We start from the raw sequence: 52,949 nt of genomic DNA, 5'->3' as shown, positions 1-52,949 counted from the left end.
CAGTAGTTAATGCTTATGGTCCTACAGAGGCAGGAGATGATGTAAGTTTACATTTTATGAATGAAGCTCCATCGGGTCAGAATGTTTCTATAGGTAAGCCCGTAGCTAATATGCAAATTTATGTAGTTGATGATAAGGATAATTTATGTCCGGTAGGAGTTATGGGGGAGTTATGGGTTTCAGGAATAGGAGTAGGTCGAGGATATTTGAATGATTCAGCAAAGACAGCTAAGGTTTTTAGGGACAATCCATTTACGAATTCTTCTTCACGATTGTATAAGACAGGAGATTTAGGTCGTTGGTTGTCAGATGGTAGTTTAGAGTTTTTGGGTCGTAAGGATGATCAGGTAAAGATTCGAGGGCATCGTATAGAATTGGGAGAGATAGAAAGTGTTTTATCCTCTCAATCTGGAGTTAACAGTTGTTGTGTTTTGGCAAAATCAGATAGTAGTGGTTTGGATCGTTTGGTAGGGTATGTTGTGATGTCAGGAGCTTTTGACAAGCAGTTTTTACAGGATCAATTAAATCAGGAGTTACCATCGTATATGGTTCCTTTGGTATGGGTTTGTTTAGAAGAGATGCCTTTAACGGTACATGGTAAGATTAACAAGAAGGAGTTGCCAGACCCAGATATGTCAAGTTTATCCACAGCAAGTTACGTAGCTGCATCAAATGAGATAGAGGAGGAATTGGTACGAATCTGGCAGGATTTATTAGGCGTAGAGCAAGTAGGAGTTCATGATAACTTCTTTGAATTAGGAGGACATTCTTTACTAGCAACTCGTTTAGTAGCAATGATCCGCATGAAAATGAAAGTAGAGGTGTTAATCAGAGCTGTTTTTACACATGGTACAATTTCAGAATTAGCAACTCATATTTCAAAAATCGAAAAAGGAACAATATTACCTGAAATTGTTTTTCAGAAGAAAAAAGGAAAGATCCCTTTATCTTTTAGTCAAGAAAGATTATGGTTTATCGATCAGTTAGAAGGGAGTCTTCAATATCATATACCAATAGTTTTGCGATTAGAAGGAGCAGTAGATAAAAGCATATTAGAAAAATCTTTTAGAACGATTGTTGCCAGACACGAGGTATTACGTACAGTGATTCATTCCGATGATGGTGTTGGGTATCAAGAGGTAATTTCATCAGAGGGATGGAAAATGGAGGTTGTTTCAATAGAGAGTTCTGAAAATATATCAAAAAATTTAGAAGACTATCTTTCTTGTCCTTTTGATTTATCAAAAGATTATATGCTTAGAATGCGTTTATTGTGTTTGGGAAATGACTCATATATATTAGCAGGAGTATTTCATCACATTGCTAGTGATGGATGGTCAGATGGTATTTTAGTAAATGAATTTGTAGATTTATACAATAGATTTAAAAAAGGACAAATAGCAGATTTATCGCCATTAAAAATACAGTATTCTGATTATGCGCTATGGCAACGCGAACATATAGAAGGAGCTGTTTTAGAAAATGAATTAGGGTATTGGGAAGAGAAGTTAAAAGGAACTTCACCTTTGATACTACCTACAGACTTTCCTAGAACTTCTGTTCAAAGTATTAAAGGGGCAGATTTTAATTTTTCGTTAGATAAAGAGTTGCAGAATGGGATCTCTAGAATATGTAAAAAGCATGAGGTAACTACTTTTATGATGCTATTAGCTGCGTTTAAAGTAGTGTTATCCAAATATAGCGGGCAAGAAGATATTTGTGTAGGAACACCAATAGCAAACAGAACCCAGCAGGAGACTCAGGATTTGATCGGTTTTTTCGTCAATACTCTGGTGTTGCGTAGTAATGTAAATAGTGAAGAGTCATTTTTAAAGTACTTAAAACAAATAAAAGAAACAACTTTAGAGGCTTATGGATATCAATTTGCTCCTTTTGAAAAGGTAGTAGAACGTGTTGTTGAAACACGAGATAGGAGTACTAGTCCATTGTTTCAGGTATTATTTGTATTTCAGGATAAGGTAGTTAATCAAGGAAATATGTCATTAGATGACGTGCAGTTATCACCATACGATTATGATAGAAAAATATCTAGTTTTGACATAACATTAGCGGTGTCGGAAGTTGACTCAGGATTTGAAATAGGAATAGCGTATTGTGTTGATTTGTTTACAGAAGAAACAATTCGCCGTTTAGCAATTCATTATAGAGAGTTGCTAAGCAACATAGTTAATAATGCTGAGTTGAAAATAAATGAACTATCTATAATAACTAAAGAAGAGAAAAATGACTTATTATATGAGTTCAATCCTAAAAATATAGTTTATCCAAAGGAAACTACGGTATTGGAGATGTTTTATAAACAAGTAGAGTTGACACCTAATAATATAGCATTAGTTTATAAAAATACATCTTTAACATACCAGGAATTAGATATACGAACGAATCAATTAGCAATTTATTTACAAGAGCAGGGTATTTTAGCAAACAATTTTGTGGGAATTTGTGTGGATCGCTCTTTAGAAATGATTATTGGGATTTTAGGAATTTTAAAATCAGGAGGAGCTTATGTGCCTATTTCTCCAGATTATCCAGAAGACCGTATCAAGTATATTTTAAAAGATACAGCAATGCGCCTAGTTCTTAGTAGTATGGATTGTGTTGCTAGTCTAGAAAATCAACCAGAAGTAACATGTGTTTTATTAGATAAGGATTGGAGTACTATAGAAGCTACTTCACAAAAAACAGTATCTAAGCATATTAAGAAAGAAGATGTTGCTTATGTTATTTATACCTCTGGTTCGACAGGAACACCTAAAGGAGTTGCAGTTTCTCATGGAAATTTACAGGCTTTGGCTTTTTCTAGAATCTCTTATTATGGAGATGTGACGTCAATGATTTTATTACCTTCTTTTGTATTTGATCCTTCTGTATCAGTCATTGTAGGAACTTTATTAACAGGAGGACGATTGATTGTCCCAGAAAGTTTATCGATAAATGATGCTTCAGCGATGAAATCATTATTAGGAGGAGAGATGGACTTATTGTTATGCGTACCAGCATATTATCAATTTTTGTTAGATGAAAACGTATTGGATAATACTGTCTTTAGAGGAGTTATTCTTGGAGGAGAATCCTTAAGTAGCACTATTGTTTCTAGGCATTTTGAATTATATCCTGATATTCCTATTTATAACGAATATGGTCCTACAGAATGTACTGTATGGTCTACTGTATGTAAACTTACAAGATCAGACCAACGAATCACTATTGGAAAACCGATAGATATAGCACAGGTATATGTTGTAGATGAGTTTCAGAATTTAGTACCCAAAGGAGTTTCCGGAGAATTGTGTATCAGTGGCGATGGGGTATCAAAAGGATATTTGAACCAAGAAGGTTTGACTCAAGAAGTGTTTATAGAAAATCCATTTGTTTCTGGAAATAGGATGTATAAAACGGGAGATATAGTGCGCTGGTTGTCAGATGATTCTTTAGAATTTTTAGGGCGTAAGGATGATCAGGTAAAAATAAGAGGATATCGTATAGAATTAGGAGAAATAGAGAATGTTTTATCAGAATCAGAAGACATAAAAAGTTGTTGTATTCTGGCTAGAGAGGATGATTCAGGGATGAATCGTTTGATAGGATATATAGTAAGTGTAAATGATTTTGATAAGTCGAAGGCTCAAGAATTTTTAAAACAGCGTTTGCCTGAGTATATGGTTCCTCAATTATGGGTTGTTTTGGAAGAGATGCCATTAACAAGCAATGGAAAAGTAGATAAAAGAGCTCTTCCTGAACCTCAAAAATCACAATTATCAGAAGCAGAGTATATTGCTCCTAGAAACGATCAAGAAAAAAAGTTAGTGATCATTTGGGAAGAATTATTGGGGGTTGATAAAATTGGTGTTAGTGACAACTTTTTTGAGCTAGGAGGTCATTCATTATTAGCCACTCGTTTAGTTTCTAAAATCCGTAAGGATATGGAGCTAGAAATTACTGTTAAAAGTATTTTTACTCATCCCAAAATAGCAGATTTAAGTATTTATCTCGAAAATCAAACAAACCAGATAGTAGTACCCAAGATAGTAAAGGAAGAACGAAAAGCACGAACCCCATTGTCTTTTAGTCAGGAACGATTATGGTTTATTGATAAAATGGAAGGAAGTGTAGCTTATAATTTACCGATTATAATGCACTTAAAAGGGAAATTGAATGTCTCAATTTTTGAGGCTTGTTTTAAAGAAATTGTTTCTAGACATGAAATTCTTAGAACAGTTATTAAAACAGAAGATGGGATAGGGTATCAGGAGGTCATCTCTCCAGAAAATTGGAAACTGGATATTGTTAAAGTAGAAAATGACCAGACATTAGAAGCTTTTTTGAAAACGGAAATATCTCGTCCATTTGATCTTTCTAAAGAGTATATGTTTAGAATGAAATTGTATGACTTAGGAGCAGATAAATATGTTATGGCAGGAGTTTTTCATCATATTTCTAGTGATGGGTGGTCTAATGGTATTTTAGTTGAAGAATTTACAGAGTTATACAAGACGTACAGTTTAGGAGAGCAGCCAGTTTTGCCAGAACTTCCAATCCAGTATGCAGATTATGCATTATGGCAACGAAAGTATCTAGAAGGAACTGTTCTGGAAAAACAATTGTTATATTGGAAAGAGAAATTGCAAGGCGTCTCTCCATTATATTTACCTATAGATTATACTCGCCCTTCTATACAAAGTACTGAAGGAGCAAATAATTCTTTGATATTGAGTAAAGAATTAAGCGATTTGTTAAAGGAATTATGTGAAAAAGAAGGTGTAACCTTATTTATGCTCTTGCTAGCAGCTTTTAAAGTTCTATTATATCGATACAGCGGACAGGAGGATATTTGTGTTGGGACACCAATAGCTAATAGAACACAAGAAGAAACAGAAGGAATCATAGGTTTCTTTGTAAATACACTAGCATTAAGAAGTGATTTAGGTCATTCTCCATCGTTTGTAGAGTTATTGAGGCAAGTAAAACAAGTTACTTTAGATGCTTATAATCATCAATCAGCTCCTTTTGAAAAGGTTGTTGATGCTGTTGTAGAAAGACGGGATAGAAGTATAACCCCGCTGTTTCAAACAATGTTTACATTACAAAATACGATTAAAACAAAAGAAGATGTCCAAGGAACAGCAGTAGTTGGTGACCTAGAGCTGTCCTCTTATGATTTTGAAGAAACAACAGCACAATTTGATATAACATTAACAGCATCTAATAGTGATGCTGAAATTTCTTTCAATCTAGAGTATTGTACAGCTTTATTTAAGAAGGAAACTATAGAGCGTATGTTGAGGCATTATAAAGAATTGCTATATAGCATTGCCAAGACACCTGATGTGAAGATAGAAGTATTATCGATGCTTGTTCAAGAAGAAAAAAATCAAGTATTACATACTTTTAACACGACTAAGAAGGAGTATCCTTTAAACCGGACTATTTTAGATTTGTTTGTGGATCAGGTAACAGAAACACCAGGTAATCGGGCAGTTATTTTTGGAGAAGAATCCTTAACATATGCTGAGTTAGACACTAAATCTAATCAATTAGCGGAATATATACTAGACCAAGGATTAGATAACACGTCTTTTGTAGGTATTAGTATTGGGCAATCTATAGAAATGATTATTGGTATTTTGGGTATATTAAAAGCAGGAAAGACTTATGTTCCAATAGACCCTAATTATCCTCAGGAGCGAATAGATTATATTTTGAAAGATGCAGGCATAGAAATGGTTCTTACTAATAATGTTAGTAGTTCTATTTTTTCAAATATGGAGGGTTTATATAGTATTGTTTTGGAATCCGATTGGAGTTCTATGATTAAAGATACTCCAAGCAGAGTCTTGCCAAGGGTATCTTCTGAAGATTTAGCGTATATTATATATACTTCTGGAACAACAGGTAATCCGAAAGGAGTTTTAATTAGCCATGATTCATTATATGATTATTCTTTAACCTGTAGTGATTATTTTGGGTTTAATCAAAGCGATAGAATTATACAACAGTCGAGTATCTCTTTTGATACTTCTATTGAGGAGATTTTTCCAATATTAGTAAAAGGAGGAAGTCTTTTTATTATAGAAAAGACAAATGATTTTGAAGAGTTGTTGCGAGTTTGTGAAAGAGAAAGAATAACGATATTGAGTACTAATCCATATTTGGTTCAATATCTGAACGGACATAAGGAAGATTTTTCGCTTAATATCCGGGCATTGATTAGTGGAGGAGATGTATTAAAGCCAGAATATGTTTCGAATTTATATGAAGAATTATCGGTATATAATACTTATGGCCCAACCGAGAGTACAGTTTGTATTAGTTATCATAAGGTAACATCTTTAGATGGTTCGATTCCAATAGGAAAGCCAATATCTAACAGGCAGGTTTATATTTTGAATGAGGGCCAGCAATTGAATCCAGTAGGAGTAGTAGGAGAGCTTTTTGTAGGAGGATCAGGATTAGCAAAAGGATATTTAAATAAGCCAGAATTAACAGATCAACAATTTGTTCCAAATCCATTTAATACGGGGGAGATTTTGTATAAGACAGGAGATATGGGATATTGGTTACCCGATGGCAGTCTTGTTTTTTCAGGAAGAAAAGATACTCAGGTAAATATTCGGGGATATCGAATAGAGTTAGGAGAAATAGAGAGTGTATTAGCTTCGGTAAAATCAGTGATTAGTTGTTGTGTTATATCAACGACAGATGTGGAGGGGCATCCTCGTTTAATAGGTTATGTTGTTTATGAAGGAGAATTTGATAAAACAATCCTTCAGGAAGCATTACGAAATCGATTACCCGAGTATATGGTTCCACAATTATGGGTTCCATTATCTTCAATGCCCTTAAATCATAGTGGCAAGATAGATAAAAAAGCTTTGCCTACTCTTGAATTAGCAAGTCTTTCATCAGAGACTTATGTTGCTCCGGTAAGTGATATAGAGAGGAGTTTAGCTCAGGTATGGCAGGATTTACTAGGAGTTCCTAAGGTAGGAATACATGATAATTTCTTTGACCTTGGAGGAGATTCAATTATTACTATTCAGGTAGTGAGTAGGTTAAAACGATATGGGTATCACTTACAACCTAGAGATTTATTCGAACACCAGACTATTTCTGGTTTATCACAAGTTGCATTACTAAATGGGAGTGAGATAAAAGGAGAACAAGGAATATTGGTAGGAGAGAGTAATTTATTGCCTATACAACAATGGTATTTTGAAGAAGCATATTCTCAAACATCCCAATTTAATCAATCAATTTTTGTCGCTATTAATAAACAAATAAATCAATCGTTTTTAGAGCAAGCCGTAAAAGCATTAGTTGCTCATCACGATGCTTTACGATTTAGTTATGTAGAAGACGAAATAGGGTGGAAACAACATTATGATCATAAAGAAGCTATCCTAGAGGTTGTAGACTTACAGGATGCTAGTCAGAATGAAATAGCCTCTTTGATAACCAAAGCTTGTACTGAAAATCAAGAAGGGTTAGTTTTGGATAAAGGAGATGTGTTTAAGGTAGTTTTAATAAAAACGCCAGAATATGAAAAGATGAATCGATTGTTTATTGTAGCACATCATTTGATAGTAGATGGGGTATCATGGCGTATCATCTTAGATGATTTTAATGCAATTTTAGAAGCAGTTAATAAGGAAGAGAAAATAGATTTAGGAGTAAAAGGAAGTTCTTATAGAGAGTGGGTAGACGCTTTGAGTACATATGCTATTGATACATCTGTGATGGAACAATTACCGTATTGGAAAACTGCAATTAATGCATATACACCATTACCAGTTGATAAAAAGAATGAGAGATCAACATATAAAGATATTATAGACTATTCTATAAAATTAAATGCAGAGTACACAGCCATACTGTTAAAAGAGGTTCATCAAAGTTATGGAACAGAAATCGATGACATTTTACTTTGTTGTTTAGTACTGACTATAAATGAATGGACAGATCAGGATACAGTAAATATAGGTATGGAAGGGCATGGACGTGAACATATTTCTAAAAGTATAGATATCAGTCGTACAGTTGGATGGTTTACTAGCTTGTATCCAGTTTCATTATCCATAGCAAGAGATCTCTCTTTAGGAGATTTGATTAAAACGATAAAAGAACAATTAAGGCGTATTCCTGAAAAAGGGATAGGATATGGAGCTTTGCGATATTTACACCCTTCAGAAGATATAAGAAACCAATTATCGGGAATTTCTTGGGATATTGTATTTAATTATTTAGGACAATTGGATAATACAGTACAAGCAAGTGATATTATAGGACGAGCGGATGAATCCTCAGGAGAAGAGATTGGTGGAGATGTTCCATTTTATGAGAAATTAGCAGTAAACAGTTCCATTGCAGGAGGTGAATTAATTATGGGGTGGAGCTTTTCTAAAAAAGAATATGATATAAAAACCATAGAAAAATTAGCAGAAAGCTATTTGTATAACCTTAAGCAATTAATAGATCATTGTAAAAACAAAAAACAACGTGAATTAACACCTTCAGATTATGGGTTGCAAAAAGAAATAGAATATGATGAGTTTAGTACATATGCAGAGACATTAATCGAAGAGGATGTAAATGGACAACTATCTTTTGCTCCATTGTATCAATTGAGTCCTCTACAAGAAGGTATGCTATTTCATGGTGTTTTTACAGAACACTCTAATGCTTATGTAGAACAATTAGTAATAGATTTTTCTAAGCCGATTGATACAGAAACGATGAGAATATCTTGGGAGTATGTAATTCAAAATCATAGTATACTAAGAAGTGCTTTTATATATGGAAAATTTAGCACTCCTCTTCAACGAGTACATAAAAATGTAAAACTTCCTTTTGAGGAGTTGGACTATAGTGTATATCAAGAATCAGAGCAAGAAGCGTTGTTAAGTTCTTTTTTAGAGGAGGATAAAAATAAGGGATTTGAGTTTTCTAAACCTCCTTTAATGAGAATTACAATCATTAAATCGACTTCGGATATTTATAAAATGGTATTTACACATCATCATATTGTAATGGACGGATGGTCACTTTCTATTATGGTGGGGGAGTTAATGATGGCATATGAAACGATTTCAAAAGGAGAAAAATTGCCGGAAATAAAAGAAGATTTATTTGAAGAGTATATTAAATATATTGCGGAAAAAGATCCATATGAAGAAAAAAGATTTTGGAAGAAGTACTTAGACAAATTAGAGTTTCCAACATTATTATCTTTTTCTGAAAATAGATTATCTAGAAATAAAGGTATTGGTGATTATAGAATAAATTCGGAAATAATAAACTCTACCGATACCGAAAAACTAAAAGAATATGCTCAGAAGAATAGAATAACAGTAAATACTATAGTACAATGGGTGTGGTCTTTATTGTTGTCTAAATATACAGGGAATAAAACAGTTGTTTATGGAGTTACAGTTTCTGGTCGGCCAACGGGTATGGAAAATTCTGAAAATAAAGTAGGATTGTATATCAATACACTTCCGTTATGCACATCTATTGATCATGACAAAACTGTAGTTGCTAGCTTGCAAGAAATACAAAAAGCTCATACAATCTGTAGGGAACATCAATATACAAGTTTAGCTACCGTACAACAATATAGTGGAATTAAAGGAGATCTGTTTGATAGCATTTTAGTTTTTGAAAATTACCCTATCTCAGAAGAAGTTTTCAAAGAAGAAAGCTTGTTAGAGGTAACAAGTATGGAGGCTAAAGAAAAAACGAATTACCCATTGACAATTACGGTAAGTTTGGGGAGAGAGTTGGAAATTGATTTTAGTTATAATATGTCATCATTAGGTGCTGAAAAAGTAACTATGATTAAAGGGCATTTTAATAAGGTATTAGATCAATTATTAAACTTACCTGATGCTGCTGTGGTTTCTGAAGTGAATATACTTTCTGATAAAGAGAATGAATTACTAGAGATATTCAATGAGACATCAGTAGCATATCCAAAGGATAAGACCGTAATAGATTTGTTTACACAACACGTTATAAATACTCCAGATGCAATTGCTGTAGTTTATGAGAACGAGGAATTAAGTTATAAGGAGTTGGACAAGCGTTCGAACCAGTTGGCACGTTATTTACAAGAACAAGGGGTCGTACCAAATACTTTGGTAGGTATTTGTTTGGAGCGTAGCTTAGAGATGTTGATTGGTATTTTTGGGATATTAAAATCAGGAGGAGCTTATGTACCTATAGATCCTGCTTACCCAAAGAATCGTATTGATTATATAATTAAAGATGCAGGAATTGATTTGATATTGAGTAGTGGATCCAGTGCAAGTGTAATAATTGAACGTGATGATTTATCGGTTGTTTTATTGGATAGTCATTGGGACAATATTTCTGGTTTTTCTACAAAGAAGTTAAGTAGTTTGTTGCCTAGTTATTTAGCATACGTTATCTATACATCAGGAAGTACTGGTAAGCCTAAGGGAGTAATGATTGAACATGGTAATATTACAAACTTAATTAGCTCTCAGACTCATACATTTAATTTTGATCCAAGTGATGTTGTTTTACAATTTTCAAATTTTGTATTTGACGCTTCTGTTGAACAAATTTTTATAGCATTATGTAATGGGAGTAAATTGGTTCTTATAAATGAGAAAATCATTCTGGATCCATTACGTTTACTAGATTTCATCGATGATGAGAGAATTACACACCTCCATACTACTCCTAGTATGCTAAGTACTTTACCAATTGGACGCATTTTACAATCATTGAAACGTGTAGTTGTAGGTGGAGAGATTTGTAGTAAAGAATTGATGTTAGACTGGAGCGAGAACTATACATTTTATAATGAATATGGACCAACAGAAACAACAGTAACTTCTGTTATGTCTATTTATAAAAAGGTTAAGGATAATAAAGCAATTAGTATAGGAACCCCAATAGGTAATACTCAGGTTTATATTATGAATGAGAGGCATGCTCTATTACCTATAGGCGTAGTTGGAGAATTGTGTATCGGCGGAGCAGGAGTGACCCGAGGATATTTAAATCAAGAAGAGTTAACCAAAGATAAATTTATTTCTAATCCTTTTGTAGAAGGGGATAGAATATATAAGACGGGGGATTTAGCATGCTGGCTTCCTGATGGGACTATAGAGTTTATCGGTAGAAAAGATGACCAGGTCAAGATTAGGGGGTATCGTATAGAATTGGGAGAGATAGAAAATACCTTATCCTCTATAGCGTCTGTTATTCAGTGCTGCGTTTTGGCAAAGGAAGATGCAAGTGGTATTATGAGTTTGGTAGGGTATGTAGTAGTAGAAGGTGTATTAGATAAAGAAAAATTACAAGAAGCGTTGCGATTAAGTTTGCCAGAATATATGATTCCTATGCTTTGGGTAGCGATGGATAGGATGCCTTTGAATAGTAATGGGAAGCTAGATAAAAAGTCCTTACCCGAACCAGATATATCTCAATTATCCACTCAAGAATACATAGCTCCACAAAATGAAACAGAAGAGCAAATGGTTGCTATTTGGCAAGAGTTATTACAGTTAGAAATGATAGGAGTACAGGATGATTTCTTTGAATTAGGGGGGCATTCTATATTAGCAATGAAATTGATTTCTCAAGTAAATAAGAAGTTTTCTAAAGCATTACCGATAGTTTTCGTATTTGAATATCCCACAATTAAGCTATTTAGTGAAGCGATAAATTCTAATCAAAAGAAGGAGTATAAGGTTTTGGTTCCTTTAAATGAAAAGGGAGAAGAAAAACCGATATTTTGTGTACACCCTTTAGGAGGTACGGTCATAGTGTATAAAGAGCTATCTGACGCTTTGGGTGATAAGCAGCCTTTTTATGCATTTCAGTCTTCTGGATTGGATGGTCTTTCTCCTATTCTAAAAACTGTTGAAGAAATGGCAGCTGTTTATATAAAGGAAATGCAGAAAATAGATGCAAAAGGTCCTTATCGTTTAGCAGGGTATTCTTTTGGAGGAAAGATAGCATTCGAAATGACGAAGCAATTAGAATTAGAAGGTTTTGAGGTAGAAGAAATGTTGCTTTTTGATGTAGGGCCTCCAGTAGAAAAAGACCTAGAGGAGGAGTTAGAAATTAGTTATGAAGAGTTTTTAATGGTAATGATTGAAGGAATTAATAAAGAATACAATGTTTCAATAGCAGTAAATGCTTCTGATTTTGAAAATAAATCAGAAGAAGAACAATTAGAAAAACTATATGATTTGATACGAACTTCAGAAATTGAGATTACAGAGGCTCAAATGCGAGGAACAATAGGAGTGATAATAGCTAATGAGTATAGCAATTACAAGCCGCCAATAAACTCTCAAATAAAAACAACTATAAAACTATTTAAAGCAGGTGAAGAATTAGACGAAGAGGAACAACTATTAGAAGCAACATTAGCTGATGATGGATATGGCTGGAATGCACTAACTACAAAAGAGGTTGAAGTTTTTAAGGTTTCTGGAAATCATTCGAACATGCTAAACATGCCTTATGTATTGGATATAGTGAAATGTTTGAAAGTAAACAATTAATTGATTTTGGTATAAAGTAAAAAAATGAAAAAATATAAGGTTTATTTAGCACTGTTAATGATTTCTCTTTTTGGAACAGATTTAACAGATTTTGCACTTAGTGTATGGATTTTAGAACAGCCAGGATCTAGTGTTAGTTCCTATTCTCTGGTTTGGTTTTTTGAAGCTGTTCCAGGAGTAGTATTAGCTCCGTTTATAGGAAGTATGGTAGATCGTTGGGACAAAAAGAAAATGATAGTAGGGGGGCAAATAGTAGCAGGAATAGGAAGCTTGGCTTTAATGGCTTTACATAACTTTGGGATGTTACAGGCGTGGCACATTATGATAGTTGCTGGTATAGGGTCTGTAGCCAGTATGTTTGTTTTTGATGCATTTCAAGCATCTACCAGTACATTGGTTTCTAAGGATAAATTAGTGAAAGCGAATGGTATGTCAAGTACTATGTATGGAGTAATTCAAATGGGAGTACCAATTTTAGCTCCTGTATTGTATAAATTGATAGGTATACGAAGTATTTTTTTTATAGATGTAATTACTTTTTCAATAGCAGTAGTGGCATTTTTATTATTAGGATTTGTAGTAGTTGCCCGATCTAGTGATAAATTTAATTTTAAAGAAGATTTTAAACTAGTAAGAGCCTTTGTAAAAGAGAAAGCAGGATTTTCATACTTTATCTTTTTCTTTTTTTTAATGTCATTTTTGATAGGTCTTATCAGTGTATTGTTTACGCCTTTGGTACTCGATTTTTCTAATGAATATATATTAGGTATTATCATGTCATGTGCAGGAGTAGGAGCTTTACTCGGAGGAGTACTAATGAGTGTTTTAAAAGAATTTAAACGCCCAATGAATGCTGTTATTAATTTAGGATATTTAAAAAGTCTAGTTTTTTTAGGGTGCTTTTTTTTTATGAATCAGTATACTTTAGCAGTTGCAGGTGTTATAATAATGGCTCTTTTTACAATAGAAATGGTTATTAGTGAGGCTTTTCTTCAAACATTGATTCCTGTTGAAAAACAAGGAAGAATTATGGGGACAGTTTCTTTTTTGGTAGGAATTACCGCTCCTATTGCATATTTGATTGTAGGGCCTTTAGTGGATTATGTAAAACTTTTTGTTGATCATTTTTTTCCAGACCTATATACGCACTATCCAGGAACTAATCTTACGGCAGCAATCGCAGTAGTGTTTGGTTTATGTGGAGTGTTTTTAATTATTATTTCATTTGTTTATAAACAAAAAAAAGCATTTAATAATCTAGATGATTTGTATGTGAAGGAATTAGAAATGTTAAAAGAAAATAAAGATTTGACCCCAGTAGTTAATGGAGCAGAAATTGTTGATCAAATCGAAAATCATAGTGAAGAAGAAAAAGAAAAAGAAGTGGGGGTATAATATTATTTTTGACCTGAAACTTATCTTATTTAAATGAGTCTTATAAGTAAAATGAAAAAGAAACGTTTTTAGAGATGATTTATATTCAGAAAATATTAAAATAAAGAAACCCTCTTTAATATACATTAATTAAAAAAGTATTTATAAAAATGAAAAGTATAATAAGTAGTATGTTATTATTTATGATTTCTCTTGTAATAAGCGGGCAAGAAACATATAAAGGACAAGTAAAAGATAGTAATACTAAAGAAATACTACCTTATGTTAATATTGGAATTCTTGGTAGAAATGTAGGAACAGTATCCGATAATGTTGGTAATTTTCAAATTGAATTAGAGTCAAAATACGATCTGGACACTATACAAATATCGATGATAGGATATAAAAGTTATATAAAAACGGTAAAAGAATTTAAAAAAGAAATACTGAAATCAGACAATATTTTATTAGACCAAGAAATTACAGAGTTAAGTGAGGTAATGCTTTCAGGTAAAAAATTAAAAGAAAAAACACTAGGAAATAAAACAAAATCAAAAAGTATGATAGGGGGATTTTCTACTAATCAGTTAGGAAATGAAGTAGGTATAGTTATCAAAATCAAAAAGAAACCTACTTATGTCAATCAATTTAATGCATCTATTGCCTCTAATAAATATGATAATGTTAAGTTTAGACTTAATTTTTATAACTTAAAAGATGGAGTTCCTCATGAAAGTATTCTTAAAGAAAATATTATACTCACTACAGATATAAAAGAAGGTGTGTTTAGTGCAGATCTAAGTAAATATAATATAGTTGTAGAAGATGATTTTTTTGTGTCACTAGAATGGATAGAAGATTTAGGTAAAGATGGATTGATGTTTTCAGTAGGGCTTTTTGGAAGTCCTATAATCGAAAGAAAAACAAGTCAAGGAGATTGGAATAAAGTAGGAGTAGGTATTGGCTTTACAGTAGATGTAGAATACTAATCTTAACTGGATTATTAAAAAAGTTAGACTCTTGATATTGTAAGTCACACATTTTGTAGTGATTTAGTTTTTTGAGCAGAAGTAGGATTATTAGTTCTGATATAACTAAGAGAATTATCAAATGTGTTGTTCTGTTTTAAAAATGTTTTTCAATTTATGATTCATAGTTTTAATTCACATTGTGGAGTTTAATTCTTCGAAGCTTGCCTCGAAAATAAAATATATTTTCGGAAGCATGTTTCGTGAGTTTGCTCCCAATGTTATTGATTTATAATTTGTTAATAGTATGTTCCGGTCTACTCCGGAATAACAAAATAACCAAAACACAATGCCTTTTGCTTGTCATTCCAGCACAGGCTGGAATCCATAATAGAAATAAAGAGGTGTTTTGCTTTTACAGATATTAAATTCTCAAAAAAATACAGCTTAACTTAATGATATTAAGATTTCTACGAGGTTATTGATTTATGTTATTTAGAACTTAGTTTTTCTTTTTCACCATTTTCTATATCTATAAAATGGGCAAATGTTTTGATTAATCTATTATGTTTGTTTACAAAAGGATTTGTTTTATCCCAAACATAACCAGCAAGAACTGCACATATTTGTTTTTTGATTTCTGGGTTTTCGGGTTGATGAAAAAATAATTTTTGAAGGCTCCCCGTGTACCACTCTTTTATATAAGACGCAAAAACAGCTACACCAGCCTTAATATACTTTGAGTATTCTTCTTCCCAGTCAACTACTTTATTCTGTAGTTCTTTGGTAATAAGTTTTGCTGCTAATAATGCAGATTCTGTAGCAAATGTAACACCCGAAGAAAATACAGGGTCTAAAAACTCTGCGCTATTACCTGTTAATACATATCCTTTTCCGTATAACTGCTTTACAGATTTTGAATAGTTTTTTATAAGCATAGGTTCAAACATAAAATCAAGACCTTTAAATCTTTCATAAAAGTAATCCGAAAGCTTTAGCATTTGTGTTAGTTTTTCTGTTTCACTACCTTTAAATGAATCTAAAAACTCTGTAGGACCGACATAGCCTATACTAGTAATTCCGTTAGAAAAAGGGATTACCCATAGCCATGTTTGTGTATCTATTACATCAAAAGTAATAAGTGTTCCTTCATTTCCATGAGGTCTGCGAATATCTTTGATATGTGTAAAAATTGAAGAGTGTTTAGGCAGTTTAGAAGGTTTTTCCAAATCTAATATTCTAGGTAGTACTCTCCCATAACCACTAGAATCTATAATATACTTTGCGTGGATAGTCTTACACTTACCATCTTTATCTTTAATAGTGGTTTTTGAAATTTCTTTTTCGAAATGTACATCAATGACCTCTTGTCCAAATGCAATATCAATTCCTCTTTTTATAAGCTCTTGAACTAATGTATTATCAAACTCTGCACGAGGCACTTGCCATGTCCAATTCCAGCCTTCGGTATGTTTTTTACTAAAATCAAAATTACAGACTTGTGCCCCTTTGATAAATCGAGCTCCAGATTTTATTTCAAATCCACTAGCGTTTAAGCACTCTAATAACCCGACTTCTTCAAAGTGATCCATACATCTGGGTAAAAGGCTTTCCCCTATCACAAACCTGGGAAAAATACTCTTTTCTACGACCTTTATCTTAAACCCTTTGGCGTGTAAATAAGAAGCAGCAACACAACCGGAAGGACCAGATCCTATTATTAAAACATCTATATTTTCATCATTCATAGCACTACCGTAGTTATTAATTCCCTAATTATTATAAATTTGCAAACCAAAATAACTGTTTTATTTTTGGTTATTGAAATAATATTCATTAAAATTTCGAGGTAAATATAGATGCGAATACTCAAAGGGAAAATAGAAATACAGGATTTTTTTAATATTATATTTAACGAAGAATCAATAGCTATAGACGAAAGTGTAGTAGCAACGGTAGAAGAAAGTTTTGATTTTTTAAAAGAATTTTCTGAAAATAAAATTATTTATGGTGTAAACACTGGATTTGGGCCAATGGCTCAATACAAAATAGATGATAAGGAAAGAAATCAATTACAATATAATTTAATAAGAAGTCACGCATCGGGAACAGGAAATCCAATTCCACCAATGTATGTAAAAGCAGCTATGCTAGCCCGGTTAAATACATTATGTCTTGGCTATTCAGGAGTTCATAAATCTGTTATAGATGTTATGACCTCTTTGATTAATAAAAACATTACTCCACTTATTTATGAACATGGTGGTGTGGGCGCTAGTGGTGACTTAGTACAATTAGCACATCTTGCCTTAACTCTTATTGGTGAAGGAGAAGTATTTCATGAAGGAGAACGAAAAACTACCAAAGAAGTCTTTGAGCAAGAAAACCTAAAACCTATTACAATTGCTTTAAGAGAAGGACTAGGTTTAATGAACGGGACTTCTGTAATGACTGGTGTAGGGTTAGTAAATACTATTTATACAAGAAGATTATTAAATTGGATGATTATTGCTTCATGCGCAATTAATGAGATCGTAAAAGCATATGACGATCATCTGTCTCATGAACTAAATCATGCGAAAAAACATATTGGGCAACAGCAAATTGCCAAACAAATGCGAACACATTTAGAAAGCAGCTCTTTAATTAGAAAGAGAGAAGAATATTTGTATACCAATCAAACCGAGGTAGCTGTTTTTAAAGAAAAGGTACAAGAATATTATTCATTACGCTGTGTTCCTCAGATATTAGGTCCAGTGTTAGATACATTAAACAATGTAGAGAAAATACTTATAGAAGAAGTAAACTCTGCTAATGATAATCCTATTATAGATGTCAAGAAAAAGCACGTATATCATGGAGGGAATTTTCATGGAGATTATGTGTCTTTAGAAATGGATAAACTAAAAATAGTGGTTACTAAAATGACCATGTTAGCAGAACGCCAATTAAATTATTTATTAAACTCTAAATTAAATGAGATACTCCCTCCGTTTGTAAATTTAGCTAAACTAGGTTTAAACTTTGGTATGCAAGGAGTCCAATTTACTGCTACTTCAACCACAGCAGAAAATCAAATGTTGGCTAACCCAATGTATGTACATAGTATCCCTAATAATAACGATAATCAAGATATTGTAAGTATGGGAACCAATGCCGCTTTAATTACAAAAAAAGTCATTGAAAATGCATTTGAGGTTGTGGCGATAGAGCTCATTACAATTGTTCAAGCAATTGAATATTTAGAAGTAAAAGATCAGGTTTCTTCTAACACCAAAAAAATGTATGATGCGATACGAAACATAGTTCCTGTGTTTAAAGAAGATGTAATTATGTATCCTTATGTGAATCAAGTAAAGGATTTTATTATAAATAATGAAATGACAGAAGTATAATCAAGATAAAATAGGCTTAACTATTTTACTTTTTTTCAGATTATATTTCTATATAGTCAAGGACTAACTTTGATAAGAGGAAATAGGTTATAAATTTCATCATGATTATACTAGAGTTTTTAAAAATGAAGGTTTATTTATCCAAAAGAAACATGGATTATTAAATTATTTTATAGAGGATTTGTTAATAGAGACTAAGAACAAAATATAAAAGAAGAGGAACTGTAAAATATATGGTTTAAAAACTTAGAGTTATTTAATAAATACGATAGAGATTTCCCCAAATAAATTGAGATGATAACTACATCTAACTAAAAAAACAATACCAAGAATAAATGAAATGTGCTTTAATAACAGGTGGTTCCAGAGGGATTGGAAAAGCAATTTGTATACAACTCGCTAAAGATACTAGCTATCATATACTAATAAATTACAATAGCAATGAAGCTGCTGCGAAAGATACTCTTGCAGCAGTAGAATTAGCTGGTGGAACGGCAGAAATTATTCAATTTAATGTGACTAACTCTGATCAGGTAAAAACAAAGCTAGATTCATGGCAAGAAAATAATAAAGAGGCTATAATTGAAGTCATTGTGAATAATGCAGGAATTACAAAAGACGGACTCTTTATGTGGATGCCTCAAAATGATTGGCAAGATGTAATTAATACTTCCCTTAATGGGTTTTATAATGTTACAAATCATTTAATTCAAAAATTATTGCGAAACAGATACGGAAGGGTTGTAAATATTGCCTCTGTATCAGGAGTTAAAGGAACAGCAGGACAAACCAATTATTCTGCAGCTAAAGGAGCTATAGTAGGTGTGACAAAAGCTCTGGCACAAGAGGTAGCTAAAAGAAATGTTACAGTAAATGCTGTTGCTCCGGGTTTTATCAAAACGGATATGACCGATGAATTGGATGAAAAAGAACTTAAAAAATTAATTCCAGCTAACAGGTTTGGAGAAGCCGAAGAAGTTGCACATGTCGTATCATTTTTGATATCTAAAAAAGCATCTTATATTACTGGAGAGGTTATTAATATAAATGGTGGAATTTACTCGTAAATTAATTCTAAATATATGAGAAGAGTTGTAATCACAGGCATGGGGATATATTCTTGTATTGGTGAGAATTTAGAACAAGTAAAGACATCACTATATAATGGAACATCAGGAATTGGATTTGATGAAGAAAGAAAAGATTTTGGATATCGCTCTTGTTTAACAGGAGTCATAAAAGAGCCCGATTTAAAGAGTGCATTATCCAGAAGACAGCGTGTTAGTATAGGAGAAGAAACAGCTTATGCATATGTAGCTACATTAGAAGCTTTGAAAAATGCGAAAATAGATCAGGTTTTTCTTGATCAGAACGAAGTAGGTATATTATATGGTAATGATAGTACAGCAAAATCTGTGATTGAATCTGTAGATAAAATTAGAGAGAAAAAAGATACAACATTAGTAGGATCTGGAGCAATTTTTAAAGGAATGAATTCTACTGTTACTATGAATCTTTCTACTATTTTTAGACTTAAAGGAATAAATTTTACAATTAGTGCGGCTTGTGCTAGTGGTTCTCATGCTATAGGAATGGCGTATCAAATGATAAAAAGTGGGATGCAAGACTGTGTTATTTGTGGGGGTGCACAAGAAATAAATAAACTTGCAATGGGGAGTTTTGATGGCTTGGGAGTATTTTCTGTAAATGTAGATAACCCAAAAAAAGCTTCTCGTCCTTTCGATAAAAACCGAGATGGATTAGTGCCTAGCGGAGGTGGAGCTACATTAATCTTAGAGAGTTATGAATCTGCTATTAAAAGAGGAGCTCCAATATTAGGAGAGATTATAGGTTATGGATTTTCTTCTAATGGAGAGCATATTTCTACTCCAAATGTTGAAGGGCCTTCTAGAGCTATGAAAAAAGCTTTGGAACAAGCAAATATTGATTCTACAACTATTGATTATATAAATGCACATGCTACTTCAACACTAGTTGGAGACGCTAATGAAGCAAAAGCAATATTTGAAGTTTTTGGAGAAAATGGACCTTATGTAAGCTCTACAAAATCAATGACTGGGCATGAATGTTGGATGGCAGGAGCTAGTGAAGTCGTTTATTCTATGCTTATGATGCAGCATTCTTTTATAGCACCAAATATAAATTTGGAAAACCCTGATGAAGATGCAAATAAACTAAATTTGGTTAAGAAAACTCTAGATAAAAAAATTGATGTATTTTTGTCTAATTCTTTTGGATTTGGGGGAACGAATTCAGCATTGGTAATAAAAAAAATTAATAAATAGAATATGGATAAAAAAGTTATTATTGAAAAAATAAACGACTTTCTTATTGATGAGTTTGAAGTAGAAGAAGATGATATTTCTTCAGAAGCAAACTTAAAGGAGACTCTTGAGCTAGATAGCCTAGATTTTGTTGATCTCGTAGTAGCTGTGGAATCCAATTTTGGTGTAAAATTAATAGGTGAAGACTTTATAAATGTTATAACACTTCAAAATTTTTACGACCTTATAGAAAATAAAATAAAATCACTGTAGACAGGTATGACTACGGAATGGAAAGGGAAGTCCAGAGGTACCGTGCTTGGGTATAAAATATTTGTTTTTTTTATTAAAAAAGTAGGTTTAAATTCCGCTTATTTTATTTTATATTTTGTATCCCTATATTTTTGTTTTTTCTCTTTGTCTAGTAGTAGATCTATATATTATTATTTTAATAAAAGACTTAAATATTCTAAACTAAAAAGTATTTTTAAAATACTTCAAAGTTATTATGTTTTTGGACAAACCATTATTGATAAAGTAGCTATATCCTCTGGTCTTAGAAATAAATTCACGTATCATTTTGACGGTATAGAACTAATAAATGAAACATTAAAACAAAGAAAAGGTGGTATCTTAATTAGTGCCCATCTTGGTAATTTCGAAATAGCAGAGCATTTCTTTGGAGAATTAGAGGAAAATGCAGCAATTAATCTTCTTACTACAGACATAGAACATACTGCAATTAAAAACTATCTGGATAGCGTTGTCGAAAAATCTAACATTAAATTTATTTTTATAAAAGAAGATTTCTCACATATTTTTCATATCAATGCTGCATTAGCAAGAAATGAAATTATATGTATTACAGGAGATCGTTATTTTAAAGGATCAAAATTTTTAACACAAGATTTGTTAGGACAAGAAGCCAGATTTCCTGCTGGCCCATTTCTTTTGGCTTCGAGATTAAAAGTACCTGTGCTATTTGTATATGTAATGAAAGAGACAAATACACATTATCACCTTTATGCAAGAAAAGCAAAAGCAAAACACAGGGATGCTAAAGAACTATTAAAAGAGTATACACAAAGCGTAAAATGGATGTTAGATAAGTATCCTTTACAATGGTTTAATTATTTCGATTTTTGGAATATAAAAAAAGATACATGAAAGAGGTGTTGGTTGTTTACTATTCGCAAACAGGGCAATTGTTTGATATTGTTGGTAATATAGCTTCTGCGATGAAGGATAAAGATATAAATATAACATATCTTGAAATAGTTCCCAAGAATGCCTATAAATTTCCTTGGAAGAAAGATGCTTTTTTTGATGTTTTTCCAGAATCTTTTCTTCAGATCCCTATCCCACTTAAAGAATCAGATCCCGAAATATTTAATAAAAAATATGACTTAATTATTTTAGGATATCAAGTGTGGTACTTGAGTCCATCTATTCCTATCAATTCTTTTTTAAAATCTGAAAACGCAAAAAAGTTACTTAATAATACTCCAGTGATTACTGTTATAGGATGCAGGAACATGTGGATTCAAGCACAAGAAAAAGTTAAAAATCTTTTGATTTCCTGTAATGCAAAACTAGTTGGTAATATAGCACTGGTAGATAGACATATTAATCACATTAGTGTGCTAACTATAACGCACTGGATGTTTAAAGGTAAAAAAGATAGGTTTTTAGGTTTTTTTCCTAAACCAGGAGTTTCTGATAAAGATATAAACAATGTAGTAGTTTTTGTGCCCTCTGTAAAAGAAGCATTACGGAAAAATAACTTTATGGATTTACAAAAAAAAATAGTGAAATTAGGGGCTGTAAAAATTAAACCATTTCTAATTTTAGCAGATAAAAGAGCCAATTTGTTGTTTTCTAAATGGGCAAACCTAATATATAAAAAGGGAGAAGCAGGGAATCCAAAACGCAAAAAAGCCCTTATTTTATTTAATTATTATTTGTTATTTGCTATTTGGGTTATAGCACCAATAGTTTTTATTGTATTTTTGGTTACTTATATTTTTATGTATAAAAAAATAATCAGAGAAAAAAAATATTACTCATCTGTTGATACAAAAAATAATTAATGAAAGACGTTTACATTACTAGAACATCAAAATTTTTACCTAATGATCCCGTTGATAATGAAGAGATGGAAGAAAGATTAGGTATCGTTAATGGAAAAACATCTAAAGCTAGACGTGTTGTTTTACGTAATAATCAAATCAAAACCAGATATTATGCTCTTAATGATAAAGGGGAAATAACACACAATAATGCCCAGCTTACCAAAGAGGCAATACAACTTTTGTGTGATGAAGGTTTTACTGTTGAAAACATTCAATTATTATCTTGTGGTACTGGAAGTCCAGATCAAATATTACCATCACATGCAGCGATGGTTCATGGCTTTTTAAAAAATGGAAACTTAGAGATTAATTCGCCATCAGGAGCTTGTTGTTCAGGAATGAATGCTCTAAAATATGGTTATTTGGCAATTAAATCTGGACAAAATACTAATGCTGTTTGTACAGGGTCAGAACGAGCATCATCATGGATGAAATCTAATATTTTTGAAAATGAAATAGAACACTTAAAGAAACTAGAAGAAACACCAATTTTGGCTTTTAATAAAGATTTTTTACGTTGGATGTTATCTGATGGAGCAGGAGCATTTCTTTTAGAAGACCAACCTAATGGAGATATACCATTAAAAATTGAATGGATGGAAGGTTATTCTTATGCTGGTGAAATAGAGGCATGTATGTATGCGGGAGGAGATAAGTTAGATACTGGCTTGTTAAAATCATGGAGTGAATACCCCTCTGAACAATGGGCTCAAAAATCATTATTCGCAATAAAACAAGATGTTAAGTTATTGGCAGAAAACATTCTTGTAAAAGGTGTCGATAGTTTAAAAAAAACATTAGAAAAACACAATGTTAAACCTGAGGATATAACCTATTATTTACCGCATATTTCTTCATATTATTTTAAAGAAAACTTATACCAGGAAATGAAAAATAATGATATAGAGATTCCTTGGGAGAATTGGTTTATGAATTTAAAAAAAGTTGGTAATATCGGAGCAGCGTCAATTTATATAATGCTTGAAGAATTGGTTACTTCAGGAAACCTTAAAAAAGGGGACAAAATATTATTGTCTGTTCCTGAAAGCGCAAGATTTTCTTATACATATGCTTATTTAACAGTGTGTTAAAATGAAAATAAATTTACCTCTCACAGATATTAAACATCTAATACCTCAAAAAAAACCTTTCGAGATGGTAAGTGCTTTATTAGAATTTTCAGAAACAAGAGTAGTGTCGTCTTTAGAAATAACAGAAGAAAATATTTTCTTAAAAGATAATTTTTTTTTGGAGCCTGGGCTTATAGAAAATATGGCTCAAACGGTCGCATTACATACTGGTTATGACTATTTTATTAAAGAAGAGCCTGTTCCTATAGGTTATATAGGTTCTATAAAAAAAATTGATATTTTTTCTCTTCCAAAATTAAAGGAGACTATAATTACAAAGGCCGAAATATTACATGAGTTTATGGGGATTACTATGGTCAAAATAGAGGTGTTTAATATAAAAAAAGAAAAGATCGCTTCTGGAGAAATGAAAACCGTTATTCCCAGATAATGAATAAACTTCAAAAATTAGATATAGCTAAGTTTTTACCACACAGAGACCCTTTTTTAATGGTAGATAAGATATTGTCTATAGATAATAATCATGTATCTACCTCATTTGATATAAAATCAGACTGCATTTTTGTTAAAGATAATGTCTTTAATGAAATAGGTTTAGTAGAAAACGCAGCACAAACCTGTTCCGCAATAGTTGGTAAAAGTTATTTTGAAGAAGATGACTTAGAAGGCAATAGAACAAAACTTATTGGTTTTATTAGTGGAATAAAAAAAGTAACCATTTATAATTGTCCTTGTGCAGGAAAAACAATAATTTCTAAAGCTACTTTAAAATCCAGATACGATACAGAACAATACAGTATTTGTACATTAGAATGTAATATTTATGAAGAAGACAAAGAATTATTATCTTGTGAAATGAATTTATTTATTCAAGAAGTAAAATAGGTTTATTATGAAAGAAAACGAAGTTCCACAAGACAAGGGTAGCTTAGAATCATCTAATTTTAAGGAATTATGTTATGCTGTTAATGATAAAGGGGAATATACAACAGCAAGTAGTAGTGGGTGGACTCCAAAAACTATAGCCTTAAATAACGCTATACAAGAAATAAACGAGCGGGTGGAAGAAGCCAAAATAAGAGTTATAAATAACGAAACAAGTCCTATAGAGTATTATATGGAGCTTCATAAAATGGATATTGGTATTTTAGCAAGTTATGTGGGGCTATGGCAATGGCGTGTTAAAAGACACTTAAAACCAAAGGTGTTTTGCAAACTATCACAAAAAATGTTACAAAAATATGCTGATGTTTTTGAAATCACTATTGATCAATTAAATCGCATTGAACATGGAAATTAATTTTACACACCATCAATCTGCACACTGTGAAAACGGTGTGGTGTCTAATTTAATGAAACACAACGGATACAATGTTAGTGAGCCTATGGTTTTTGGTATTGGTTCTGGATTACTATTTTGCTATATTCCGTTTTTAAAAGTAAATCATGCTCCTGCACTTACCTATAGAGCAATGCCTGGTTTTATTTTTAAACGATTTGCCAAAAGAGTTGGAATAAAAATAAAAAGAGAAAAATTTAAATCTTCTCAGAATGCAAAGACTCGTTTAGATGAAAATCTAAATAAAAATAATCCTGTAGGACTTCAGGTAGGAGTATACAACCTAGTATATTTTCCAGACGAATATCGTTTTCATTTTAACGCTCATAATCTAGTTGTTTATGGCAAAAAAGAAGATACTTATTTAATAAGTGATCCAGTAATGGAAACCGTAACCACCTTAACAGAGAAAGAGTTAGAAAAAGTACGTTTTGCTAAAGGAGCGTTTGCTCCTAAAGGACATATGTATTACCCTATAGATTTCCCCAAAGAGTTAACCATAGAAAAAGCAATAATAAAAGGTATTAAACAAACGTGCAGAGATATGCTGGCTCCGGTCCCAGTAGTTGGGGTAAAAGGAATTCGTTTCGTTGCCAGTCTAATACGTAAATGGCCAAAAAAGAAAGGAACAAAAGTGGCTAATCATTATTTAGGACAAGTGGTTAGAATGCAAGAAGAAATAGGAACTGGAGGGGGAGGGTTTCGATATATCTATGCAGCCTTTTTACAAGAAGCAGGTAAACTTTTAAAAAATGATAAGTTAACCGAATTATCAGTCGAAATGACTTTGATAGGTGATTCATGGAGGGATTTTGCTTTGGATGCCTCTCGTATATATAAAAATAGAAGTGCTAAAGAAGATGCATATAATAATATAGCCTTACAACTAGAGACGATAGCAAATCGAGAAGAAATATTTTTTAAAAAATTAAGGAAAGCTATTTAATAAAAAAGCATGATTAGAATAGAACAATTATCTAAAAAATACAAATACGCAGATACGTATTCTTTGTCAAACTTAGATTTGTTTATTGCTGAAAAAGAAATTTTTGGATTACTTGGCCCAAATGGGGCAGGGAAAACAACTTTAATTTCGTTGCTATGTTCTTTAATTAAACCAACTTCAGGTTTGTTTACTATAGATGGTTTAACCTATAAAACTTCAAAAAATCGACTAAAACAACTAATAGGTATTGTGCCACAAGAATATGCATTATACCCATCGTTGACAGCTTTTGAAAACCTTATGTATTTTGGTAGTATGTATGGGTTAAAAGGCAAAGCGTTAAAGTCTAAAATAAATCAAACAATGGATATATTAGGATTGTCCAAGTTTGCGAATAAAAAGGTAAGTACATTTTCTGGAGGAATGAAACGACGTATTAATTTAATTGCAAGTATATTGCATGAACCCAAAGTGTTGTTTTTAGACGAACCAACTGTAGGGGTAGATGTACAATCCAAAAATGTAATTATTGAATACTTACGGATCTTAAATGAAAAAGGGACTACTATTATTTATACATCACATCATCTAAATGAGGCTGAAGATTTTTGTACCAAAGTAGCAATTATTGATCACGGAAAAATAATAACTCAAGGGCAACCAAAAGAGTTAATTTCTAATCAATCAAACGCGAATAATCTAGAAGACGTATTTTTAGCCTTAACAGGGAAAGGATTAAGAGATCATGCATAAATTATTAGCATCTACATACAAAGAGTTTTTATTAATAACCAGGGATGTTGGAGGGCTTGCTATTTTATTTATAATGCCAGTTGTACTAATCATTACAATAACAATAATTCAGGATAGTTCCTTTAAATCTATCGCAGACAATAAAATTCCTATACTTCTTGTAAATCACGATAATGGTTTGGTTTCAGAAACTATAATTAATGGTTTTGTAGAGTCTAATGCTTTTCAGGTTATTCAAAAAAATAAAGAAGAAGAAGCAAAAGATTTAGTGTTTAAGGGAGATTATCAATTAGCTATAATAATTCCCGAAAAATTATCATTAGATTTAGACAAGAAGGTTAACCAGAATGTGGAAGGCATTTTGGCTAAATTTGGATTAGAAGAGGATGTTGAGGTGGAAATTAAAGAAACAATTTTAAATAAAGAAGTCAGATTGTATTTTGACCCAGCAACTCAGCAAACTTTTAAAAGTTCTGTGAAAAATGGTATTGATAAAATGATTTCTAAAATAGAAACGCAATCTATATATAAAGCTTTTCAAGACCAAGTATCAGAAGGAGATGATACAGAAGCTATTTTTGAAACAGATAGTTTTATCAGCTTTAAAGAAATAGTTCCTAAAAAAGGAGATAAAGAAATAATCCCTAATTCTGTACAACACAATATACCTGCTTGGACACTGTTTGCTATCTTTTTTATTATTGTTCCATTATCTATAAATATAGTAAAAGAAAAAAATCAAGGAACCTTTGTTCGATTAAGAACAAATCCAGTATCCTATGCAACAGTTTTAGGCGGAAAAACAATAGTTTATTTAGTTGTTTGTCTAATCCAATTCGTTCTAATGTTACTAATAGGTATATTTTTATTTCCTAAAATGGGTTTGCCTACATTAGATGTTGCAGGAAGATTGTTTAACTTATTTATTGTAGCTTTTTTTGCAGGTTTAGCAGCAATAGGATTAGGTTTATTGTTAGGGACCATTGCCAAAACACAAGAACAGTCTGCGCCATTTGGAGCAACTTTTGTAGTTATATTAGCTGCTTTAGGAGGTGTTTGGGTACCTGTTTTTGTAATGCCAAAGTTTATGCAGACATTATCCAATATTTCACCTATGAACTGGGGTTTAAATGCCTTTTATGATGTGTTTTTACGGAATGCTAGTTTTATAGAGTTTGTTCCCGAGATAACATTACTTTTATTATTTTTTATAATAACAGTCTTAATTTCTATTATTTATAATGAAAAGAAAAATGCAGTATAAAGGTAATAAAGAAATAAGTTTTACCAGTGAGGTAAGAGTACGTTTTGTAGAGACAGACCCTTTAGGGATTGTCTGGCATGGCAATTATATTCAGTATTTCGAAGATGGAAGAGAAGCTTTTGGCAGACATCATGGTATTTCTTATTTAGATCAAAAAAAGTTTGGCTATGCTACACCTATTGTAAAATCCAGCACAGAGCATAAATTACCTTTGCGATATGGGGATATTGCTACTATAAAAACAATTTATGTAGATAGTCCTGCTGCAAAAATGATTTTTAGATACGAAATATATAATCAAGACCAAAAATTAGTTTGTACAGGAAAAACCATACAAGTATTTGTGGGGGATGTAGGAAATGGAGACTTGTCACTAACAATACCTCCTTTCTTTATAAAATGGAAACAAAAAGAAGGCCTTATAAATATAGATGAATAAGATTTATGCTTCATATAATAATATAATATCATCACTAGGGTTCGATAGTGAGATTGTTGTGCAAAATATTCAGGATAAAAACTCTGGGCTACAACTTATAGAAGATAAAGCCATTTTGTCTCAGCCATTTTATTCTTCAATAATAAATAGTAAAGATTTATATGCAAATTTTAAGACGTTAGGCATTGAAGGAGATTTTACTCGCTTAGAGCATATGATGATTTCTTCTTTAAGCAAAGTGATAGGGGAGGCTAAAATACCTATAAACAATAGAGTAGGGTTGATAATTTCAACAACAAAAGGAAATGTTGATGTTTTAGATAAAAACAGTAGGTTTTCAAAAGAACGAGCTTATTTAAGTGTTTTAGGACGAGTAATAAAAGAAGCATTAGGTTTTAAAAAAGAAGCTATTGTTGTTTCTAATGCATGTGTGTCTGGAGTTCTATCTATTGCAATTGCAAAACGTTATATTAATCAAGGTGTATATGATAATGTCTTTATTGTTAGCGGAGATATTGTAACAGAATTTATAATAACAGGATTTAATTCGTTTCAAGCATTAAGTAATGAACCATGTAAGCCTTATGATAAAAACCGATCAGGAGTAAATATAGGAGAAGTTGCTGCGAGTATTTTAGTTACTAAAGATACAAATGCTTTATCAAAAGAAGCCGTTGTTGTTTTGGGAGAAGGCTCTAGTAATGATGCAAATCATATTTCTGGTCCTTCCCGAACCGGAGAAGGGTTGTGCCGAAGTGTGAAGTCAGCCATTAAAGAAAGTAATATTACTTTTAATGATATAGATTACATTTCAGCACATGGTACGGCGACATTGTTTAATGATGAGACAGAAGCAATTGCATTTAATCGGTTAGGATTAAATAAAGTGCCTTTAAATAGTTTGAAAGGCTATTTTGGACACACATTAGGAGCTTCAGGGTTGGTTGAGACTATTGTCGGGATGCATTCGCTGCAAAATAACACCTTGTATACCTCATTAGGATTTAGTGAATTAGGAGTGTCGAAACCTTTGAATATTATCACAGAAACAACATCAAGAAAATTAGATACTTTTCTAAAAACTGCTTCAGGTTTTGGGGGTTGTAATACAGCAGTACTATTTCAAAAAGTAAAATAATTTATTCTATAAAGAGGTGCTAATCCAAATAATAAAAGTCATAGATCAAATCAAGAAGTTACAAAATTATTTCAATCATTTTATATATATAAAATGATTGAAATAATAGAACTGGTAAATGAATCTAGAATAATTTTTAAAAAAAGGATTTAGTAGTAGAGAGGATAGTACTGCACTATATTTACTTATAAAAAGAATGTAATTAACTTATGAATACTAAGTACTATATAAAATCATTTTGCCAGATAAAAGATAATAAAATATCATTAAATAAATCTGTTATATATAAGAATGAAGATACTCTTGATTTTTTAGATTTTATAAAAACAGCTTATAGAAGTTTTGAGATTAATTATCCCAAATTTTTTAAAATGGATGGGCTAAGTAAATTAGCTTTTCTGGCATCAGAAGTTTTATTAAGTAGAGAAAAAATAAACACTGAAGAAGAAAATAATATTGCAATTGTATTTTCAAATAAATCATCAAGTTTAGATACTGATAAAAAGCATCAAGAATCGATTCAAGATAAAGATAACTATTATCCAAGCCCAGCGGTTTTTGTTTATACGTTGCCTAATATTTGTATTGGCGAGATAAGTATTAAATATAAACTACATTCTGAAAATAGTTTTTTTATCTTTGACAGCTTTAATGCAGAATATTTATTAGAGTATACAAAAAGTTTATTGTCAACAAACAAAGCTAAAGAAGTGCTTTGTGGTTGGGTAGAGTTTAATGGAATAGAGTATGAAGCATTTTTATATTTGGTTTCTAAAGAAGGAACTATAGCACATACTAAACAAGAGATAATAAAATTATACAACACATAATATGGAGGTTTTAAAACAAGAGCTAAAAGAAAATATTATAGAACAATTAAATTTAGAAGATATAACCGTCGAAGATATTGCTGATAACGATGTTCTTTTTGGTGATGGTTTAGGTCTAGACTCAATTGATGCATTAGAGTTAATTGTAATGCTTGATAAAAATTATGGTATTAAATTAACAGACCCTAAAGAAGGACGTGCAATTTTTGGATCAATAGAGGTGATGGCAAAATACATTACAGAACACAGAACAAAATAAATAAACTATATTTATTTAGATGAGTAAAGGCGTTGCTATAACCGGAATGGGAATAATTTCTGCTATTGGAAACAATGTTACAGAAAATTACCAATCTCTTATAAATGGTAAAAAAGGAATCTCTAGGATTTCTAAAATCAAAACCATTCATCAAGGAGATATTATGGTTGGTGAAATAGCATCTACAAATCTGGAGTTAGAAAAACAATTGGGACTGACCTCAGATAATAATTATTCAAGAACTGCATTATTAGGAGCTATAGCAGCTAAACAAGCTATAGAACACGCAGGGATTTTAGATATTACTACATATAAAACAGGATTAATTTCTGCCACTAGTGTTGGTGGAATGGATAGAACCGAAGCTTATTATTATGATTATCTCAAAAACAAAGATGTTCAAAAATATATTGAGGGACATCATGCTGGAGATTCAACTCAAAAAATAGCAGAACAATTAGGAATTAAAAAAAGCTTAGTTACTACTATAAGTACAGCTTGCTCTTCTGCCGCAAATGCTATAATGTTTGGAGCAAGGTTAATTAAATCTGGTAAATTAGATAGAGTAGTTGTAGGAGGAACAGATTGTTTGTCTAAGTTTACTATTAACGGATTTAAAACCTTAATGATTTTATCCGATACATATAATACCCCTTTTGATGAGAACAGAAAAGGCTTAAACTTAGGGGAGGCCGCTGCATTTTTAGTCCTAGAGTCAGATAAGGTTGTTACAGCAGAAAGTAGAGATGTATTAGCATATATAAAAGGGTATGGTAATGCAAATGATGCGTACCATCAAACAGCATCTTCAGAGAACGGAGACGGAGCAACTTTAGCTATGCAAAAAGCGTTAGAAGTTGCAAAATTCATACCTGCTGATATTGATTATATAAATGCTCATGGAACTGCAACAGGAAATAATGATTTGTCTGAAGGGCGTGCAATTTTAAGGGTATTTGGAGATAAGCTACCTGAGTTTAGTTCTACAAAAGCATATACAGGGCATACTCTGGCTGCAGCAGGTGCTATTGAAGCTGTTTATGCAGTATTAGCACTTCAAAATAATATAATTTATCCTAATCTAAATTTTGAGACCCAAATGAAAGAATTTAATATTACCCCTCAATTACAACTCAAAAAAAAGGAATTACAATCAGTATTATCTAATTCTTTAGGTTTTGGAGGCAATTGTTCCTCATTAATTTTTTCGAAAAAACAATAATAAATTTTAGAACCTAATATATTGTATAAATGTTTTTTAGTTGAAGATATATGAGTAAAGTGTACATAAATGGTATTGGATCTATTTCATCTCAAAAAACATTTGGTAACAATGATTTTTTAGAGAAAATCCTAGTTTATACTAATAATGTAATTCCTGTAGTTAATCCAGATTATAAAGAATACATTGACCCAGTAGCAGCACGTAGAATGGCAAAAGGAATTAAAATGGGAGTTGTAGCCTCTAGAATAGCATTAAGAGATGCTGGTTTAGAAAATGTGGATGCTATCATTACAGGAACGGGAATGGGTTGTGTTAGAGATTCTGAAAAGTTTGTTAGTGCAATTATAGATAACGACGAAAAATATCTTACACCAACATCATTTATACAATCAACTCATAATACTGTAGGAGGGCAAATCGCTTTAGGACTTCAATGTAAAGGCTATAATTTTACATATGTACACGCAAGCATATCATTTGAGTCAACATTACTAGATGCCAAGCTACAATTAGAAAATGATGAAGCAAATACTATCTTAATAGGAGGGGTTGATGAACAAGGAGAGCATACCATTGCTATCCATAAACTTATCAATCATATAAAACTAGAAAAAATTGAAACTACTAAATTATTAGGCTCTAATACAGCAGGGACAATATTTGGTGAAGGAGCAAATTTCTTTGTGGTGTCAAATAAAAAACAAGATTCTACTTACGCAGAAGTTCTAGCAGTAGAGACTTATAATACTCTCTTAGAAACAGAGGTTTTAAATACTGTAATACTATTTTTAAAAGATAATAATATAAGTGTCGAGAATATAGATGCTATTGTATTAGGTAACAATGGAGACATACAATATGATATGTTTTATAATAAATTAAGCTCAGGTTTATTTAAAGATACCCAACAAGTATACTATAAACATTTATGTGGTGAATTTAATACAGCATCCTCTTTTGGCATATGGCTCGCTTCAAAAATCTTAAAAACTCAAAAACTACCAGAAGCAATTAAAATAAACAAAAAATCAAAAGAAAATTATAGAACTATTTTGTTATACAATCAGTATAGAGGAGAAAATCATAGCCTCACTTTATTGCGTAAATGTTAAATTTTAAAAATGTAAATAGAGTAACAATAATCGTTTTTTTGGTTTTACTTTTAACCAATTATGGGTTTCATGTATCCTTTTGGCTGTATTTTTTATTAGCCATTATATGGTTGATCCTTACAATATGTGGCTCTGGATTAATACAGTGGAACTATCATGTTAAATCTCTAAACTCTAGTAGCGGTATTAAAAAAAATCAAGTAGCGATTACATTTGATGATGGCCCAAATCCTGAGTTTACCCCCTTGGTTTTAAAACTTTTAAAAAAGTATAATGCAAAAGCCACTTTTTTTTGCGTAGGGAAGCATATTGAAGCATATCCAGATTTAGTCAAAAACTGTATTAATGAAGGACATTCTATAGGAAATCATACCTATTCGCACCCTAACTCTTTTGGTTTTTTAAGTACAGAAAAAGTAATTTCAGAGCTTCAACAAACAAATGCTATAGCAAAAAGTGTAGTAGGAGTGGATTTAAAGCTTTACAGGCCCGCTTTTGGAGTAACAAACCCAAGAATAAAAAGAGCATTAAAAGTTACAGGGTTGCAGTCAATAGGATGGAGTATTAGATCTTTGGATACAACATCAAGAAGTTCGGATAAAGTGTTAAAACGAATTACAAAAAAACTATATAAAGGTGATATCATTTTACTTCATGATACAAGTTTAAAAACAATTGTCGTTTTGGAACAGTTATTGTTATTTTTACAACAACAAAATATAGAATCGGTAACGATAGATTCTTTATTTAAGATAAAAGCGTATGCATAAAATTATATGTCTCATATTATTTATCACTACTACTCTACATGCTCAGACTAAAATGAGTATTGCAGAAATCAATGCTTTAAAAGAAAAAGTGAAAACTCACGCTATAGAAACAAAAACTATTTCTAGTGATTTTACACAATACAAGCATTTGGATTTTTTATCGAATGATATTATTACAACAGGAAAACTTGCTTTTAAAACGCCAAATATGGTAAAATGGGAATACATAAAACCTTTTAAGTATTCAGTAATATTTAAAAATGAAACACTTTATATTAATGATGAAGGTAATAAAAACAAGATTGATATAGGTGCTAGTGAACAATTTAAAAAATTAAATCACCTTATCGTTAGTAGTTTAAAAGGAGATATGTTTGATGATAATGAATTTGTCATAAATTATTATAAAAAACAAGGGAATAGCGAAGTTCATTTCGGATCGAAAGACAAAAAATTCAAAAAATATATTAAAGTGTTTTATATTACATTTGACTCTGATGGAGATGTAATTGAAATTAAAATTATAGAGCCTTCAAATGATTATACAAGAATAGTATTTAGTAATAGAATATTAAACTCTTCTTTGCCAGATGAGGTATTTACTCATTAGTTTTTGTTTTTTCTTTGTAGGATGTGCTTCTTACCCAGAGAACAACAATTTTATAAAAAGAGAGATATCTGATTTGGTTCTAAAGAACACATATTTTTCAGATAAACAGAAAGACTATATATATAAAGCAACTATTAATGTAAATGATAAGCCTTTTGGTGGAGTTTTTATTGTAAAAAAAATTAGAAATAACAATCATCGAGTTGTGTTTACCACAGAAATGGGAAACAAAATTTTTGATTTTTCATTTATTAATGAGGACTTTAGAGTAAATTACATTTTAGAGGATCTAAACAAAAAAATTTTAATCAATATTTTAAAAAAAGATTTCAAAGTGTTAATTGAAGAATCCCCTCTGTTTTTAAATGCATTTTCATCTAATAATTACGCGGTTTTTGAAACTAAGATTTATGATAAGAGACATTATTATTATACGATTAGTAATCAAATACATAAAATTGTCAGATCAGGAAAAGGGAAAGAAAAAGTAATTTTCACATTTAAAAATACAGATAATTTTATTGCAAATTTAATTAAAATAGAGCATAAGAATTTAAAGCTTACAATTAATTTGAAATCAATTTAAAAAATGAAAAAGCTTTTAGTAATAGTAATGTTTTTTGGTGTTTTTGGAATCGTATCTGCCCAAAACAAAACATCTTTTGGTTTACGAGGAGGAGCTAATATATCCAACCTTTCCAATTCAGATTTAGAAACTAAATTAGGAGCTTATTTAGGAGCTTTTGTAAATATTAGGTTTTCAGAATTTTATGCTCTTCAACCAGAAGTAGGATATTCAAATCAAGGAGGAGAAACTAAATTTCCGACAGCAGATAATGTCGAAATTCATTATATTTCAATAGCAGCAACAAATAAATTTTTTATCAAAGGTACAGGCTTACATTTTATAATAGCCCCAGGTTTTGATTTTGATTTTGATGATACTCCGGTAAGCCTTATAAACAGAGAGGAAGGTAATGATGTCACGTTTATAGATGTTTCAATTGCCGTGGGGTTAGGGTATGAGTTTAAAAATGGCCTAACTATAGAGGCTAGGTATAAACAAGGAACACTAGATGTTTTTTCTGGAGATTTTCATGATTTTTCAAAAGAACAATTATTGTACGAAGAAAAAAATCAATTCAATGAAGTTTTTCAACTTGGCCTGTCATATAGATTTAATTTCTAATTATTTATGTTATTAAAAGATTTTTACAAAACAAACACATTAATAACTGTTGGAAATATTTCAACAGTTACAATTACTATCAACAAGAATCATAAGATTTTTAAAGGACATTTCCCAGGGAATCCGGTTACTCCTGGTGTTTGTATGATACAAATAATAAAAGAGTTAGCAGAGGGCATTGTAGAAGAAGAGTTGTTTATGGAATCTTCTAATAATATCAAATTTATGGCTATTATAAATCCAGAAAAAAATCCCGATTTAGTTTTAACTTTAGATATAATCAAAATAGAGGATAATCGGTATAAAGTAAAAAATGTAACTACATTTGAAGATACAATAGCATTAAAGTTAACTGCTAACTTTAAAATAAAGTAAATTATTATCATGAAATTTTTAATTGTATTCATATCATTATTTTTTACTATTCTATCCGTAGATCTAGATGTGATTAGAATTGCGTATCGAGAAGCGGCTCATGATAAAACAAAAGTAATGGCACTTAATAAACAGCTATCGGCAATTACTAAAGCAAATAATGCAGCTTTAATAGCCTATAAAGGAGCTGCTATTGCCTTGAAAGCTAAGTATGAAAAAAGTATTAAAGAAAAAAAACGATTGTTTATAGAAGGGGTAACTTATATAGAATTAGCTATAGATAAATCACCAAATGCTATTGAACCTCGATTTATACGTATAGGAATTCAAGAAAATACTCCTAAATTATTAAAGTATAAATCGAATATAAAAGAGGATAAACTATTTATACTTAAAGAATATAAAACTACAAAACCTGAAATTTTAAAAAACCATATTGGAGAGTATATTTTACAATCGAAAGCTTTTAGTGAAGAAGAAAAAGCAGTAATTTTGATCCCTTAAATATTGAAACACTTATAATTGATTGATAAAAGAGTTTACAAATCAAAAAATTGACTTATTCAAAGTATGCGTAATAATTCCTACTTACAATAATTGTAAAACATTAGCACGTGTTATTGATGGAGTATTACTTTATACCACTAATATTATTGTTGTAAATGATGGTGCTACAGACGCCACATTAGAAATACTAAAGAAATATCCCCAAATTCAACAAATTCATTTATCAAAAAACAAAGGAAAAGGTAATGCTTTGCGTATTGGGCTTGCTCATGCACAAAAGCATAATTTTAAGTACGCAATTACTATAGATTCTGATGGGCAGCATTTTTCTGAGGATATTCCTGTTTTTATTACAGCTTTAGAAAAGGCTGAAAATAAAAACATATTGCTCATTGGAGCAAGAAATATGAACCAAGAAAGTGTCCCTAAAAAAAGTAGTTTTGGAAACAAATTTTCAAATTTTTGGTTTTGGGTAGAAACAGGTATAAAACTTAAGGATACACAATCCGGATATAGATTGTACCCGTTAGAAGAATTAGCAAAACTGAATTTTTACACCTCAAAATTTGAATTTGAAATAGAAGTTATTGTAAAGGCAGCATGGAACGACATTATTGTAAAAAATGTTCCTGTTAAAGTATTATATGACGAAACAGAAAGGGTTTCTCATTTTAGACCGTTTAAAGATTTTACAAGAATAAGTATACTTAATACTTGGCTGGTTATGGTTACTTTTTTATATATTAAACCACGAAATTTTTTTCAAAATCTTAAAAAAAAAGGAATTAAACGATTTTTTGTAGAAGATTTTTTAGGTAGCCATGATTCACCAACAAAAAAAGCACTATCAATCGCTTTAGGTACTTTTATTGGTCTTTCCCCTTTTTGGGGATTTCACACAGTGCTTGTTTTTTTTTTAGCGATTACTCTAAAATTAAATAAAGTTATAGCGTTTGGGTTTTCAAATTTGAGTTTACCTCCTTTTATTCCCTTTATAATATATGCAAGTTCTAAAATAGGACAGTTTATCTTAGGAACAAACTACTCTTATACCATAGAAGAAATATCTACAGATTTTGAAGTGTTTAAACACCTTAAAACATATATTGTTGGCAGTTTTTCTTTAGCCATAATTTCTGCAACTCTTTTAGGAGTTTTTAGCTATGTGTTTTTTGTAATTTTTCATAAAAAAATAAATCATAATGAATAGCTTTTTTTATAATCTTTATAAGGCTATTGTTTCTAGAAAGATAGTAGGTTTTGGGACGTTAGTAATCATTATGTCTTTTTTGTTTTTTGTAGCTTCAAAAATTCAATTTGAAGAAGATATTACCAAGCTGATTCCTTCAAGCGATAAAACTTCTGAGATTCAAAAAGTATTAAAAACAGTAAATTTTGCTGATAAAATTATTGTCAATATCACAAGGAAACCTCAAGGTTCTGTTGATGATCTTACACAATACGCCTCACAACTTATAGATAGTATTACTGCAAAATCCGGACAAAACATTAAGCAAATTCAAGGCAATGTTAAAGAAGAGGAGATATTTAATACCTTGGAGTTTGTCTATAAAAATCTTCCTCTTTTTTTACAAAAAAATGATTATAATATCATTAAAAACAAAATTCAAAAAGATAGTATAGAAGCTATAACCAATAGTAATTATAAAATTTTAGTTTCTCCAACAGGAATCATTGCAAAAGATAATATTTTAAAGGATCCGTTAGGGCTGTCATTTATTGCATTAAAAAAATTAAAACAACTTAATTTTGGTGATGGTTTCACATTGCACAATGGTTTTTTACTTAGTAAAGATCAAAATCATATTTTATTATTTATAACTCCTAAGTTAAAATCTAGCGAGACAGCCAAGAATGCTACGTTTGTAGAGGATCTTTATCGAATAAATAATCAACTTAATGATCTTTTTAAAGATAAAGTAAAGAGTGAATATTTTGGAGGGACTTTAATTGCTGTTGCAAATGCTCAACAAATAAAACAAGATATTCAATTAACGATTAGTATTGCGATTACTATCTTATTAATCATACTTGTCTTCTTTTATAAAAAAGTTACTATTCCTATAATTTTATTTGTTCCAACAATTTTTGGAGGGCTATTAGCTATTGCTTTATTGTATTTAATTCGCGCAAAAATTTCTGCAATATCTCTGGGTATCGGTTCTGTATTACTAGGGGTGACTTTAGATTATTCACTTCATATTCTAACACACATAAGAAGCAGCTCTAATATAAAAGCAGTTTACAAAGAAATCACTATTCCAGTTTTAATGAGTAGTCTAACAACAGCTTTAGCTTTTTTGTGTTTATTGTTTTTAGATTCACAAGCACTTCAAGACTTAGGTGTTTTTGCAGCAATTAGTGTTGTAGGATCCTCTTTTTTTGCATTAATTTTTATACCTCAAGTATATAAAAAAACTTCTCAGAAAAAGCCAAAAACAACATTAATTGATAATGCAGCCCAATATCCTTTACATAAAAACAAATGGGTAATTATAACATTAACATTGTTGTTAATAGTAAGCGTGTTTACCTATAACAAAGTCCAATTTAATAAGGATATTTCTAAACTAAACTTTGAACCACAAGAATTAAAAGATGCACAATTAAGATTAGATGCACTAACCAATATAGCTTCAAAATCAATTTATCTGGCGGCTTATGAAAATTCAGAGCAAGGCGCTTTACAAATAAACGACAAGATTTTCGAAAAGCTTCAACTACTAAAAAATGAAGGGAAAGTTATCGATTTTAGCTCTATTGGATCTTTAATTTATTCAGAAAAGACTCAAAAAGAAAGAATTTCGAGATGGAATTCTTTTTGGAATTCTAGTACAATAACAAATACAAAAGCTAATCTTATTGAAAGCGGAAACAAACTAGGCTTTAAATCTACTAGTTTTGGAGCATTTTATACACTCTTAGAGTCTGATTTTAAACCCCTTGAAATTACAGATTATAATGCTTTAAATACGATTTCTATTGCAGATTATATAACAACAAAAGATGATTTCACAACAGTAACAACACTCGTTAAAGTAAAAGATGAAAATGCACAGTATATAGTTGATGTTTTTAAAGACCAATCCCAGACCATAGTTATCGACAGGAAGCATATGAATGAAACCTTTTTAGGGAATTTAAAAAATGACTTTAATAAACTAGTTGGTTACTCATTAATTGTTGTATTACTTATTCTCTTATTATTTTATAGAAGTTTATCTCTTACCTTGGTAACAAGTATTCCTATAGCAATCACATGGTTGTTAACAATTGGTATAATGGGATTATTTTCACTAGAGTTTAACATCTTTAATATTATAATTTCAACCTTTATTTTTGGGCTTGGGATCGACTATAGTATTTTTATGACTAATGGGTTACTGCATGAATATAGAACAGGAGAAAAAGCATTAGCAACCCATAAAACATCTATTATTTTATCTGTTATTACTACTATTTTGGGAGTAGGTGTTTTAATATTTGCCAAACACCCTGCGTTATATACGATATCATTACTTTCTATTATTGGAATATTATCTGCAATTGTTGTTTCATTTACTATTCAGCCCCAGTTATTTAGGCTTTTTATAGGAAGTAAAACAAAAAGACCAACAATGCTTAGGTTATTTATACATTCAGTTCTTTCTTTTGGGTACTATGGTTTAGGAGGTCTATTCCTTTCGCTATTTAGTGTGTTTCTGATAAAAATTGTCCCATTACCTAAAAAAATCAAAATGAAATGGTTTCATGAAATAATGTCAAAATTTATGAAATCAGTATTGTATACAAATCCTTTTATAAGTAAAAAGGTAATTAATCAAGGTAATGAAACCTTTGAGAAGCCAGGAGTTATTATTGCTAATCATACTTCTTTTTTAGACATTTTGGTGATAGGAATGTTATACCCAAAAATTATTTTTTTGGTCAATGATTGGGTGTATAACTCTCCTTTTTTTGGAAAAGCAGTGCGGTTAGCTGGTTTTTACCCAGTGTCTAGTGGTATAGAGAATGGATTAGAGCATTTAAAGAAAAAAATTGACCAAGGGTATTCGCTTATTGCTTTTCCTGAAGGAACACGATCCAATACTAATAAAATTAAACGATTTCATAAAGGAGCATTTTATCTAGCCGAGCAATTTCAATTAGACATCATTCCTATACTTATTCACGGAAATTCTGAAATTCTCCCTAAAGGAAGTTTTATTATTAAAGACGGCAGTGTAACCTTAAAAATATTAGATAGAATAAAAGTAAACGATGCTAGTTTTGGAGAAAACTATGCTAGAAAAACAAAACAAATTGGAGCATATTTTAAAAATCAATTTGAGAAACTCAGAAATGAGATAGAGCATGATGAATACTTTAATAATATTATTCTTGAAGAATATAGATACAAAGGAGACCTTCTTTATAAAGAAGTAGTAAAAGATCTAAAAATTAATAAAGAAATTTACAAAATAATTATAGACACTGTCGGAAAAAAAGAAACGATACTTCATATTTCAAAAGATTCGGGGCAATTAGATTTTCTATTATCTTTAGATAGTACGGACAGGAAAATTATTAATTATATAGAAAAAAAAGATACCAGAAATGTTGTTAGAAATAGCTTTATTTCTAATAATCATAGCAAAATTATTTGCTTAGATGATATAGAAGAAATTTCGTCGTATGAGGCAAGTGTTCTTATAATAAACATAGCCTTAGTCAAACAAAATCAATTAGAAAAACTCTTCAGTAATAAAATCAAACTATTGATTTTATTAAAAGAAAGTAAGGACATACATAAGCAGATAATTACTAATTTAGGGTTTGAAATTATATGCAAAAAGGGTAGTCTGATTATTTTAGGGAAATAAAGTAAAATTCAAAGAATGAAAGAGAATTATGATGTTGTAATTGTAGGAAGTGGTTTAGGAGGATTGGTTTCTGCTATTATTTTAGCGAAAGAAGGTTATAGTGTGTGTGTGTTAGAAAAAAACAATCAATACGGGGGTAATTTACAAACTTTTGTAAGAGATAAAACTATTTTTGATACAGGAGTACATTATATTGGAGGACTTTCTGAGGGGCAAAATCTATATCAATATTTTAAGTATATTGAGATTATTGATGATTTAAAATTGAAAAAACTAGATGAAGATGGTTTTGATATCATAACTTTTGAAGGAGATGAAAAAGAGTATAAACACGCTCAAGGCTATGAAAATTTTATAAAAACCTTAGTCGATCAATTTCCAGAAGAAGAAAAAGCGATTAGAGCCTATTGTAATAAATTAAAAGAAACATGTCGTAAATTTCCGCTTTACCAGTTAGAACATGGTGCTCCTTACTTTGATGATAATGAAATTTTTTCACTTAATGCAAAAGAATATATTAATTCTCTTACGGATAATGAAAAACTTCAGAGCGTACTTGCAGGAACAAATTACCTATATGCAGGAGATAGTGACCGCACACCTTTTTATGTGCATGCATTATGTGTTAATTCATATATCGAAAGCTCATATCGATGTATAAATGGAGGTAGCCAGATAACAAAGATTTTAATTAAAAGATTAAAAGAACAAGGTGGTGAAGTATATAAGCATCATGAAGTTATTAAATTCGAGTTTGATAATGGTAAAATCAATTCTGTTATATGTAAAAATGGTAAAAAAATAAACGGAGATTTATTTATTTCTAACATTGAACCCAAACTTACTTTAAAGCTTGCAGGCAAGGATAAATTTAGAAAATCTTATGTAAATAGAGTAGATAAGATAGAAAGTACCATTGCAGCGTTTACATTATATATGGTGCTAAAACCGAATACTTTTGTTTATCAAAATAAAAACTTCTATCATTTTAATCATCCAGATAGAGTTTGGGATGCCCAAAGTTATACTCAACAAAGTTGGCCAGAAGGATACATGATGTCTATGGGGATTAATAAAAATACAGATCGATATGGAGATAGTATTGCTGTTATGACATATATGAGATATGAGGAAGTTGAACCATGGAAAAATACAGTTAACACAGTAGAAAATAAAAATGAAAGAGGGCAGACTTATGAAGAGTTTAAAGCAGAAAAAGCAGAAAAACTTATAATAGAATTAGAGAAAAAATTTCCTAACATAAGAGATTGTATTCAGAAAATGTATACATCTACACCATTATCTTATCGAGATTATATTGGTAGTAATAAAGGGTCAATGTATGGTTATGTTAAAGATGTTAATAAACCAATGCACTCCTTTATATCTCCAAGAACAAAAATAGAAAATTTAATGTTTACTGGTCAGAGTTTAAACATGCATGGTATTTTAGGGGTTACGATAAGTGCGGTTATTACATGTTCAGAAATAATAGGAAAAGATTATTTGCTCGATAAAATACTAGAAGCCAATAAAGGATGAAAAACTATTTGAACTATGATAAAAAATGAATAGAAAATAAAAAAGTATGTTCTTAAAAATATCTTGTTTTACAAAATGGGTATGCTTTTTTGTGTTCTCTTTTGCTCTAATGTCCTGTGGAGTTTCTAAGTCTATAAAGGATATCCCTGATGTTAGTGCCTATTCTTCTTCTATTGAAGAAAGAATTAAAATTTCGGACTCTGTTTTTACTATAGAAAATAGTTTTCTTAGTAAAAACAAACAAGGCTTATGGGAACTTTATGTAGAAGGAGATCCTTTACAAATCGGTTTACAAACTGGAAGTCTGACACAAGAACTGTTTAAAAAACAAGAGCACGCTTTTCTATCTAAGGTTGGAGAATTAGTACCTTCAAAAACAAAACAATATGTATTGAGAAAAATTGTAGCCTGGTATAATAGGAAAATGTATTTACACATTCCTTCAGAATATAAAGCAGAAATATATGGGCTTTCAAAATATGCGTCAAACGATTATGATCATATTGCAAAAAACTACCTAAGAATACTATATCTTCACGGAGCGCATGATATAGGACATGCATTGCAAGATTTAGCACTAGTAGGGTGTTCTTCATTTGCTGCCTGGGGAGAAAAAACCGTAGACGGCGATTTGATTATTGGTAGGAATTTTGATTTTTATGCTGGTGATGACTTTGCTAAAGATAAAATCATTGCTTTTGTAAACCCAACAAAAGGTCATAAATTTATGTCTGTAACTTGGGGAGGAATGATTGGGGTGGTCTCAGGGATGAACGAACATGGACTTACAGTAACTATTAATGCAGGAAAATCTAAAATTCCTTTATTAGCAAAAACACCGATTTCAATTGTAACTCGTGAGATTTTACAGTACGCTTCGACTATAAATGAAGCTATTGCGATTGCAAAAAAGCGAAAAATTTTTGTATCTGAATCTATATTAGTAGGAAGTGCAAAAGATAAAAAAGCGATTACAATAGAAGTATCTCCCAAAAACTTTGGTGTTTATGATGTCGCCAACTCTAATCAATTAATTTGCTCTAATCACTTTCAAAGTGAAGCCTATGCAGATGACCAAAACAATATAAAACATATTGCAGAAAGTCATTCTCAATATCGGTATCAAAGAATGCAGGAGCTATTGCAACAGCAGCCAAAAGTAACTCCAAAAATAGCTGTTGATATTCTTAGAAATAAGTACGGGTTAGCTAATAAAAAGATAGGATATGGTAATGAAAAAGCTATAAATCAGTTATTGGCACATCATAGTATTGTTTTTAAACCAGAAGATCGTATGGCTTGGGTATCCTCAAACCCCTATCAATTAGGAGAATTTGTTGCGTATAATCTAAACGATATTTTTAGTAAAAAGAAGACAAAAAAAGGACTATCCCAACCTGATTTAAATATTGAAAGAGATCCTTTTCAATATACTAAAGCATATAGAGATTATGAAAACTACAGAAAATCGAGGAAAAATATTCAAAAAGCAATAGACAAAAAAGAAATGTTAAGTCCCTCTTTTATTACTACTTTTCAAGATAATAACCCAGAGTATTGGCAGACGTATTATTTAGTAGGTAAGTATTATTATAAAAAAAAGTATTATACTGCTGCATTACAAGCCTTTGAAAAAGCAAAAAATAAAGAGATTACGACAGTTGCTGATAAACGTGAGATCGATTCGTATATTCAAAAATTAAAAAGGAAATTAAAAAAATGATTCCTGAAATAGAAAAAGCACCATTAGCTGAAATTAAAAAGGTACAAGAGCAAAAATTAAAGAAATTAATATCTTATTTAGATAGACATTCTGTCTACTATCAAGGTGTTTTTGCAGCGCATGATATTACCCCTTCAATGATAAATACGCTTGAGGATCTGGTTAAAATACCAGTTACTACCAAAGAACAATTACAACAGTTTAATGATGATTTTATCTGTGTACCAAGAAACGAAATTATTGATTACGTTACTACTTCTGGAACCTTGGGAGAACCAGTTACTTTTGCATTAACAGATAATGATTTAAAAAGACTAGCGTATAACGAAGCCATCTCTTTTGCTTGTGCAGGCGTAAAAAAAGAAGATGTATTGCAATTAATGACCACTATAGATAGACGTTTTATGGCTGGGTTAGCTTATTTTTTAGGTGCTAGAGAATTAGGCGCAGGAATTATACGGGTAGGAGCTGGGATTCCTGAATTACAATGGGATTCTATTTTAAAGTTTAAACCTACCTATCTAATTGTAGTTCCTTCATTTTTATTAAAACTAATTAAGTATGCCAAAGAACATGATCTTGATATCAATGCTTCAGGAATTAAAGGTGCTATTTGTATAGGAGAACCTCTTAGAAATCAAGATTTTACTTTAAATACCCTTGCAAAGAATATAAAAGAAAATTGGGATATAGAATTATATTCTACCTATGCCTCTACAGAAATGAATACAGCATTTACAGAGTGTAATGAGCAACAAGGGGGGCACCATCATCCAGAACTTATTATTGTAGAAATTTTAGACGATAATAATGACCCTGTTTATTTTGGGGAGATAGGAGAACTTACCATTACTACTTTAGGGGTAGAAGCAATGCCTTTATTACGGTTTAAAACAGGAGACATGGTTAAGGCACATACGTCAAGTTGTGCATGTGGGCGTAATACAATGCGTTTAGGTCCTGTGGTAGGAAGAAAAAAACAAATGATTAAATATAAAGGAACAACTTTATATCCACCAGCGATGGATAATATCCTCAATGATTTTAATGAAGTAGAGAACTATATCATCGAGATTTTTCATAATGAAATAGGTACAGATGAAATTTTAATTAAAATAGATACGCAAAACCCTACAGATGATTTACTTCATGATATAAAAGATCATTTTAGAGCAAAGCTGCGAGTATCCCCAAAAATTGAATTTCATGATAAAAAAGATATTCAAAAACTCCAATTTCCTAAACTAAGTAGAAAACCTGTAATTGTTATTGATAAAAGAAAAACAGAATGATTTTGTTTTAAAAGTAGTAAAAAAGAGTATTTCTAAAATTGAATAAAGTTAAACGAGTATTATAATGAATTAGAAGAAAATATTTTAATATTGTTTGTTAATCGTGCTTTTTTGATTTCCATTTTGCGTAGCATCCAATCCGGATAGCCAGAAGGATCTTCAGCATCATAAATACGAATATCCTGATCTAAATTTGCATCTGTAGTAATAAGATCGTCTTGTCTGCACTTAAGTATTATTGCAGCAGTCTGAACTCCAGAATAACTAGCTCCTGCTACTCCATGAGATGCAATACTAGCACCGCATAGATATAAATTCTCAATCTCACTTTTTGGTTTGTAAGCAAAAGGCCCTATATGGCGTAAACTTTTTTCAGTACCATATACGCATCCGTTAGTTGAATTTATATAGTATTTATTAGTAATAGGAGTGCCTAATTCTTTATGTACAATATGCTTGCTAATCCCAGGAACTACTTTTTCTAAGCTATTAATAAATTTTTGAGTCAGTTTTTTTTTGAATTGTAAATATTCCGGAGAACGTTTTTTATCCTCATTTTTAAATTTTTCAAAAGCTTGATAGTTAATATAAGTAATAACTTCGATAGTATGATACCTGCCATCAAAGCTTATTGGATCTTTAAGAGTTGTACAACTTATAAAAAGACCAGCAAATTCATCACCCTGCTCAATATCTATCCTTTGCATTTCTGCAAACTGTTTATCCATATCTTCATTTTTGGACATCATCCAAATATTACCCGAGTCTAATCCCGCTTTACGAAGATCCATATCTATTGTCAAAAATAGCATAAGCGATGTACATGAGTATTTTGTTTTATCTAGTTTTTTTGATAGTTTATTACTTATATTATCCCTGCCTACCATATCTAGGTAAGTTTTGCCTGGATCTGCATTAGAAATCACTCTTTTTGCAAAAATTTGCTCTCCATTTTCAAGTTCAACTCCAATAGCACGTTTTTTCTTTTTTCCTTCTAATAATATATGCTTTACATTTTGACCGGTACGGACTTCGCTACCGTGTTTTTTGATCATATTAGTCATTGCTTTTACTATGGCACCTCCTCCTCCCATAGGATAAAAACCACCATCAAAATAATGATCCATTACAGCACAATGTAACGGGAAACTTGCTTTGCCAGGTGGTAATCCATGATCGCCGTATTGCATGTTTAGGATCGTTTTGAGTAATGGATCTTTGAGATACCAATTAATAACTTTCTTTAAACTGAATAAAGCATATTTACCCATGTATTTTGTGCGAAAAGGAATCGTAACGTGATCCCAAAAACCTTTCATTTTAGGGATTAGTTGTATTTGGCGGCTCACTGTGCGAACCATGGCAAGGTATTTTACAATGTTTTTCTTTTCCTTAGGAAAACGCTTTGATAGTGAGTTACATAATTTTTCAAAATTTGCAGGAAAATCAAAACGTTCATCTCCAATCCAACAATGTTCATATCCTTTAGTGTTCATCCTAAAAAAAGCAAGGTCATTTGCTATTCCCAGACCTTTATATAATTCGCTTGTAGATTGCCCTTTGTCTAATAAACCTACATAATGTACTCCAGGAGTGAAACGATAACCATTTAAATAAAAACTATGACACCAGCCCCCTGGAACATCATGCTGTTCCAAAACTAATACGCGTTGTCCCGCACGGGAAAGACAAATAGCAGAAGCAAGTCCTCCTACACCAGAACCTATAATGATGGTGTCTATTTCAGTATTATTTATGTCTTTTGATTTTAAATCTGATATTTTTTGAGAGTTGTCTTTCATTACTTAAGATAAAAAAGGAACAGGTAAAATATAGCTGTAATGATACAACTATATTTTATGAATTATAGATTAAAAGTATATAACCCAAAATAGTTTTTTAAGAAAAACAACACGATAATCGAAGATATTTTGATTATTTTCTAGGTGTTTTAATCCACCTTGTGGAGTTTAATTCTTCGAGGCTTGCCTCGAAAACAAAATATATTTTTCGGAAGCATACCTCGTGAGCTTGCTCCGAGGTTATTAATTTTTCTTAATCCGATATGTTTTTATTCTTATCATAAAGAGGTGTAAGTGTTTTTGTAATGAACGCTTACTTTTTTTAGATCTTCCATTCTTAATGGTTTTTCTAAAAAAGTATAAATCAAATTACTTTCTAATGCTTTTAACTTATCTTTTGCCCAGTTTGATGTAGTAAGAAAAACTATTATCATATCAGCTCTTTTCTTTTTTGGTAGTTTAGAATAATTTTCTAAGAATTCAAAACCATCCATTTTAGGCATATTAATGTCTAAAAAAATTATATTCGGCCTTGGATGTAATTTAAATTTTCCTTTTTTACAAATATAATTCAGGGCTTCTAAACCGTTTTCGACATTATATATGTGGTTTACTTCTTTTGTAACCTCTATAAGTTTTTTATTATAAAAATTAGTCGAGGGACTATCATCTACTAATAAAACACAATCAATTTTTTTCATTTTTTTTCATTTTAGGGATTGTAAAAAAAAACGTAGAACCCTTATTTTGGTTAGATTTCACCCATATTTTACCATTATGGTTATCTACTATACGTTTACAGTTAGCAAGACCAATACCAGTTCCTTCGTATTCACTTTGGCTATGTAGGCGTTTAAAAACTTCAAATATTTTGGTTTGATATTTTTTTGGAATTCCAATCCCATTATCTTTAACGAAAAACTCTATAGAAGAAGCTCGGTCTGTAAAACCGATTTCTATTTTTGGAATATCATTTGTTCTGTATTTCAAACTATTAGAAATTAGGTTTTGAAACAGTTGTCTTACTTGTAAAGAGTCACAGATAGTATTAGGAAGTTTTTCTACTTGTATTTTAGCTTGGTTTTCTGATATAGTATTTTGAAGATCTTCAAGGATTTTAGAAATTATATCATTTATATTAATATGTTCAAAATTTAACGACTTATCATCTAATTGAGAGTATATTAGTAAGTCATTGGTTAGGGTTATCATCCTTGCTGATGCTTTCTCTATAAAATCAATATATTGTCTTCCGTTTTGATCTATTTTTTGACCATACTCATCTTTGAATAATTTGGTAAAGCTAGTTACAGTTCTTAAAGGTTCTTTTAAATCATGAGAAGCTAGGTAGGCGAAACGTTCAAGCTCTATATTAAGCTCCTTCATTTTACGTTCAGATTCCTTACGTTCATTTATATTTAATACAGTACCTACTACTTTTTTATTTGTTTCAACACTATTATTTTTAACCTGTGCATTAATTCTAAACCATTTATACCCTTCTTTGTGAGTTTTTAATTGTATTTCAGACTTAAAAGGGTTCTCATTTTTTATATGTATTTCTATTTCTTTTTTGAATTTTTTGACCTGATCTGGGTGAATAAGATTTATTAAACTATTAAAAGATGGTTCTACTTCCTTTGTAGTATACCCTAATATATTATATAATTCTGGAGATAACCAAGCTTCATCTGTGGTTATGTTGCTCCACTCCCAGAGACCAGACCCTGTACTTTTAACAGCCAATCTAAATCGCTCTTCGCTTTCTTTTAATCGGTGAGTCAATTTTTTTGTAGGTGTTGTTACCAGAGCTACTCCTAATATTGATTTTACTTCTCCTTCTTTATTTCTTTTATTTATTTTGTCGGTACTTAATATCCATACTGATTCTCTTGTGTTTTTATGTACTAAACGATATTCAAGCTGTAATTCTTCATTATTTTTAATATGTTTTAATTTTTCATGGTGAGCGTTAATTGCTTTAATATCATCTGGATGTACAACTATTTTCACAACATCTTCTTTCATTTCCTTAATTTCCTTCGAGGTATATCCAGCAGCTTCCCAAATATTAGAACTAGTGTACAAGCTTTTTTTAGCTATAACATCATAGATGTAGATAAATGCTGGACTAGAATTGTTTAAATGAGTTAGAAAACTATTAAGCTTTTCTTTTTCCTCTATAAGAGATTTTAATTCATGTATATTAATAAAATTAATGACTACTCCTTGTGTGATATCTTCTTGACTCCTATATGGAAAAATTTGCATTGAAAACCAATTTCCATTAGAATTGATAACTTCTTTTTTATAGGGTTGTAATGTTTGTGTTACTTCTTTAGAATATCGAATTAAATCTTTGCCTCCCAAAGTTCCAGAAAAATGAGTTATAGAACGCCCTATGTCTTTTGTACGTAACTGGAAATGCTCGTGAATGGATGGAGTGTATTTTCTAATTTTAAAATCTTTATCTAGAAATATGGTTCCGATATTAATGTTCTTCATCAAGTTTTCAACATCAGAGTTTAATTGGATAAGCTCTATGTTTTTTTCTTGTAATTCAGTATTAACGGTGTGTAGTTCCTCGTTAAGAGATTGTAGTTCTTCATTAGTGTTTTGTAATTCTTCATTGGATGCAAGAAGCTCTTCGTTAGTGGCTTGCATTTCTTCGTTAGAGATTTCTAATTCTTCTATTGTAGATTGAAGATTTTCTTTAGTTTCACTCAAAGCTTCCTTAAGCTCTATTAGTTGACTATCATTAGATATAAGCTCAGGAACTAAGGTGTTTTTGTCTATAATTTTTTGATCGGATTCCTCTATAATAGTAATTAAAAATAAACGACTATTTGTAGAAATAATATCGTATAAGCATATTATAAGGCGAATATATTTTGATTTATTGTCTATAATAAATCTAACATCTTTTTTTATAATCTCATTAGAGTTAATAGATAACTTACGAGTTAACGCTTTAATAGGTATATTTAATTCATCAGGGAGTATTTTTAATAAATTATTTGAGTATCCTTCGTCAGGATATTGTATGTATTTTTTTAATTTTCCTGAGGCATGGATGATTTCAAAATTTTCATCAACGCAAACACTTACAGTACATAATTCATCCATTAATAATTTATTGATGGATTTTTCGATTTTATCCTCTAAAGAACTTTCTGAACGTAGAGATTGAAGCCTTGTGTTTCCTTCTTTTTGTATTCTCCAAATATCGTTTCTGTTTATATTTATAACACGTTCAGAAAGAATATTTTTGTAGATTTTCCATTTAGCACTAATTTCTGTAAAATTTTTCCGTAAAATTCCAAGGCTTTCAGGACTCCCTAAAAAAAGATACCCATTAAGATTTAAAGCATAGTGTATGCTAGATAATACCTGAAACTGTATGTTATTTTCCATGTAAATAAGCAAGTTTCTACAAGAAACTAGATCCATTTTATTAAAGGGTGGGTTTTGTAAAATGTCATGTTTAGAAAAAATAATATTTTTTCTAATATTAGGTAAGATTTGATATTTGTTTTCTTTTTTAAGAAAGTATTTACTTAAAATTTCAAAAGGTACTTCAGATTCAATATTTTTATTATAAATACCTTTGGTAGCTCTCTCAATAGCGCGATCATCTAAATCCGTGGCAAAAACTTTGTAGCGAATAGCTAGATTATTTTTTCGTAAATATTCTTCTAATAGAATAGTGATTGAATAAGCTTCTTCGCCAGTAGAACATGCCACTACCCATATTTTTATGACTTCTTCTTTTGATTTTTTTGAAACTATTTTGGGAATAACTTTCTTCTTGAGAATATCAAAAGCGTTTTGATCTCTAAAAAACTTGGTTACGCCAATTAAATACTCTTGTATTAAGATAAATTTTTCGTTTGGATTGTTATGAAGGTAATTGATATAATTTTCTACAGTTTGAGATTTTGTAATATTAATTCTTTTTGCTGTTCGTCGAAGTAAAGTTGGTTTTTTATAAGAAGAAAAATCATATCCAGTATAGTTTTTGATTATTTTTAAAATACGAAGTAAAGGTTCTCCATTATCCGAAAATTCTTCTGTAAGTTTTGGATACACATAATAAGGATGAGAAACAAATTCTACAAGTTCATTTCCCATTTCTTTTGGAGCGATAACATAATCAGCTAATCCTTGAGAGATAACACTTTTTGGCATACCATCAAAATCAGAAGTTTCAGGACTTTGCACAAATATAGTACCACCAACTTCTTTTATAGACTTAGCTCCTTTGGTGCCATCAGATCCTGTTCCTGATAAAATAATAGCAATCGCTCGATCTTTTTTCTCAATAGCTAAAGAATTAAAAAAGATATCAATAGAAAAGTTTATTTGGTTATTTGGGGGGCGTTTGGTAAGGTTTAGTTTCCCATGTTTAATCTGAATGTTTTTAGTCTCTGGGATAAGATAGATATGATTTGGTGCAATTTTATCTCCTTCTTTGGCTTCTTTGACATCCATTGATGTATGTCGAGATAAAAGTTCGGGCATTAAACTTTTATAATCAGGAAATAAATGTTGGATAATTACGAATGCAAAGCCAGTATCTGTTGGGCAATGATCAAAAAAACCTTCTAAAGCTTTTAAACCTCCAGCAGAGCTTCCTATGCCAATTATATAAAAAAACTCTCCCTCTTTTTTAGGTATTATTTTTTCCATTCGTTTAACTCAGTATTTAGTCAAGAAATAATTTAAAATAAAGTTTATTTTACTGATGAAATTTTAAAATTTTAAAAGCAGGGGGTTTTATCTTTAAATATAAAAAATAATAAAGGATTTTTTTTACTGAAATCCATATTATTGTTAATTCCATAACTATTTTGAGGTGAAAGCGTAATGTGTTTTAAGTGTGGTTGTTAAAGTGAATAATTACCTAAAGGTATCCATGAGGTATAAGAATATAGAGGTCATAAAAATTAGAAAGAAAAACACTAATTTCTACTATCATTTTTTTTGTTTTAGTATAAGAATTATAATATTTGTCATTTTTTTAAGCTATTTATAATGATATAGTATCTTTTGGGAGTTAACTAAAGAGAGAATTGTTTCATAAAGAATATTTGTTATGTTATTTCGAGGACTCATATTTTTATACAATCGTATAATATAAGAG

General features: G+C 30.8%; 37 protein-coding genes. 33 read left to right on the top strand and 4 right to left on the bottom strand.

What is annotated here, in order from left to right; all coding sequences use genetic code 11:
- From H527_RS0109640 to H527_RS0109630, 3 genes are all read left to right on the top strand, one after another.
- On the top strand, positions 1–12,563 hold a 12,563-nt coding region (locus H527_RS0109640; RefSeq protein WP_027412524.1), incomplete at its 5' end, for a non-ribosomal peptide synthetase.
- 24 nt (positions 12,564–12,587) lie between these two features.
- Positions 12,588–13,958: an MFS transporter gene (locus H527_RS0109635; protein ID WP_027412523.1), complete on the top strand. Its 1,371-nt coding sequence runs from the start codon at positions 12,588–12,590 to the stop codon at positions 13,956–13,958.
- Positions 13,959–14,107: 149 nt separating this feature from the next.
- The gene (locus tag H527_RS0109630; RefSeq protein ID WP_027412522.1) at positions 14,108–14,926 is read left to right on the top strand and encodes a carboxypeptidase-like regulatory domain-containing protein; all 819 of its coding nucleotides are present in this window, start codon (positions 14,108–14,110) and stop codon (positions 14,924–14,926) included.
- A gap of 470 nt (positions 14,927–15,396) precedes the next feature.
- Here the strand turns inward: H527_RS0109630 and H527_RS0109625 are convergent, their stop codons facing one another.
- Positions 15,397–16,653: an NAD(P)/FAD-dependent oxidoreductase gene (locus H527_RS0109625; RefSeq protein WP_027412521.1), complete on the bottom strand. Its 1,257-nt coding sequence runs from the start codon at positions 16,651–16,653 to the stop codon at positions 15,397–15,399.
- A 111-nt stretch (positions 16,654–16,764) separates the two neighbouring features.
- On the opposite strand from H527_RS0109625, the gene flxA reads away from it, so the two are divergent.
- The 30 genes from flxA (at position 16,765) to flxY (ending at position 46,004) form a co-directional block, all read left to right on the top strand.
- Complete coding sequence (gene flxA / locus H527_RS0109620) at positions 16,765–18,300, top strand: flexirubin biosynthesis tyrosine ammonia-lyase FlxA (protein WP_027412520.1); 1,536 nt, start codon at positions 16,765–16,767, stop codon at positions 18,298–18,300.
- A gap of 335 nt (positions 18,301–18,635) precedes the next feature.
- The gene (gene flxB / locus H527_RS0109615; protein WP_027412519.1) at positions 18,636–19,367 is read left to right on the top strand and encodes a flexirubin biosynthesis SDR family reductase FlxB; all 732 of its coding nucleotides are present in this window, start codon (positions 18,636–18,638) and stop codon (positions 19,365–19,367) included.
- A gap of 15 nt (positions 19,368–19,382) precedes the next feature.
- Positions 19,383–20,606 carry a beta-ketoacyl-[acyl-carrier-protein] synthase family protein gene (locus H527_RS0109610; RefSeq protein ID WP_035087760.1) on the top strand — a complete coding sequence of 408 codons (1,224 nt, stop codon included), beginning with the start codon at positions 19,383–19,385 and terminating at the stop codon, positions 20,604–20,606.
- 3 nt (positions 20,607–20,609) lie between these two features.
- Positions 20,610–20,858: a phosphopantetheine-binding protein gene (locus H527_RS0109605; RefSeq protein ID WP_027412517.1), complete on the top strand. Its 249-nt coding sequence runs from the start codon at positions 20,610–20,612 to the stop codon at positions 20,856–20,858.
- Positions 20,859–20,864: 6 nt separating this feature from the next.
- A complete protein-coding gene (locus H527_RS0109600) occupies positions 20,865–21,752 on the top strand; it encodes a lysophospholipid acyltransferase family protein (RefSeq protein ID WP_027412516.1) in 888 nt (295 codons plus the stop codon).
- Complete coding sequence (locus H527_RS0109595; protein ID WP_027412515.1) at positions 21,749–22,675, top strand: NADPH-dependent FMN reductase family protein; 927 nt, start codon at positions 21,749–21,751, stop codon at positions 22,673–22,675. The genes H527_RS0109600 and H527_RS0109595 overlap by 4 nt, the downstream gene beginning before the upstream one ends.
- Positions 22,675–23,808: a dialkylresorcinol biosynthesis protein DarB gene (gene darB / locus H527_RS0109590; protein WP_027412514.1), complete on the top strand. Its 1,134-nt coding sequence runs from the start codon at positions 22,675–22,677 to the stop codon at positions 23,806–23,808. The genes H527_RS0109595 and darB overlap by 1 nt, the downstream gene beginning before the upstream one ends.
- Position 23,809: 1 nt before the next feature.
- Positions 23,810–24,238: a hotdog family protein gene (locus H527_RS0109585; protein ID WP_027412513.1), complete on the top strand. Its 429-nt coding sequence runs from the start codon at positions 23,810–23,812 to the stop codon at positions 24,236–24,238.
- Entirely contained in the window at positions 24,238–24,693 is a 456-nt protein-coding gene (locus tag H527_RS0109580; protein ID WP_027412512.1) for a hotdog family protein, read from the top strand. The genes H527_RS0109585 and H527_RS0109580 overlap by 1 nt, the downstream gene beginning before the upstream one ends.
- Before the next feature lie 7 nt (positions 24,694–24,700).
- A complete protein-coding gene (gene DarG, locus H527_RS0109575) occupies positions 24,701–25,108 on the top strand; it encodes a flexirubin biosynthesis protein DarG (protein ID WP_027412511.1) in 408 nt (135 codons plus the stop codon).
- Positions 25,098–26,093: a BtrH-related acyltransferase DarH gene (gene darH, locus H527_RS0109570; RefSeq protein WP_027412510.1), complete on the top strand. Its 996-nt coding sequence runs from the start codon at positions 25,098–25,100 to the stop codon at positions 26,091–26,093. The genes DarG and darH overlap by 11 nt, the downstream gene beginning before the upstream one ends.
- Positions 26,094–26,102: 9 nt before the next feature.
- A complete protein-coding gene (locus H527_RS0109565) occupies positions 26,103–26,846 on the top strand; it encodes an ABC transporter ATP-binding protein (protein WP_027412509.1) in 744 nt (247 codons plus the stop codon).
- Entirely contained in the window at positions 26,839–28,110 is a 1,272-nt protein-coding gene (locus H527_RS0109560; RefSeq protein WP_027412508.1) for an ABC transporter permease, read from the top strand. The genes H527_RS0109565 and H527_RS0109560 overlap by 8 nt, the downstream gene beginning before the upstream one ends.
- On the top strand, positions 28,100–28,549 hold the full coding sequence (locus H527_RS0109555) for an acyl-CoA thioesterase (protein WP_323054123.1): 450 nt from the start codon (positions 28,100–28,102) through the stop codon (positions 28,547–28,549). The genes H527_RS0109560 and H527_RS0109555 overlap by 11 nt, the downstream gene beginning before the upstream one ends.
- Positions 28,542–29,687, top strand: a complete 1,146-nt coding sequence (locus H527_RS0109550) for a beta-ketoacyl synthase N-terminal-like domain-containing protein (RefSeq protein WP_027412506.1) — start codon at positions 28,542–28,544, stop codon at positions 29,685–29,687. Before H527_RS0109555 ends, H527_RS0109550 begins: the two co-directional genes overlap by 8 nt.
- A gap of 209 nt (positions 29,688–29,896) precedes the next feature.
- Positions 29,897–30,517, top strand: a complete 621-nt coding sequence (locus tag H527_RS0109545; RefSeq protein WP_027412505.1) for a 3-oxoacyl-ACP synthase — start codon at positions 29,897–29,899, stop codon at positions 30,515–30,517.
- A 1-nt stretch (position 30,518) separates the two neighbouring features.
- Positions 30,519–30,776: a phosphopantetheine-binding protein gene (locus H527_RS0109540; protein ID WP_027412504.1), complete on the top strand. Its 258-nt coding sequence runs from the start codon at positions 30,519–30,521 to the stop codon at positions 30,774–30,776.
- Between the two features lie 19 nt (positions 30,777–30,795).
- Positions 30,796–31,998, top strand: coding sequence for a beta-ketoacyl-[acyl-carrier-protein] synthase family protein (locus H527_RS0109535; RefSeq protein WP_027412503.1), 1,203 nt, complete (start codon positions 30,796–30,798; stop codon positions 31,996–31,998).
- A gap of 50 nt (positions 31,999–32,048) precedes the next feature.
- Entirely contained in the window at positions 32,049–33,113 is a 1,065-nt protein-coding gene (locus tag H527_RS0109530; RefSeq protein WP_027412502.1) for a beta-ketoacyl synthase N-terminal-like domain-containing protein, read from the top strand.
- A 38-nt stretch (positions 33,114–33,151) separates the two neighbouring features.
- Positions 33,152–33,883 carry a polysaccharide deacetylase family protein gene (locus H527_RS0109525; RefSeq protein WP_229809276.1) on the top strand — a complete coding sequence of 244 codons (732 nt, stop codon included), beginning with the start codon at positions 33,152–33,154 and terminating at the stop codon, positions 33,881–33,883.
- A complete protein-coding gene (gene lolA2, locus H527_RS0109520) occupies positions 33,876–34,493 on the top strand; it encodes a flexirubin biosynthesis/transport protein LolA2 (protein ID WP_027412500.1) in 618 nt (205 codons plus the stop codon). The genes H527_RS0109525 and lolA2 overlap by 8 nt, the downstream gene beginning before the upstream one ends.
- Positions 34,474–35,079, top strand: coding sequence for a flexirubin biosynthesis protein LolB2 (lolB2, locus tag H527_RS0109515; protein ID WP_027412499.1), 606 nt, complete (start codon positions 34,474–34,476; stop codon positions 35,077–35,079). The genes lolA2 and lolB2 overlap by 20 nt, the downstream gene beginning before the upstream one ends.
- Before the next feature lie 3 nt (positions 35,080–35,082).
- Positions 35,083–35,682, top strand: coding sequence for a porin family protein (locus H527_RS23120; protein ID WP_027412498.1), 600 nt, complete (start codon positions 35,083–35,085; stop codon positions 35,680–35,682).
- A gap of 6 nt (positions 35,683–35,688) precedes the next feature.
- On the top strand, positions 35,689–36,057 hold the full coding sequence (locus tag H527_RS0109505) for an ApeI family dehydratase (RefSeq protein WP_027412497.1): 369 nt from the start codon (positions 35,689–35,691) through the stop codon (positions 36,055–36,057).
- Between the two features lie 9 nt (positions 36,058–36,066).
- The gene (locus H527_RS0109500) at positions 36,067–36,561 is read left to right on the top strand and encodes a hypothetical protein (RefSeq protein ID WP_027412496.1); all 495 of its coding nucleotides are present in this window, start codon (positions 36,067–36,069) and stop codon (positions 36,559–36,561) included.
- 22 nt (positions 36,562–36,583) lie between these two features.
- Entirely contained in the window at positions 36,584–37,774 is a 1,191-nt protein-coding gene (locus tag H527_RS0109495) for a DUF2062 domain-containing protein (protein ID WP_035087756.1), read from the top strand.
- Positions 37,767–41,447, top strand: coding sequence for a 1-acyl-sn-glycerol-3-phosphate acyltransferase (locus H527_RS0109490; RefSeq protein ID WP_027412494.1), 3,681 nt, complete (start codon positions 37,767–37,769; stop codon positions 41,445–41,447). The genes H527_RS0109495 and H527_RS0109490 overlap by 8 nt, the downstream gene beginning before the upstream one ends.
- Positions 41,448–41,462: 15 nt before the next feature.
- Positions 41,463–42,989 (top strand): phytoene desaturase family protein, encoded by a 1,527-nt coding sequence (locus H527_RS0109485; RefSeq protein ID WP_027412493.1) that lies wholly within the window; start codon positions 41,463–41,465, stop codon positions 42,987–42,989.
- Between the two features lie 46 nt (positions 42,990–43,035).
- Positions 43,036–44,712 (top strand): acyl-CoA--6-aminopenicillanic acid acyl-transferase, encoded by a 1,677-nt coding sequence (locus tag H527_RS0109480; RefSeq protein WP_027412492.1) that lies wholly within the window; start codon positions 43,036–43,038, stop codon positions 44,710–44,712.
- Positions 44,709–46,004 (top strand): flexirubin biosynthesis putative acyl-CoA ligase FlxY, encoded by a 1,296-nt coding sequence (gene flxY / locus H527_RS0109475; protein WP_027412491.1) that lies wholly within the window; start codon positions 44,709–44,711, stop codon positions 46,002–46,004. Before H527_RS0109480 ends, flxY begins: the two co-directional genes overlap by 4 nt.
- 59 nt (positions 46,005–46,063) lie before the next feature.
- Here flxY and H527_RS0109470 read toward each other — a convergent pair whose 3' ends face one another.
- The 3 genes from H527_RS0109470 to H527_RS23115 all read right to left on the bottom strand — a co-directional run bounded on the left by H527_RS0109470 (position 46,064) and on the right by H527_RS23115 (position 52,495).
- Positions 46,064–47,806, bottom strand: coding sequence for a phytoene desaturase family protein (locus H527_RS0109470; RefSeq protein WP_027412490.1), 1,743 nt, complete (start codon positions 47,804–47,806; stop codon positions 46,064–46,066).
- Positions 47,807–48,084: 278 nt separating this feature from the next.
- Positions 48,085–48,507 carry a response regulator gene (locus H527_RS0109465; protein WP_027412489.1) on the bottom strand — a complete coding sequence of 141 codons (423 nt, stop codon included), beginning with the start codon at positions 48,505–48,507 and terminating at the stop codon, positions 48,085–48,087.
- Complete coding sequence (locus H527_RS23115; RefSeq protein ID WP_051316708.1) at positions 48,494–52,495, bottom strand: chemotaxis protein CheB; 4,002 nt, start codon at positions 52,493–52,495, stop codon at positions 48,494–48,496. Before H527_RS23115 ends, H527_RS0109465 begins: the two co-directional genes overlap by 14 nt.
- Positions 52,496–52,949: the final 454 nt, after the last annotated feature.

It is taken from the genome of Aquimarina muelleri DSM 19832 (assembly GCF_000430665.1).
In the GTDB taxonomy this organism is placed as follows: domain Bacteria; phylum Bacteroidota; class Bacteroidia; order Flavobacteriales; family Flavobacteriaceae; genus Aquimarina; species Aquimarina muelleri.
This window is presented reverse-complemented; position numbering and strand designations above follow the sequence as displayed.

What these genes read in the sequence shown, in the direction of transcription:
- flxY (WP_027412491.1), top strand. Translation starts at nt 44,709, where the DNA reads ATGATTCCTGAAATAGAAAAAGCACCATTAGCTGAAATTAAAAAGGTA.
- flxA (WP_027412520.1), top strand. Translation starts at nt 16,765, where the DNA reads ATGCGAATACTCAAAGGGAAAATAGAAATACAGGATTTTTTTAATATT.
- darH (WP_027412510.1), top strand. Translation starts at nt 25,098, where the DNA reads ATGGAAATTAATTTTACACACCATCAATCTGCACACTGTGAAAACGGT.
- H527_RS0109595 (WP_027412515.1), top strand. Translation starts at nt 21,749, where the DNA reads ATGAAAGAGGTGTTGGTTGTTTACTATTCGCAAACAGGGCAATTGTTT.
- lolA2 (WP_027412500.1), top strand. Translation starts at nt 33,876, where the DNA reads ATGCATAAAATTATATGTCTCATATTATTTATCACTACTACTCTACAT.
- H527_RS0109585 (WP_027412513.1), top strand. Translation starts at nt 23,810, where the DNA reads ATGAAAATAAATTTACCTCTCACAGATATTAAACATCTAATACCTCAA.
- flxB (WP_027412519.1), top strand. Translation starts at nt 18,636, where the DNA reads ATGAAATGTGCTTTAATAACAGGTGGTTCCAGAGGGATTGGAAAAGCA.
- H527_RS0109600 (WP_027412516.1), top strand. Translation starts at nt 20,865, where the DNA reads ATGACTACGGAATGGAAAGGGAAGTCCAGAGGTACCGTGCTTGGGTAT.
- H527_RS0109485 (WP_027412493.1), top strand. Translation starts at nt 41,463, where the DNA reads ATGAAAGAGAATTATGATGTTGTAATTGTAGGAAGTGGTTTAGGAGGA.
- H527_RS0109555 (WP_323054123.1), top strand. Translation starts at nt 28,100, where the DNA reads ATGCAGTATAAAGGTAATAAAGAAATAAGTTTTACCAGTGAGGTAAGA.
- H527_RS0109580 (WP_027412512.1), top strand. Translation starts at nt 24,238, where the DNA reads ATGAATAAACTTCAAAAATTAGATATAGCTAAGTTTTTACCACACAGA.
- H527_RS0109480 (WP_027412492.1), top strand. Translation starts at nt 43,036, where the DNA reads ATGTTCTTAAAAATATCTTGTTTTACAAAATGGGTATGCTTTTTTGTG.
- H527_RS0109550 (WP_027412506.1), top strand. Translation starts at nt 28,542, where the DNA reads ATGAATAAGATTTATGCTTCATATAATAATATAATATCATCACTAGGG.
- H527_RS0109610 (WP_035087760.1), top strand. Translation starts at nt 19,383, where the DNA reads ATGAGAAGAGTTGTAATCACAGGCATGGGGATATATTCTTGTATTGGT.
- H527_RS0109560 (WP_027412508.1), top strand. Translation starts at nt 26,839, where the DNA reads ATGCATAAATTATTAGCATCTACATACAAAGAGTTTTTATTAATAACC.
- H527_RS0109545 (WP_027412505.1), top strand. Translation starts at nt 29,897, where the DNA reads ATGAATACTAAGTACTATATAAAATCATTTTGCCAGATAAAAGATAAT.
- lolB2 (WP_027412499.1), top strand. Translation starts at nt 34,474, where the DNA reads ATGAGGTATTTACTCATTAGTTTTTGTTTTTTCTTTGTAGGATGTGCT.
- H527_RS0109505 (WP_027412497.1), top strand. Translation starts at nt 35,689, where the DNA reads ATGTTATTAAAAGATTTTTACAAAACAAACACATTAATAACTGTTGGA.
- H527_RS0109500 (WP_027412496.1), top strand. Translation starts at nt 36,067, where the DNA reads ATGAAATTTTTAATTGTATTCATATCATTATTTTTTACTATTCTATCC.
- H527_RS0109470 (WP_027412490.1), bottom strand. Translation starts at nt 47,806, where the DNA reads ATGAAAGACAACTCTCAAAAAATATCAGATTTAAAATCAAAAGACATA.
- H527_RS0109540 (WP_027412504.1), top strand. Translation starts at nt 30,519, where the DNA reads ATGGAGGTTTTAAAACAAGAGCTAAAAGAAAATATTATAGAACAATTA.
- H527_RS0109535 (WP_027412503.1), top strand. Translation starts at nt 30,796, where the DNA reads ATGAGTAAAGGCGTTGCTATAACCGGAATGGGAATAATTTCTGCTATT.
- H527_RS0109625 (WP_027412521.1), bottom strand. Translation starts at nt 16,653, where the DNA reads ATGAATGATGAAAATATAGATGTTTTAATAATAGGATCTGGTCCTTCC.
- H527_RS0109490 (WP_027412494.1), top strand. Translation starts at nt 37,767, where the DNA reads ATGAATAGCTTTTTTTATAATCTTTATAAGGCTATTGTTTCTAGAAAG.
- H527_RS0109635 (WP_027412523.1), top strand. Translation starts at nt 12,588, where the DNA reads ATGAAAAAATATAAGGTTTATTTAGCACTGTTAATGATTTCTCTTTTT.
- DarG (WP_027412511.1), top strand. Translation starts at nt 24,701, where the DNA reads ATGAAAGAAAACGAAGTTCCACAAGACAAGGGTAGCTTAGAATCATCT.
- H527_RS23115 (WP_051316708.1), bottom strand. Translation starts at nt 52,495, where the DNA reads ATGGAAAAAATAATACCTAAAAAAGAGGGAGAGTTTTTTTATATAATT.
- H527_RS0109605 (WP_027412517.1), top strand. Translation starts at nt 20,610, where the DNA reads ATGGATAAAAAAGTTATTATTGAAAAAATAAACGACTTTCTTATTGAT.
- darB (WP_027412514.1), top strand. Translation starts at nt 22,675, where the DNA reads ATGAAAGACGTTTACATTACTAGAACATCAAAATTTTTACCTAATGAT.
- H527_RS0109530 (WP_027412502.1), top strand. Translation starts at nt 32,049, where the DNA reads ATGAGTAAAGTGTACATAAATGGTATTGGATCTATTTCATCTCAAAAA.
- H527_RS23120 (WP_027412498.1), top strand. Translation starts at nt 35,083, where the DNA reads ATGAAAAAGCTTTTAGTAATAGTAATGTTTTTTGGTGTTTTTGGAATC.
- H527_RS0109465 (WP_027412489.1), bottom strand. Translation starts at nt 48,507, where the DNA reads ATGAAAAAAATTGATTGTGTTTTATTAGTAGATGATAGTCCCTCGACT.
- H527_RS0109630 (WP_027412522.1), top strand. Translation starts at nt 14,108, where the DNA reads ATGAAAAGTATAATAAGTAGTATGTTATTATTTATGATTTCTCTTGTA.
- H527_RS0109565 (WP_027412509.1), top strand. Translation starts at nt 26,103, where the DNA reads ATGATTAGAATAGAACAATTATCTAAAAAATACAAATACGCAGATACG.